Source organism: Granulicella sibirica (genome assembly GCF_004115155.1).
Lineage (GTDB): Bacteria > Acidobacteriota > Terriglobia > Terriglobales > Acidobacteriaceae > Edaphobacter > Edaphobacter sibiricus.
The window spans coordinates 2,129,585-2,187,255 of sequence record NZ_RDSM01000001.1; the positions used below are offsets into that span (position 1 = coordinate 2,129,585).

Annotated in this window: 46 protein-coding genes (2 of these 46 running past the window's edge); 31 read left to right on the forward strand and 15 right to left on the reverse strand. The window is 61.6% G+C overall.

The features are described from left to right. The 4 genes from GRAN_RS08850 to GRAN_RS08865 all read left to right on the forward strand — a co-directional run. Window positions 1-378 carry the 3' portion of an SGNH/GDSL hydrolase family protein gene (locus GRAN_RS08850; RefSeq protein ID WP_128912532.1) on the forward strand. It extends 930 nt beyond the left edge of the window, so only the last 378 of its 1,308 coding nucleotides appear in the window; its start codon lies beyond the left edge, outside the window; its stop codon occupies window positions 376-378. 168 nt (window positions 379-546) lie between these two features. Then, window positions 547-2,070: a M20/M25/M40 family metallo-hydrolase gene (locus GRAN_RS08855; protein ID WP_128912533.1), complete on the forward strand. Its 1,524-nt coding sequence runs from the start codon at window positions 547-549 to the stop codon at window positions 2,068-2,070. 129 nt (window positions 2,071-2,199) lie between these two features. After that, on the forward strand, window positions 2,200-5,937 hold the full coding sequence (locus tag GRAN_RS08860; protein WP_128912534.1) for a TonB-dependent receptor: 3,738 nt from the start codon (window positions 2,200-2,202) through the stop codon (window positions 5,935-5,937). A 66-nt stretch (window positions 5,938-6,003) separates the two neighbouring features. Continuing rightward, window positions 6,004-8,556, forward strand: a complete 2,553-nt coding sequence (locus GRAN_RS08865) for a hypothetical protein (RefSeq protein WP_192897983.1) — start codon at window positions 6,004-6,006, stop codon at window positions 8,554-8,556. Window positions 8,557-8,559: 3 nt separating this feature from the next. On the opposite strand, the gene GRAN_RS08870 is transcribed toward GRAN_RS08865, so the two are convergent. Continuing rightward, the gene (locus GRAN_RS08870; protein ID WP_128912535.1) at window positions 8,560-10,572 is read right to left on the reverse strand and encodes a M1 family aminopeptidase; all 2,013 of its coding nucleotides are present in this window, start codon (window positions 10,570-10,572) and stop codon (window positions 8,560-8,562) included. 115 nt (window positions 10,573-10,687) lie between these two features. On the opposite strand from GRAN_RS08870, the gene GRAN_RS08875 reads away from it, so the two are divergent. After that, window positions 10,688-11,614 carry a D-hexose-6-phosphate mutarotase gene (locus GRAN_RS08875; RefSeq protein WP_128912536.1) on the forward strand — a complete coding sequence of 309 codons (927 nt, stop codon included), beginning with the start codon at window positions 10,688-10,690 and terminating at the stop codon, window positions 11,612-11,614. On the opposite strand, the gene GRAN_RS08880 is transcribed toward GRAN_RS08875, so the two are convergent. Next, window positions 11,611-12,384, reverse strand: a complete 774-nt coding sequence (locus GRAN_RS08880; RefSeq protein WP_192897984.1) for an N-acetylmuramidase domain-containing protein — start codon at window positions 12,382-12,384, stop codon at window positions 11,611-11,613. The two genes, GRAN_RS08875 and GRAN_RS08880, sit on opposite strands and share 4 nt — an antisense overlap. A 173-nt stretch (window positions 12,385-12,557) precedes the next feature. Here GRAN_RS08880 and GRAN_RS08885 point away from each other — a divergent pair, with 173 nt between their 5' ends. From GRAN_RS08885 to GRAN_RS08895, 3 genes are read left to right on the forward strand one after another with little or no spacing between them, the layout of a single operon-like run. Continuing rightward, on the forward strand, window positions 12,558-12,947 hold the full coding sequence (locus GRAN_RS08885) for a RidA family protein (protein WP_128912538.1): 390 nt from the start codon (window positions 12,558-12,560) through the stop codon (window positions 12,945-12,947). A gap of 16 nt (window positions 12,948-12,963) precedes the next feature. Then, window positions 12,964-14,199 carry an aminotransferase class V-fold PLP-dependent enzyme gene (locus GRAN_RS08890; RefSeq protein WP_128912539.1) on the forward strand — a complete coding sequence of 412 codons (1,236 nt, stop codon included), beginning with the start codon at window positions 12,964-12,966 and terminating at the stop codon, window positions 14,197-14,199. Next, entirely contained in the window at window positions 14,196-14,855 is a 660-nt protein-coding gene (locus GRAN_RS08895; RefSeq protein ID WP_241654418.1) for a Maf family protein, read from the forward strand. The genes GRAN_RS08890 and GRAN_RS08895 overlap by 4 nt, the downstream gene beginning before the upstream one ends. Window positions 14,856-14,861: 6 nt before the next feature. Here the strand turns inward: GRAN_RS08895 and GRAN_RS08900 are convergent, their stop codons facing one another. Further along, the gene (locus GRAN_RS08900) at window positions 14,862-15,989 is read right to left on the reverse strand and encodes a M20 family metallopeptidase (RefSeq protein ID WP_241654419.1); all 1,128 of its coding nucleotides are present in this window, start codon (window positions 15,987-15,989) and stop codon (window positions 14,862-14,864) included. Between the two features lie 176 nt (window positions 15,990-16,165). Between GRAN_RS08900 and lpxC the strand changes: the two genes are divergently transcribed. Beyond that, window positions 16,166-17,080, forward strand: a complete 915-nt coding sequence (lpxC, locus tag GRAN_RS08905) for a UDP-3-O-acyl-N-acetylglucosamine deacetylase (protein ID WP_128912540.1) — start codon at window positions 16,166-16,168, stop codon at window positions 17,078-17,080. Window positions 17,081-17,140: 60 nt separating this feature from the next. Beyond that, window positions 17,141-17,593 (forward strand): 2-amino-4-hydroxy-6-hydroxymethyldihydropteridine diphosphokinase, encoded by a 453-nt coding sequence (gene folK / locus GRAN_RS08910; protein WP_128912541.1) that lies wholly within the window; start codon window positions 17,141-17,143, stop codon window positions 17,591-17,593. A gap of 59 nt (window positions 17,594-17,652) precedes the next feature. Here the strand turns inward: folK and GRAN_RS08915 are convergent, their stop codons facing one another. After that, window positions 17,653-18,072 (reverse strand): DUF2251 domain-containing protein, encoded by a 420-nt coding sequence (locus tag GRAN_RS08915; RefSeq protein ID WP_128912542.1) that lies wholly within the window; start codon window positions 18,070-18,072, stop codon window positions 17,653-17,655. Window positions 18,073-18,176: 104 nt separating this feature from the next. On the opposite strand from GRAN_RS08915, the gene GRAN_RS08920 reads away from it, so the two are divergent. The 7 genes from GRAN_RS08920 to GRAN_RS08950 all read left to right on the forward strand — a co-directional run bounded on the left by GRAN_RS08920 (window position 18,177) and on the right by GRAN_RS08950 (window position 28,818). Continuing rightward, the gene (locus GRAN_RS08920) at window positions 18,177-19,379 is read left to right on the forward strand and encodes a hypothetical protein (RefSeq protein WP_128912543.1); all 1,203 of its coding nucleotides are present in this window, start codon (window positions 18,177-18,179) and stop codon (window positions 19,377-19,379) included. Continuing rightward, window positions 19,360-19,998 (forward strand): hypothetical protein, encoded by a 639-nt coding sequence (locus tag GRAN_RS08925; protein ID WP_128912544.1) that lies wholly within the window; start codon window positions 19,360-19,362, stop codon window positions 19,996-19,998. The genes GRAN_RS08920 and GRAN_RS08925 overlap by 20 nt, the downstream gene beginning before the upstream one ends. A 140-nt stretch (window positions 19,999-20,138) precedes the next feature. Then, a complete protein-coding gene (locus GRAN_RS08930; protein ID WP_128912545.1) occupies window positions 20,139-21,863 on the forward strand; it encodes a L,D-transpeptidase family protein in 1,725 nt (574 codons plus the stop codon). A gap of 68 nt (window positions 21,864-21,931) precedes the next feature. Beyond that, on the forward strand, window positions 21,932-22,552 hold the full coding sequence (locus GRAN_RS08935; protein WP_128912546.1) for a YdeI/OmpD-associated family protein: 621 nt from the start codon (window positions 21,932-21,934) through the stop codon (window positions 22,550-22,552). A gap of 272 nt (window positions 22,553-22,824) precedes the next feature. Continuing rightward, the gene (locus GRAN_RS08940) at window positions 22,825-26,346 is read left to right on the forward strand and encodes a carboxypeptidase-like regulatory domain-containing protein (protein WP_241654420.1); all 3,522 of its coding nucleotides are present in this window, start codon (window positions 22,825-22,827) and stop codon (window positions 26,344-26,346) included. Window positions 26,347-26,438: 92 nt separating this feature from the next. Continuing rightward, window positions 26,439-27,797 carry a Gfo/Idh/MocA family protein gene (locus GRAN_RS08945; RefSeq protein ID WP_128912547.1) on the forward strand — a complete coding sequence of 453 codons (1,359 nt, stop codon included), beginning with the start codon at window positions 26,439-26,441 and terminating at the stop codon, window positions 27,795-27,797. Next, window positions 27,790-28,818: a DUF6807 domain-containing protein gene (locus GRAN_RS08950; RefSeq protein ID WP_128912548.1), complete on the forward strand. Its 1,029-nt coding sequence runs from the start codon at window positions 27,790-27,792 to the stop codon at window positions 28,816-28,818. The genes GRAN_RS08945 and GRAN_RS08950 overlap by 8 nt, the downstream gene beginning before the upstream one ends. 48 nt (window positions 28,819-28,866) lie before the next feature. On the opposite strand, the gene GRAN_RS08955 is transcribed toward GRAN_RS08950, so the two are convergent. Then, a complete protein-coding gene (locus GRAN_RS08955; RefSeq protein WP_128912549.1) occupies window positions 28,867-30,195 on the reverse strand; it encodes an MGH1-like glycoside hydrolase domain-containing protein in 1,329 nt (442 codons plus the stop codon). Between the two features lie 35 nt (window positions 30,196-30,230). Here GRAN_RS08955 and GRAN_RS08960 point away from each other — a divergent pair, with 35 nt between their 5' ends. The 3 genes from GRAN_RS08960 to GRAN_RS08970 all read left to right on the forward strand — a co-directional run bounded on the left by GRAN_RS08960 (window position 30,231) and on the right by GRAN_RS08970 (window position 33,416). Then, a complete protein-coding gene (locus tag GRAN_RS08960; RefSeq protein ID WP_128912550.1) occupies window positions 30,231-31,346 on the forward strand; it encodes an A/G-specific adenine glycosylase in 1,116 nt (371 codons plus the stop codon). Between the two features lie 82 nt (window positions 31,347-31,428). Further along, entirely contained in the window at window positions 31,429-33,081 is a 1,653-nt protein-coding gene (locus tag GRAN_RS08965) for a M28 family peptidase (RefSeq protein WP_241654421.1), read from the forward strand. Continuing rightward, on the forward strand, window positions 33,081-33,416 hold the full coding sequence (locus tag GRAN_RS08970; protein ID WP_128912551.1) for a cupin domain-containing protein: 336 nt from the start codon (window positions 33,081-33,083) through the stop codon (window positions 33,414-33,416). The genes GRAN_RS08965 and GRAN_RS08970 overlap by 1 nt, the downstream gene beginning before the upstream one ends. 73 nt (window positions 33,417-33,489) lie before the next feature. Here GRAN_RS08970 and GRAN_RS08975 read toward each other — a convergent pair whose 3' ends face one another. Then, on the reverse strand, window positions 33,490-33,804 hold the full coding sequence (locus GRAN_RS08975; protein WP_206662725.1) for a hypothetical protein: 315 nt from the start codon (window positions 33,802-33,804) through the stop codon (window positions 33,490-33,492). Between the two features lie 156 nt (window positions 33,805-33,960). Between GRAN_RS08975 and GRAN_RS08980 the strand changes: the two genes are divergently transcribed. Then, on the forward strand, window positions 33,961-36,105 hold the full coding sequence (locus tag GRAN_RS08980) for a type IA DNA topoisomerase (RefSeq protein WP_128912552.1): 2,145 nt from the start codon (window positions 33,961-33,963) through the stop codon (window positions 36,103-36,105). A 9-nt stretch (window positions 36,106-36,114) separates the two neighbouring features. On the opposite strand, the gene GRAN_RS08985 is transcribed toward GRAN_RS08980, so the two are convergent. Then, window positions 36,115-36,768, reverse strand: a complete 654-nt coding sequence (locus GRAN_RS08985) for a DsbA family protein (RefSeq protein WP_128912553.1) — start codon at window positions 36,766-36,768, stop codon at window positions 36,115-36,117. Window positions 36,769-36,871: 103 nt separating this feature from the next. Here GRAN_RS08985 and GRAN_RS08990 point away from each other — a divergent pair, with 103 nt between their 5' ends. Then, window positions 36,872-37,297 (forward strand): OsmC family protein, encoded by a 426-nt coding sequence (locus tag GRAN_RS08990; protein WP_128912554.1) that lies wholly within the window; start codon window positions 36,872-36,874, stop codon window positions 37,295-37,297. Window positions 37,298-37,462: 165 nt separating this feature from the next. Further along, window positions 37,463-37,639, forward strand: coding sequence for a hypothetical protein (locus tag GRAN_RS25450; protein WP_161570902.1), 177 nt, complete (start codon window positions 37,463-37,465; stop codon window positions 37,637-37,639). Window positions 37,640-37,667: 28 nt separating this feature from the next. On the opposite strand, the gene hslU is transcribed toward GRAN_RS25450, so the two are convergent. The 4 genes from hslU to GRAN_RS09010 all read right to left on the reverse strand — a co-directional run bounded on the left by hslU (window position 37,668) and on the right by GRAN_RS09010 (window position 43,724). Beyond that, on the reverse strand, window positions 37,668-39,377 hold the full coding sequence (gene hslU, locus GRAN_RS08995) for an ATP-dependent protease ATPase subunit HslU (protein WP_128912555.1): 1,710 nt from the start codon (window positions 39,375-39,377) through the stop codon (window positions 37,668-37,670). Between the two features lie 55 nt (window positions 39,378-39,432). Then, complete coding sequence (hslV, locus tag GRAN_RS09000; RefSeq protein WP_128912556.1) at window positions 39,433-40,047, reverse strand: ATP-dependent protease subunit HslV; 615 nt, start codon at window positions 40,045-40,047, stop codon at window positions 39,433-39,435. 118 nt (window positions 40,048-40,165) lie between these two features. Further along, window positions 40,166-43,117: an outer membrane protein assembly factor BamA gene (gene bamA, locus GRAN_RS09005; protein WP_128912557.1), complete on the reverse strand. Its 2,952-nt coding sequence runs from the start codon at window positions 43,115-43,117 to the stop codon at window positions 40,166-40,168. Between the two features lie 250 nt (window positions 43,118-43,367). After that, window positions 43,368-43,724 carry a hypothetical protein gene (locus tag GRAN_RS09010; RefSeq protein WP_128912558.1) on the reverse strand — a complete coding sequence of 119 codons (357 nt, stop codon included), beginning with the start codon at window positions 43,722-43,724 and terminating at the stop codon, window positions 43,368-43,370. A gap of 291 nt (window positions 43,725-44,015) precedes the next feature. On the opposite strand from GRAN_RS09010, the gene GRAN_RS09015 reads away from it, so the two are divergent. Next, window positions 44,016-45,344: a M20 metallopeptidase family protein gene (locus tag GRAN_RS09015; protein WP_241654422.1), complete on the forward strand. Its 1,329-nt coding sequence runs from the start codon at window positions 44,016-44,018 to the stop codon at window positions 45,342-45,344. 136 nt (window positions 45,345-45,480) lie between these two features. Beyond that, complete coding sequence (locus tag GRAN_RS09020) at window positions 45,481-47,895, forward strand: TonB-dependent receptor (RefSeq protein ID WP_161570903.1); 2,415 nt, start codon at window positions 45,481-45,483, stop codon at window positions 47,893-47,895. Between the two features lie 29 nt (window positions 47,896-47,924). Here GRAN_RS09020 and GRAN_RS09025 read toward each other — a convergent pair whose 3' ends face one another. Beyond that, on the reverse strand, window positions 47,925-50,075 hold the full coding sequence (locus tag GRAN_RS09025; RefSeq protein WP_128912560.1) for a molybdopterin-containing oxidoreductase family protein: 2,151 nt from the start codon (window positions 50,073-50,075) through the stop codon (window positions 47,925-47,927). A gap of 70 nt (window positions 50,076-50,145) precedes the next feature. Between GRAN_RS09025 and GRAN_RS09030 the strand changes: the two genes are divergently transcribed. Then, the gene (locus tag GRAN_RS09030) at window positions 50,146-50,592 is read left to right on the forward strand and encodes a YybH family protein (RefSeq protein WP_128912561.1); all 447 of its coding nucleotides are present in this window, start codon (window positions 50,146-50,148) and stop codon (window positions 50,590-50,592) included. On the opposite strand, the gene GRAN_RS09035 is transcribed toward GRAN_RS09030, so the two are convergent. Further along, window positions 50,589-51,188 (reverse strand): TetR/AcrR family transcriptional regulator, encoded by a 600-nt coding sequence (locus GRAN_RS09035; RefSeq protein WP_206662726.1) that lies wholly within the window; start codon window positions 51,186-51,188, stop codon window positions 50,589-50,591. The genes GRAN_RS09030 and GRAN_RS09035 overlap by 4 nt on opposite strands. Window positions 51,189-51,273: 85 nt before the next feature. Here GRAN_RS09035 and GRAN_RS09040 point away from each other — a divergent pair, with 85 nt between their 5' ends. From GRAN_RS09040 to GRAN_RS09050, 3 genes are read left to right on the forward strand one after another with little or no spacing between them, the layout of a single operon-like run. Continuing rightward, the gene (locus GRAN_RS09040; protein ID WP_128912563.1) at window positions 51,274-51,849 is read left to right on the forward strand and encodes a hydrolase; all 576 of its coding nucleotides are present in this window, start codon (window positions 51,274-51,276) and stop codon (window positions 51,847-51,849) included. A gap of 14 nt (window positions 51,850-51,863) precedes the next feature. Then, entirely contained in the window at window positions 51,864-53,312 is a 1,449-nt protein-coding gene (locus GRAN_RS09045; RefSeq protein WP_128912564.1) for an MDR family MFS transporter, read from the forward strand. A 13-nt stretch (window positions 53,313-53,325) separates the two neighbouring features. After that, on the forward strand, window positions 53,326-54,003 hold the full coding sequence (locus tag GRAN_RS09050) for an Nmad2 family putative nucleotide modification protein (protein ID WP_128912565.1): 678 nt from the start codon (window positions 53,326-53,328) through the stop codon (window positions 54,001-54,003). Here GRAN_RS09050 and GRAN_RS09055 read toward each other — a convergent pair. Beyond that, window positions 53,972-54,511 (reverse strand): DUF1643 domain-containing protein, encoded by a 540-nt coding sequence (locus GRAN_RS09055; RefSeq protein WP_161570904.1) that lies wholly within the window; start codon window positions 54,509-54,511, stop codon window positions 53,972-53,974. The genes GRAN_RS09050 and GRAN_RS09055 overlap by 32 nt on opposite strands. A gap of 121 nt (window positions 54,512-54,632) precedes the next feature. Here GRAN_RS09055 and GRAN_RS09060 point away from each other — a divergent pair, with 121 nt between their 5' ends. After that, window positions 54,633-55,973 carry an enolase C-terminal domain-like protein gene (locus GRAN_RS09060; RefSeq protein ID WP_128912567.1) on the forward strand — a complete coding sequence of 447 codons (1,341 nt, stop codon included), beginning with the start codon at window positions 54,633-54,635 and terminating at the stop codon, window positions 55,971-55,973. An 83-nt stretch (window positions 55,974-56,056) separates the two neighbouring features. After that, entirely contained in the window at window positions 56,057-56,959 is a 903-nt protein-coding gene (locus tag GRAN_RS09065) for a sugar phosphate isomerase/epimerase family protein (protein ID WP_128912568.1), read from the forward strand. Window positions 56,960-57,028: 69 nt separating this feature from the next. Here GRAN_RS09065 and GRAN_RS09070 read toward each other — a convergent pair whose 3' ends face one another. Next, window positions 57,029-57,671 carry the 3' portion of a Gfo/Idh/MocA family protein gene (locus GRAN_RS09070; RefSeq protein WP_128912569.1) on the reverse strand. The gene runs 473 nt beyond the window's last position, so 643 of the gene's 1,116 nt are visible here — the last part of the coding sequence; its start codon lies off the right edge, out of view; the stop codon is at window positions 57,029-57,031.

Genomic DNA, 57,671 nt, shown 5'->3' on the forward strand with positions numbered 1-57,671 from the left:
CAGAAAGGCGTGATTACCGACGCGGGGGTTTTGTCGGCGGCGGAGGTGGTGACGGTGAAGGCGCAGGTGGTGGCGTTCAATCAGGTGATCGCGCAGCAGGCGTCGGCGGTGGGAGCGACGCTGGTGGATATCAATGCACTGTTCAGTGCGATTGCTTCGCAGGGAATTACTGTCGGCGGAGTGACGGGGACAGCGGCGTTCCTGGGCGGGATCTTTTCGCTGGATGGCATTCATCCGACGAACACGGGCTATGCCGTGGTGGCGAATAAGTTCATCGACAGCATGAATGCCGGGATCAGCACGAAGATTCCGGATGTGAGCCTGGCGCCGATTGCGGCGACCGATCCGCTGTGGCCACCGAATCTGGTGAAGAACTAGGCGTAGCGTCGTAAGTCGCGGTGAGGTCCGTTTTCGTGCGTCTTCGCGGAGGCACGTTGCGTCAACTGCAGCACCACACTATTCTTCGTTCAATCCCCTTGTCTTCCCGTGGCGTGGATGAGCCTCTTGCGAGGTTTGCGTCACTACTTACTTTCTAGGAGCTTCAGGATGAATCGTCTCGTTCGGCTTTTGACGTGTTCCGCCATTTTCGGCGCAGTGCCGGTATTGGCCCAGATGGGTGCGCCTGGGGAGCAACCGACGGGGATGCCCGCTGTTGCGGGGCCGCTGGCGGCGAAGTACAAGGCGGATGCGGACAGGATCCTTGCGGCGGCGATGGCGGATAACGACGGGTATGCGGCACTGACGTATCTGTGCGATCACGTCGGCAAGAGGCTGAGTGGCACGCCGCAGTTGAATACCGCGGTCGAATGGGGCGCGGACCTCATGCGCAAGGCCGGGCTCGAGAACGTCAAGGTGCAGCCGGTGATGGTGCCTCGGTGGGTGCGGGGGAACGAGTCGGGAGCGATCGTTGGGCCGGTGACGAAGCCTCTGCACATGCTTGGGCTTGGCATGAGCGTGGGGACGCCGAAGGAAGGAATCACGGCGCAGGTCGTGTTTGTGCGGAGCTTCGAGGCGCTCGACGCGATGACTCCGGAGCAGGTGAAGGGGAAGATCGTGCTCTTCAACCCGGGATGGCACGGGTATGGGGTGAACTCGGTGTACCGGGTGGCGGGGCCGTCGCGCGCGGCTGCCAAGGGAGCGGTGGCGGTGCTTGTGCGTTCGGCGACGGGACTCGCGATGCAGATCCCGCATACCGGCACGCTGCAGTACGACGAGACGATGCCCAAGGTGCCGGCGGCGGCGGTGTCGGTCGAGGATGCGCTGATGATCGAGCGGCTTACGAAAGAAGGTCCGGTGACCGTTCACCTGCAGATGGACGCGCACATGGAGGCGGATGTGAAGGCCGGGAATGTGATGGGCGAGATCGTTGGGAGCGAACACCCGGAGCAGGTGGTGGTGCTGGGCGGGCATATCGACTCGTGGGATGTCGGGCAGGGCGCGCAGGATGATGGATCGGGCATCATGGCGACGTTTGAGGCGGTGTCGCTGATCCATAAGCTTGGGCTGAAGCCGAAGAGGACGATCCGGATCGTCTTCTGGGTAAACGAGGAGAACGGCGGCGCTGGCGGAAAGGCGTATCGCGAGATGCTCGGAGGCAAAGTCGAGAATCACGTTGCCGCGATCGAGATGGATGGTGGAGCGGAGAAGCCTCTCGGGATTGGATATGGCGGATTTGGTGGCGGCCGGCGCAGGACCCCTCCCGCACCGGGTGCGCCGGCAGCGGCTCCGCCGAAGCCGTTCGACGAGAGTTCGCTTTCGGCTGACGAGAAGCAATCGTTTGTTTATATGAAGGACATTGCGGCGCTGCTGACTTCGATTGGGGCGGATACGGTTTCGCCGGGCGGCGGCGGGTCGGATATCGGGCCGATCGTCGCGGATGGCGTGCCTGCGTTGAGTCCGCGGACGGTAGCTCAACACTACTTCGACTGGCACCATACGGAGGCGGACTCGCTGGACAAGGTTGATCCGGAAGACTTCAAGAAGAATACGGCGATGCTGTCGGTGGTGGCGTATGTATTGGCCGATATGGATGGCAAGCTGGCTGGGCGGAAGTCGGTCTTCCACGAGTAAGAGGGAGTTGCGGAACTACTTGCGAACTGAATGCTCATTCATGTAGAACTTCGCGGCACCTGAAAGGCCCATCCTGTTTGCCGTCAACGGCGACGCGGGTGTGCGGGCTTGGTGCCGAGGCCTGTTCCTATGGATGCTCCTTCACTCTGCCGTCTGCTCTCGGCTGTTCGTTTCCGTCTTCTTGGGCTTGGGCTCGCCCTCTTCTCGGTGGCGAGTCCAGTGAGCCCGTCGGGTTCGTGGCTGTATGCGCAGAGCATCTCAACAGCGCAGCTTGCGGGTAGCGTGAAAGATCCGTCAGGGGCGGCGCTTGCCGGGGCGACGGTGACGGCGGCGGATCCGACGAAGGGGTTCAGCCGCTCGGCGAAGACGGATGCGCAGGGGAACTACCAGATTCTGCAGCTTTCTCCGGGAACGTATAGCGTGACGTTCGACGCGGCGGGGTTCTCGCCGCTGATTCAGAACAACGTTGTGCTTACCGTCGGCGGACAGGCTGAGCTCCCGGCGACGTTGAAGCTTGGTGGCGCGAAGGAGACGGTGGTCGTCAACGCGAATGCGGAGATTATCGAGACGCAGCGCAGCTCGCAGGGCACGACGGTCGATCAGCTTCGCATCACGAACCTGCCGACGAATGGCAGGAACTACATCAACTTCACCCTGACGAACTCGCAGATTGCACGCGATGCCGCGCCGTCAGTGGGTGCGATCCCGACTTCGGGGCTGAACTTCGGTGGCGTTCGGGCGCGGTCGAACTCGATCAACGTGGATGGCGCGGATGCGGGGGACTACGTCTCGGGCGGCACGCGCGCGACGGTGTCGCAGGATGCGGTGCAGGAGTTCCAGATCATCACGAACGGCTTCGCGGCCGAGTATGGCCGGGCCTCGGGCGGCGTGGTGAACATCGTGACCAAGTCGGGCTCGAACGCCACGCATGCGAGCGCTTTCGGCTTTCTGCGGAATCGCTACATCCAGGCGACGAACCCATTTTCGAACGTCAACCAACCGGCTTACACACGGGTGCAGGCGGGATTCACGGTGGGCGGGGCGATCGTGAAGGATAAAACGTTCTACTTCTTCTCGACCGAGATCACGCGGCGCGAGGAGTCGGGCTTCTCGGTGATCGGCGGGAATAACTTTGGGCTCACCAGCATCGATGTGAGCAAGTTCTACGGGGCTCCCGCAGGCGCGCTTTCAATCCAGGGGACGGCGCAGCAGAAGGCTTTTCTTGCGGGCGTGCCGGCGGCGACTCCGGGGATTCAGCAGTATGTGGCTTTAGTTGGCTCGAGCAGTTCGCTTGCGCTGACGGGGGCGAACCCGGCATTCCTGCAGAGCACGATCGGGGCGAACAACTTCGTCACCTCGGGTGCGCCGACACCGGCGAGCTTTACCCCACTCAACTTGCTCATCGGCAACTTCCCTATTCAGGAGAAGACCGAGATCTACTCGCTGCGGCTCGACCATAAGCTGACGAATAATCAGCAGCTTCTGCTTCGCGCGAATGTGAGCCCGAGTTATCTCACCGGCATCCAGGAGAGCGCGGCCAACCAGAATCTTGGGGAGAACAGCTTCTCGCGGACGGCGAGCCAGAGGTTTCATGACTTCTCCATCCTGGGGCAGCACACCGCGCTGTTCGGGACGAACAAGATCAACGAGCTGAGGATCCAGTTCTCGCGGCATCCGATCCGGTTTGCCAACTCGAGCTCGCCGGGGGGCGACTCAGCAGCCGTCAATATCCCGGGTTTCGCTTACTTCGGCAAGACGCCGTTTTCGGTCGTGGATCGCATCGAGGATCAAACACAGTTGCAGGATAACTTCACCTACACGCTGGGATCGCACACGCTCAAGGCCGGGATCGATCTTCGGTACATTCCGATCAACCTGACGCAGGGACAGCTCTACGGCGGCGGCGACTACAGTTTCGCGGGGCTTAATGCGACGGATGTGTCTCCGGCGCTTGCGGGTTTGCCGGGGTTCTCTCCGATACAGGCGTATGGGCTTGGGATTCCGCAATCGTTCGTGCAGGGGATCGGGTCGACGAGCTACAAGTACGACCTGAAGACGCTGGGAGCGTTTGTGCAGGATTCGTGGCGCGTGACCTCGCGGCTGACGCTGAACTACGGTGTGCGCTATGACATCGAGGCGTTCCCAACGCAGCTTGCCTTGAACTTCAATACCAACCAGGCGGAGCGGCTGTTCGGGGTGCGCGAGGGGATTCGGCTGCGGGATGACAACGTTGCGCCGCGCGTGGGACTGGCGTACGACCTTCGCGGCGATGGACGGACCGTGCTGCGGGGGAACTATGGGCTCTTCTACGATCGCGCGCCGGGTAACCTGCAGTCGCAGTCGTCCATCTTCAACTCGACGAAGACGCCTCTGGTGATCCTTGCGGGCGGGTCGCCCTGCACCGCGGCAAGCACGGTGAGTCCGACGAATCTGAATGCGACGAATACGTTCCAGGGGTCGCTGTCGAACGCGAATTGCCTTCCCGTCGCTAGCCTGAACTATCTGCCCGGACAGCAGCGGTTCGATCCGAATAACTCGGCTTCGCTCTTCGCGAACCAGAACTTCCTCGCGGCAGGCTTTCCGCTGGCGATCCTTCCCTCGGGACTGCCTGCTGACCTGAACTACAAGACGCCCTACGTGCAGCAGATCTCGTTCGGCGTTGAGCAGGATCTCGGGCACCAGCTTTCGATCAACATCGCTTACAACTCGACGGGCGGCAGGCATTTGAATCGGCCGGTGAACGTGAACCCGGTGAACCCGGCGCTTCTGGTGACGAACTGGCGGAATGCGAATGCGGCGGTGGCGGCGGGCGTCGCGGGCGTGTTGCCAGGGACGTCGCAGGCGGCGGTGGCGAGTCCGACCTCGAACCCGCTTACGGTGGCGACGGCTTCCGGGACGGTTCCGTGCGGCGTTGGGCCTGCGGGGCCCTATGTTGCGCCTCCGCTGTTGAACTTCTTTCGGCGGTCGGGGCTGAATACTTCGCTGGCAAGTTTTCTGACTTCGCAGGGTGCCGGGCAATGCGTGGCGCTGGCGAGCCAGGTTGCGCTGGCCGATGGGCTTGGGGTGGGGATTGCGGTGCCGTTCGGCGATATGAGCCCGAACCTCACGACGGGGACTTCGAGCTACAACGGACTGTCGCTGAACCTGAAGAAGCGGTTCTCGAGCAACTACGAGTTTCTTGCGAGCTATACCTTCTCGCACGCGATCGACGACTCGACCGACGTCGTCTCGACGGCCGATGCGCCGCAGAACAACTTCAACCCGAACGGCGAGCGGTCGGTGTCGACCTTCGACCAGAGGCATCGCTTCGTGCTCTCGGGGGTGTACAACTCGGGCAAGATCTCCGGCACGATGTTCGGGTCAGGATTCCTGCCGGGGGTGTTTTCCGGCGTCACGGTTGCGCCCATCATCGAGATTTCGTCCGGGCGGCCGTTCAACATCCTCACCGGGACCGATACAAACTTCGACTTCAACTCGCTCACCGATCGTCCAAACGCGGTTGCGCCTGGGACGGCGGCAAATGGGTGTGGAAGCGTTCCGGTGGCTTCGACGTATTCACCGACGGGAGCGTTCAACGCGCCGTGCTACATCGACGCTCCGGCGAGCGCCGCGATCGGGAGCAGCTACTTCAACGGGAACGTCGGCAGGAATACGGGGGTGAAGCCGTACGTCGTGTTTACCGATCTGCGGCTTGCCAAGGCGATCGCGTTAAAGCACGACATGGCGCTGCAGATCACGGCGGACGCCTTCAACCTCATCAACAAGAACAACACCCTCGACGTTAACCTTTTGTATACCAATGCCGGGCAGGAGACCGCGGCGTCCGATCCCCGGCAATTCCAATTCGGAGCACGGCTTTCGTTCTAAACGACTTCGCCCTCGGCGCGTCCCGCAAGTGACAGTGCGGTAATGCCGCGCGTCTAAAATGGGACTATGGCGAAGCTGCACCATCTTGCACGTTCTCTTGCTTCACTTGTTCTGCTCGGTATCGGAACAAGCGCGGCGCGCGCGGATGGCAACCGCTTTGATCTCGCAGGCCCGAAGGTCGAAGTGCGCGTGACACGGAACGAGAAGATGCTGCCGATCGCCTTCGTGCCTAATCTGCAGGCGGGCGACAAAGTTTGGCTGCACCCGGATCTGCCGGAGACGCAGTCGGTGAAATACCTGATGGTGGTGGCATTCCTGCGTGGAACGACCAATCCTCCGCCCGATGACTGGTTTATTCGGATCGAGACGTGGAACAGGAAGGTGCGGGAAGAAGGTGTCGAGGTCGTGGTTCCCGCTGAGGCGCAGCAGGCTCTTGTGTTTCTGGCGCCAGTGACTGGTGGAGACTTTACGACACTGCGTTCGGCGGTGCGGGGGCGTCCCGGAGTGTTTGTCCGGGCATCGCAGGATCTGAATGAGGCCGGATTTGAGCAGGCGCGCATCGAGAAGTACCTTGCGTCGATACGGCAGGTTCCGCCGGGAGACGCGAAGGAACTGCTCGATCACTCGAATCTGCTGGCGCGAACGCTTGCCCTGAGACCGAATCCGGAGTGCTTCAAGCGCGATGTCGATCAGCAGTACAACTGCCTGACCCAGAGCGGAAGCCAGATGCTGCTCGACGACGGGCACGGGCAGACGATTGCTGCCGCCCTCACCACGGGACCGGGCTCCGACTTCATTACGGCCGCGAGCTATACCGGGGCGGCGGGGGCGGGTGTTTATAGCGCGTATGTGGGCGCGATCGTCGATCTTGGACGCATTCTGAATGGGCTCCATACGGCGCAATATCAGTACATCCCGGCGATTGCGTTTCCGCAGGACGAGAGCCTGAACCTGCGGCTCAACACGCCGCCCTCGTTCAACAACCCGAAGTCGGTGATCGTGATCGGGCTGCCGTCGATCCAGAAAGCGGCGGTTCCGCCTCTGCGCACGACCGATGCGAAGCACATTACATGCCTGCTGCAGCCGAATGTGGCGATTCCGGTCGAGGGAGCGCCGCTGGTGTTTTCGACGGACTACGCGCATGATCTCGTGCTTCATCTGAGCTCTCCGCCGAAGAGCGGACCGCAGGATCTACCGCTCCGTCCTGACGCGTACCAGGGCGGGCTGGTGCTGGCGAAGGAGTCGCCGCGCCATGCTCTTCCCGAGGCTTTGCCGGTTGCTGGAAAGGTGTCTTCTTCGGCGGTCGAGCCTGCTCCGACAAAGCCTGCGCAGGCACCCGGCGGGCCGCTGGTTGGGACTGTTCGTGGCTTCTGGGGATTCGATACGTTTGAAGGGCCGACGGTTCCGTTGCAGGACGTTCCGGGAGCGGGTTGGAAGGCAACCTCGGGAGAGCCGCTGATCGCGGGACGAGAGGACCACCTGACGCTGACGTCGAGCGGCAGCGCCTGTTTGCAGACGATCGGCTTCAACGCCGCCGGCACGGAAAAGAAGCTGACTTGGAAGCCCGGCGACGAGGCGAATGCGATCAACGTAACGCTTCCGCTTTCGTCGACCGGGCCGGGTTCGCTGCAGCTCGATGTGCATCAGTACGGTGCGCCGTCGCCGGTTCCGGTCGACATCCGGACTTACTCCGAGCCGGCGAAGCTCGAGGGGATTTCGCTGCATGTCGGGGACAGGATGGCGACGCTGTCGGGTCAGCATCTCGACCAGGTGAAGCAGATGAAGATCAACGATCTGCAGTTCGCGCCGTCGGCTGGGTACACCTCCGACACGCTCGCGCTGACGCTGCCGGATGCCGCCTCGGCACCGAACTTCAAAGTGGGGGAGAAGCTTGCGGCGCACGTGGCCCTGGCCGATGGCCGCGTGCTCGATGTGCCGGTAACGGTCGCGGCGCCGCGTCCCTCGATCACGATCAAGAGTAAGTCGACCCCGAAGGACAAGGATGCGCCGATCAAGCTCGTGAACAATGACGACCTGCGCGTCGATCAGCCGATCACGCTTGTGCTGAAGTCTCCGACGCCGATTCCACGGACGGAGACGATCGAGGTGGGCACGCAGGATGCTTCGCTGAGCGCGAAACTTGACTTCGCCTCCGGCGCGCTGGTTCTGCAGGATCAGCACACGCTGCGTGTGACCTTCGATCCGTTGAAGGCGTTTGGGCCGTCGATCTTCGGTCCGGTTCGTCTGCGGGCGGTGCAGCCTGGGATGGATCCGGGCGACTGGGTTCCGCTGGCGACGCTAGTTCGCCTGCCGACGGCGGACGCGCTCAACTGCCCAAGCGATGCGGCGAAGCCGTGCACGCTGACTGGGTCGAGCCTCTTTCTTATCGATTCCATCGCGCCAGACGAAGCGCTGACGTCGCCGATGACGGTGCCGGAAGATCTCTCGGATACGACGCTCGCCGTTCCTCATCCCGCGGGAGGCATGCTCTACCTGCGACTGCGGGATGATAAGAATGCCATCGCTTCGCTGACGCTTCCGGTACAGCCTGAGCCTACGTCGGTGCGGCCGTCGCCTCCTTCGCGCGCGGCGAAGGCTTCGACGACTGCTTCCAACTAGCGGCTACTGTTTTTCTACTTCGATGTAGTAGCGATCTGTGGCGACGGCGAACGCCTTGCTGTTGAGCGGCGTCTTCATCGTCTGCCATGTGGTGGTTGGCTTCATGCGTTGCAGGGGCTGATCGGGCTGGCCGTTACTGAAGTCGACGGGCATGGCGAACTTCGGCTCGTCGGCCTTCCAGCGATAGTCGACGGTGTCTGCGGCGTCGTTGAACTTAAGCTCGAGGACCGGGATCGCGGCGTGGCGCAGGTACTCATCGAAGATGGGTGTCAGATCCATGCCGGTGCGCTGGTTAAAGAAGTTGACGACATCCTCGGTCATGATGGTCTTGTACTTGAACGTCTGGTAGAAGTCGTGGATCATGGCGAACCACTTCGGATCGTCGTCGACGATGCCGCGCAGCGTGTTGATGAAGAGCGCGCCCTTGAAGTACATGTCCTGCGGCGGTTCCACGTTCTGGTTGTGGGGCGGGATGATGGGCGTAAGGTTGTGCACCTTCTTCTTGAGCGCGTTGACGTAGGCGACCTCGTCGTCGCGGCCCCACATGTACTCGACGTACAGGCATTCGAGGTAGGTGGTCCAGCCCTCGTGAATCCACATATCGGAACGATCGGCGGCGGTGACCGCGTTGCCGAACCACTCGTGCCCACTCTCGTGAATGATGATGAAGTCGAAGCGCAGGCTGATGCCGATGCCGGTCCAGTCGCGATTCAGATAGCCGTTGGCGTAGCGGTTGCCGTAGGCGACGGCGCTTTGATGTTCCATGCCGGAGTAGGGCACCTCGATGAGTTTGAAGCCATCGCGGATGAAAGGGTAGTCGCCGAAGTAGTGCTCGTAGGCGTCGATCATCGAGGGCGTTTGGGCGAACTGCGTTTTCGCTTTCTCGAGGTTCTCGGGGAGCACGTAGTAGTCGAGCGAGAGGCCTTTGTGGGTGTCGCTGAAGTGGGTGTAGTCGCCGATGTTGAGCGACACGTCGTAGTTGTTGATGGGGTAGCTGACGTGCCAGTCCCAGCGGGTGTAGCCGTCGCCGAGATCGGTCTTGCCGACGAAGCGTCCATTCGAGACATCGGTCAGCGCGTTCGGAACGGCGACGCTGATGTCCATGGACTCGACCTCATCCTTCCACTGATCTTTATTCGGCCACCAGACGCTCGCGCCTTCCTCTTCGCAGGCGGTGTTGATCCACGGACGCCCTGCGGGATCGGTCTTGAAGGTCATGCCGCCGAAGCGGCCACCCTCGACGGGATTGCCCGAGTAGAAGAAGTCGATGGCGTAGGTCTTGCCCTTGCGGAGCTTTTTGGGAAAGTCGATAAAGACGGCGCGCTCTTCGCGGGTGTACTTGAGCGGAGCGCCGAGAGTTTTTCCGGCTTCGTCGACGGAGACGATCTTGTCCACAGCGAGCGCCTGCACGAGATCGAGCTGGATGCGCGTCCCGTCTTGCAGCATGCGAAAGCGGACGGTGTTCTTGCCGGTGATCGACTTCTTCTCCGGGTCGACGCGGACGTCGAGATGGTAGCTCAGGAGATCGTTGTTCGCGCGGGATGGGCCGTAGGCTCCGCGCAGGAGATCATCTTTTGTCACAGGCTTGGGAGCTTCGGGAGCACGCTGGGCCTGGGGCGTTCCCGGCGTAAAAGCCCTGCCGGTGTTCACCGAGGCATCGGGCTGGGCTGGAAGCACCATGACGCCGCCCCCGCTGGCGACCTGGAGACGCACCGAGTCGAGCGAAACCGATTCGCCGTCGCCCGGTACGGTAAAGGTGGGAAGGCATTGCCTGACGAAGCCCTGCGCCTCGACGCAGACGGTGTAGGAGCCCTGTGCCTGCGGCTCGAACCGGAAGCTGCCGTCGCCAGCCGCATGTGTGGTGAGCGCGGCGCGGCTATGATCCGTGGGAAAGAGAACGACCGAAGCCGTGGACACCGGAGCGCTCGACTGATCGAGGACCGTACCCTTGATAGCTGCCTTATCCGCTCCGGCCAGCAGGCTGCCCAGGAGAAACACCGTTGCCGCAATCCGCATTCGAACAGTCTAGCGAACGTCTCGTCCTCCCCGGCGCAGAAGCACTCGACCCGAGCTTCAGAAGCACATACACTCAGCAGGCAGGTATAACGACGAGCCGGAGAACCAGAAGACCATGACCGCCCAAGCCACCACGACTCCCAGCGCCCAGACCCTTTCGCAGCTCAACGACCACTTCGGCCTCGCCGGTGTGCTCGCCTTCCGGGAGAAGGATGGACTTCTGTTCGCCGACATCACGACCCCCGCCGCGACCGGCAGCCTGTGCCTTCAGGGCGCGCATCTGCTCGCGTGGCAACCAGCGGGGCAGCAGCCGGTGATCTTCCTGAGCCAGAAATCGGATATGACGCCGGGTAAGCCGATTCGAGGCGGTGTGCCGCTCCTCTTCCCGTGGTTCGGACCACGGCACGATGGCAAGGAAGGGCCGATGCACGGATTCGCGCGCACGCAGAACTGGAATCTTCAGTTCGCTGCGCTGGCAGGGGAAGACCTGCACCTAACCTTTACGCAGGGTCCGACCGACCTCACCCGCTCGCTCGGCTTCGATCACTTTCGCCTCGCCTACGAGGTTGCGATCGGGCACACGTTGAAGCTCAAGCTGACGGTCGCCAACGATGGCGCCGAGCCCCTGCTCTTCGAGGAAGGAATGCACAGCTACTTCTGCGTGCAGGACGTTCACGAGATCACGATCACCGGACTTGATGGCACGACCTACATCGACAAGAAGGACGAGTTCAAGAAGAAGCCGCAGGTCGCCGGCCCCATGCACATCACCGCGCCGACCGATCGCGTCTATCTCGATACGACGTCTTCCCTGGTCATCCATGATCCGGCGGAGCGCCGAGAGATCACCATCGAAAAGGTGAACTCCGACACCACGGTGGTGTGGAACCCGTGGGGCGAGATGCCGGATATCCAGCCGAATGGATGGCACGAGTTCGTGTGCGTCGAGACGGTAAACGCGGGCGATCAGTCGATCTCGCTCGCGCCGGGCAAGACGCACACGATGGAGAGCCATGTCTCGGTCAAGAAGCTGACGGTTTAGGCGTCGGCGGGCTTGAGCGCCGCCAGGAGAGCGTCGTCGATGATGCCGGTCGGGGTGACGCCGATGGATGTCTGAAACGCCTTGACGGCGCTGGCGGTCCCTGGGCCGGCGACTCCGTCTATTCCATTCGGATTGAAGCCCTTGAACTGTAGATAGATCTGGGCGGCCCGCACGTTGAGATCAGGGAACGTGCCTGTCTGGAACTTCTGGTAGCAGGTGTTGAGCTTATCGTCGTAGTGGTTGATGGCGTAGTTCGGTCCGTTGTATCCGCGGGCGAAGGAAGCCCAGTCATGCGCGGCGAGGAATCTGTCGAGACGATTGGCGATGAGGAAGCTGACCATCGCGGCGAGATGAGCGTCCTCGGAGTTGGTCATCGCGGTTACCATGCTCGCCGCATCGTCGAAGCCTGCGGCTTTGTGGTTCGCGCCCATAATTTGACCCATTCCCCAGGAAGCGCTCTGGAGTGCGGCATCCTGGTTGAGGCCATACGCCTCCTGGAGGCGGAGGTACTGGTTCGCTCCGATCGCGCCGTAGCCGCCCTGTATCGGGTTGCTGATGCCTGGATGTGTGGCGTCGTACTGGTGGTTCGTCAGACGCGAGAAGTAATGCCGCTCGAAGAGGATCTGCGGCCGGCGATCGGGAAGGAAACCCGTCCCTTTGGTCTCGACCGAGAGTACGGCCCAGATCTCGGGTACCTGAACGTTCAACGTGGATGCTGCGGCAGCGAGACCATCTGAGGTCAACGCAAGACTTTGTCCCTGGAAGCTCATGATTGCTCCTGAAAGTTCTCTGTGTCGGGCCGGTGTGCTCTTCGTAGACTGCGGAAGAATAGCACTCTCTGACTACGTGGTAGTGCAAGATTCGGATCAAACGTTTCAGCAACTTATCTCTCTGGTAGAGTTCGAGTATTCCGTCCGGAACAGGCAGGGAGGACAGGGGCACGATGAGCCGACAGTATTTCTCGAACAACCCATCCCGCCCGTTCAGCGATGCCGTTCTGATCGATGGGCGGACGCTTTATCTCTCCGGACGCATCGGCCTTCTGCCCGAAGTCGACGCCGTGCCCGAGAGCGCGGATGATGAAGCGCATCTCGTTTTGCAGGATGTCCAGAGGATCCTCGGAGACGCCGGCATGGGCATGGAGCATCTTGTCTTCCTGCAGATCTTCAGCCCGGACGTATCGCTCTGGGGAGCGTTCAACGTGGTCTACCGCCAGTACTTCGACGGCCCGATGCCTCCGCGGTCGTTCCTTGGCTCCGGGCCCCTGTTATTCGGAGCTCGCTTCGAGGTACAGGGAATCGCGGTGAAAGACAGCGAGTCTGCGTCGTCCTGACGAGAGGGATACAGTGATGAGGATGACACGGAGGCAGATTGCGAAAGGGATGGGCATGGCGGCGCTCGGAAACCTGGCGGCTGCCCGGGTGACGGGCTCCGTCGTCGAATCGAACGCTCTTCCCGCCCGCTCGGAGTTCGCGACGGATCAGTATGAGACGTGCCTGAACAACGCGCGCTGGCACCCGTTGAGCCACGGGGCGAAGCAAGCGGTCATTGCTTACCTCGAGTACAAGCAGCGCGGCATCTGGAATCCGCCGGACGAGGTCTCGAATGCTCAGAAGGATGTGAAGGCCGCGTTCGCCGGATTGATCCATGCCGATCCTTCGGAGATCGCCTACGTGAACAGCACGACGGCAGCGGAGAACCTGTTCGTCGCGGCACTCGGGTTTCCCGGCGCTCAAGGAAACATCGTCACCGATGCGCTGCACTTCGAGGGCTCTCTCTATCTTTACGAAGCGCTCCGGCGACAAGGGGTCGATGTTCGCGTCGTGCGGCCGAAGGACTGGCAGGTCACAACGGAGGATCTTGCCGCTGTCGTCGACAAGAACACGCGCCTTGTGGCCGTCTCGAAGGTCTCGTATATCAATGGCTTCGAGCATGACATCAACGGCATCTGCGATCTTGCCCATACGCACGGTGCTCTTGTCTATGCCGACGCGGTGCAGGCGGCGGGAGCGATCCCGATCGACGTACGCGCCTGGGGCGTCGACGCCCTGGCGTGCGCGAGCTACAAGTGGCTGATGGGCGACATGGGGCTTGGCTTCCTTTATGTTCGGCAGGATGTCTTGCCGAAGCTGAAGCGGACTCAGTTCGGCTATCGCCAGCTTGGGACGTTCGACTACCACGTCTTTCCTTGGGACAAGCCTGGGCCGTACCCGATCGAGTACAAGGAGCATCCGGATACCGCAGGCATGTTCGAGATCGGCACCTACGACAATGCGACGGTCGCGGCGCTCAGCTACTCCATCCCAACCATCCAGCGGCTTGGCGTCGAACGCATCCAGGCGCATGCCCAGGCTCTTCTTGCTCCGCTCAAGAAGGAGCTGCCGCGGCTTGGCTACCCGTTGATTACGCCTGATGGAAGCCGGGCGTCGATGGCGAGCTTTCTGGTTTCCGACCACGAAAAGACCAAAGCCGCGCTGAAGAAGGCCAATGTCGACGTGTCGCTCGAGACCGGACGCATGCGCGTGTCGCCTTCAATCTACAACGACGAGAACGACATACAGAAGCTTCTGAACGCCTTATCGTGAACCTCGCGTTCCGTTTGCGCATCGAATCCACCATGCTCGTGCTCGCCTCCGCATCGCCTCGCCGCAAAGAACTGCTCACTCAGGCCGGACTTACCTTTACCGTGGAAGCCTCCGAGGTTCTGGAAGATCTTCTGCCTAAAGAAACGGCTGCTGACTATGTCTCGCGTCTGGCCGAAGAGAAGGCGCGGGCGGTCTTTGAGCGGCGCAAGTCCGCGGAAGATGATGGAGATCCGCTGATCGTGCTGGGTGCGGACACCTGCGTCCTATCCGAGGGAGAGATTCTAGGCAAGCCTCGCAATCGCGAGGAAGCGCGACGCATGCTCCAGGGCATCTCGGGGCGCACCCACCAGGTTTTGACAGGGATTGCGGCGGTCACGCGCGCGGGCGCGACCGTGGCGACTGAGATTTCGCAGGTGACCGTCGACCTTATCGATCCAGACGAGCTGGAGACGTATCTGGACACCGGTGAGCCGCTTGATAAGGCAGGCGCCTATGGAATTCAGGGCTATGCCGCGCGGTGGATTCCACGCATCGAGGGCTGCTACTTCAACGTGGTAGGCTTGCCGATCGCCCGGACCATGGATATCCTCGCCAAGGCGAATGCCAAACTCGCCACGCCGCCGCATGACCCGGCGGCGACGGTCGTCGTTCCGTAATCCGGGCTAGATGCCGGCAATCATCGCAGCGAGCAGGGCTGTCCTGAGAACCAGATGTTCGATGACTACGGACTCGTGCGAGGCATGGGCTCCGTCGCCCACAGCGCCCATGCCGTCGAGTGTCGGGATACCGAGCGCCGAGGTGAAATTGCCATCCGAACCGCCGCCCGTGGACGCCTCGTCGAGCACGAAGCCTAACTCAGCGGCGAATCCACGAGCTTTTTCGAACAGGGCCACCGCGCCGGGGGTGCGCTCCATCGGAGGGCGGTTGATGCCGCCGGTGATCTCCAACGTGCAGTGGGGGTCGGTGCAGCGGAGCGATTGGAAGAGAGCGTCGACTGCTGCGGCGTCGTCCATCGAGGCAATCCGGACGTCGACTTCGGCGTGGGCGTTCGCGGCGATGACGTTTGAACGTGTTCCACCCGAGATCACGCCACAATTGACGGTGCGCTTCTTTTCGAGATCCGTGAAACCCGAGATGGTTTCAACCAGCCGAGCCATCTCGCGGATAGCCGAATGACCACGTGCGAAGTCCACGCCCGCGTGCGCGGCGATGCCTGTGACGTGCAGATCGTATTGGCCGACTCCCTTGCGGGCTGTCTTGTAGGCTGGCCCCTGCGCGGGTTCCAGGACGAAGACGGCCTCTGATTCGAGCGCAAGCCGTTCGGTTATAGCGCGTGAAACGGGGCTGCCGACCTCTTCGTCAGGATTGAGCAAGAGCGTGATGGGACGGGTCTTATTGAGCGTCTTGAGGGCTTTCAGAGCGGTTAGCGCCATCATGATGCCGACCTTCATGTCGAGCACGCCGGGACCCCAGAAACGCCCTTCGGCTTCTCGCCAGGGCATGTTCGATAAAGTCCCGAGCGGCCATACCGTATCCAGGTGGCCGAGAAGAAGTATGGGCTTTCTGGCGTCCCGCAGCCCGAAACGGAGCTCCAGGGCATCGCCGTAGGAGCTTTGAGTGTGGTTGATTACGTAAGGCCGAAGCGGTTCAGCGAGATGGCGGACGAGCAACGCGGCTGCGTTGACGCCCGCCGGATCGTCGCTCGGCGACTCTACTTCCACGAGCTCACGAAGGCTCTGGTACATCCACGGCGCAAGGGCGGAGACGGCCCCAAGAATGGAGTGACTCATATCTCGATCGTATCGTATGGGGTAACTGCTCGGTAAACATCCCTAAGTAGAGGAAGGGAATAGCCTTAGCCGCGTGGATTCGTCGTCCGCAGCGATAACGCGGAGTGTGTCTAATCTGCAACACTGTACTTTATTCTCAGAAGGATAATCTGATACGCGATTGTGGAGTTGCTTCTTTGACGCTATCGGCTCACCTCGAGCAGACAATCCGAACAGAGGTCGAATTCAAGGGGATCGGCTTGCACAGCGGGGCTCCGGTGTCGATGAAGTTGATTCCTGCTGCGGCGGGATCCGGCATCGTTTTCCGGCGGACTGACCTTGATAACTTCGAAATTCCTGCAAACGGACGCAATGTCGCCAAGGTGAGCTATGCCACGAGCCTGATGCGGCAGAGCGTGCTGATTCAGACAACGGAGCATCTGCTTTCTGCGCTGATTGGATACGGGGTCGACAACGTCATTGTCGAGATTGATAACCTTGAAGTGCCTATCCTCGACGGGAGTGCGATGCCGTATGTGCTTGCTTTTCAGTCGGTTGGGTTGAAGCAGCAGAGGCGGCGGCGGGAGTATTTGAAGATTTTGAAGGAAGTGGAAGTTCGGGACGGGACGAAGTTCATCGGGGTCTATCCGGGCAGGGGATACGGGATCCGGTATACGATCGACTTTCCGGAACCCATTGGTTATGAGACATTTACGGGTGACTTGGCGACCGGGGATTACGCGGAATGGATTGCTCCGGCCAGGACGTTCGGGTTTAAAGAGGATGAGGCGATGCTGCGGAATATGGGGTTGATCCGTGGTGTTTCGGACGAGAGCGCGATCATCATCAGCCGGCAAGGTGTTGAAAATGGGCCACTTCGGTTTGAGGATGAGTTTGTGCGGCACAAGGTACTGGATTTGATCGGGGACTTGGCGCTGGCGGGGCGCCGGATCCAGGGTCTGGTGGTTGCCGAGAGGGCCGGGCATGCCATGCATACTGCTCTTGTACAACGACTTATGCGCGACCGTTCAGCCTGGGAACTGGCCCATGGGTATGATGAAATCGCCGAGACGGACAGGGTAGATTTCGCCGCGCAGGTCGTAAATGCGTAGGGTTTTTGTGGTGCAGCACGTGGGCCAATGTACGGTAAATGCGGTTAGCGGACGCGTTATTTGACGGTCGCCGCGATTGCGCTTGGATCGAATTTGGGTGACCGCGAGGGAGCGCTTCGAGAGGCTGTCCAGCGGGTCAGTGAGTTCGGGACCGTGACTGCCGTTTCGAGATTCTACGATACGGCCCCGGTGGGGTACCTGGATCAGCCTCGATTTCTGAATGGGGCGATGCTGCTCTCGACGGAGCTTCCGGCGCGGGAGCTCATGCGCGGTCTGCTCGCGATTGAGGGAGATATGGGGCGGAAGCGGGTGATCGCCAAGGGGCCCCGGGTGATCGACCTTGATCTGCTCCTATTCGGGGAGGAGGTAATTGCGTCGGAGCGGCTGGTGGTGCCGCATCCTTCTATGGGGGAGAGGCGGTTTGTTCTTGAGCCCCTGGCGGAGATTGCTGCTTCGATGGTGCATCCGGTCAGCGGGCTGACGGTGGAAGAGATGATGGCACTGGTTGAGTAGGGGTGCCGGCAACGACAAACACAGATTCCCTTCGGGAATGACAACCAAACAGGCAAGGGCTAGCTCGCGTAGAGGTTGGCTTCGAAGTGCTGGAGGGCGGCTTCGGACCAGGCGTGGGTGGCTTTCTGCCAGGTGTCGCCCTGTTCGGCTATGAAGTTGGGGAAGTCGAGGCGGCAGAAGCCCTGATGTCTGGCGAAGTCGAAGAGGGCCTGGGCGGTTCCGTCGAGGTAGAGCACGGCCTGCTGGCCGTCCTTCGACCACTCGACCGAGGCGATGCGCGGCGTTTCGGGATCGCGGAGGGCGCTGACGTTGTAGATCAGCATGGCGTCCATGATGGAGTGCTCCTGGGTCTCCTGGGAGCGGTCGCAGGCGTAGAAGTAACCGGCTACGCCTTCGTCCTCGAAGACGACGGTCCAGGGTACGGCGGTGGAGTTGACGGAGAGAAAGGCCTTGCCGGGGGTGAAGGAGAGCGACTGCATATATCTCTCCACGATACACTTGGGGGAATGCGGAGCAGTCGAATCAGTGGGGTAGCTGGGATCGGGATGCGTGTGTTTTGCCGCGTCTGTCAGGGTGGTTGTCAATGAGGCTTCCGCCGTTCCGGATGGGCAAGCCACAAAGGCTTGCGGCACTGATCCTCTTCCTGTTCCTCGGCGAATGCCTCTGGGTGATCGGGAATCAACGGCTGACGACGGTCGACTATCAGTACGCGGAGTGCGGGCGACAGATGTGGGAGAGGCCGTCGCCGCTTGCGGGTTACTTTACGACCTGCGGCAATATGCATGGGGATGGCACGCTCGCCTACCGGGCAGCGGGGCTTCCATTGACGCTGCAGCGGCTCGTGCTGCTGGGGGCGGATAAGCTGCGGAAGCCGGAGAACCGGCTTTATGTCGGCGGCACGCTCAACGGGACAACGTGGGAGGCGCGGCACCAGCTTGGCATGGTGATCTGGCTTCTGCACCTGCCGTTCGTCTTCTTCGCGATTTGGCTCGGCGCAGGGCTTTGGTGGGTGTCGCGCAGACTGTTCGGGAATGAGGGTGCGTTTTTTTCGCTTGGGCTGTATTGCTTCTGCCCGGAGGTGATCCGGTACGCGGTGCATCCGAATAATGAAGTGCTGGCGATGTGGGGTCTGTACGGGCTGGTGTACACGGCCATCGGGGTGGCGCATGCGATGCAGGGGCCGCGCCGGAAGTGGAAGCCGCGGATCGCGCTTCTGACGCTTGCGCTGGGGTTGACGACGGCGGCGCACCTGATCGCGGCGATGATCGGGTTTGTCGCGGCTGTGGTTCTGATGCTGTATCTGGCGGAGCGACGCCGGAGCTATGTGCTGCAGATCCTGATCTTTTCTGCGCTGGGAGCGATGCTGATCGTGCTTGCCTCGTTCGCGTTTCGGCTGGGGGCGTTCTCGTACGTGTTCACGGGTGGTGGAGGGCGTTTCTGGTTCTCGCTGGATGGTGTGAGGGGCTTCTTTACGACGTGGACGGACGCACCGATTACGGTCGCGGTCCTGGTTTCGCTTGTGTTGTGGGCCGGGGTGAAGCGTAGCCGGTACTTCGGCAACAGCGTTCCGCTGGTGATGGCGGCGGTGGTAAGTGTCATTGTGGGTTCGCAGGTCTCGACGGCTAGCTGGCTGTGGGCGCTGCCGTTCGGGCTTACGTTTGTGGGCGGGGTGTTTGCGGATGCTTTGGAGACGAAGTACCGGAAAATGTTTCTTGGGCTTGGTGGGAGTCTGCTGGCGGCGCAGGCGCTGGTTTGCCTGAGTACGCTTGTGGAGATTGCGCGATAACCGGCTGATCCGCTGTATTCTCTTAGGCATGATCGGTGACGCCGAGACCGCGGGTTTCCTGCTGCTGGTGAACCTCATGGTTTTGCTCTCTCGCCTCGCCGAGGATTGGCCTACCGACGGGACCAGGGACGTCGATTCGAAGCTTACGAAACTTGGCCTGGAGGCTCCGCCGCCGGATGTGCCCAAGTCATGGGTGGCGGAGTCAACGGCCGTCTCGCTCAAGACGAACTCGTTCGAAGAGTGGCACGAGAAGGTCCTCGATAAGATCGCGGTGCATTGGTGGTACTCGGATCTGGCAGGGGCGACGGGAAGGAATCCTGATGGCACCAATCGGCAGACCCTTATCCGTGAACTGAAGCCAAAAGATCTTCTCTACGTGCTGACCGGCCGCCTCAACCCGGGGAGCAGCGGCCGGATTCCGGTCTTTACAGAGCGTGGAGAGCAGGTCGGTTACCTGGTGGGAGACCAGGCTAAGAGAATTACAAAGTCGAGGTGGGGCTGGCGGCAGTTTGCATGTTGCGTTCGCAAGGTGCGGATCCCTGGGCCTGAGTCCAAGGATGCGGCCACTGTTTCGGTGCTGGTCTTTGAGCGCAACCCTTCCTTCGTGAACCGGCGGTAGGTGATGGCAAGGCTGCGGCGGCGCTGGGAGTGGGAGAAGGCGCGCTTCGCGAAGTATCCCGGGAACGCTTCGTGAAAGAGTGGGGCGGGCAGCATCCTACGGTGTACAGTCACAGCATTCGATAAAACAGGTGGGCAGGAATGATTCTCGGTCGTAGTGTGCGGGTTGGGGCGGTGACGGTTTGTGGGCTTGCTGTGCTGATGGCGGTGGACGGGTGCAAACGGCATCGCAAGACGCGGTCGAAGCCGAATACGGATGCTTATTCGCAGAAGATCGATCCGTTGGTGAAGTCGAACAAGCTGGCGTTTCTGAAGATCCCGGATATTGGTTCCTACCAGCCGCTGGTGCAGACTTTCTACGACGATCGAAATGAGGAGATCGCGTGGACGCGTGACGGCAAGCCGACGGATTCGGCGGTGGCGTTCACCAAGGCGTTCCAGGATGCGGCGAAGAAGGGGTTGAACCCTGAAGATTACGACGCGTCGCGGTGGGCAGCGCGTGTGCAGGCGCTGGGCAAAAATTCGGATGATGCCATCGCGGAGTATGACGTGGCGATGACGATCTCGGTGATGCGCTACATCTCCGACCTGCGGATTGGGCGGGTGAATCCGCAGCACTTCAACTTCGATATCAACGCGCAGGAGAAGAAGTATGACCTGCCGGAGTTCGTCTCAGATAACGCGGTTGACGGGGACGATGTGCCGAAGCTGATTGCGACGGTCGAGCCAGATAACGATCAGTACCGGGCGACCGAGAATGCGTTGGCGAAGTATCTCGAGCTGGCGAAGCAGCAGGAGACGGGTGGGGCGCAGGCGCTGCCGGATGTTCCGAAGGCTGTGAGCGTGGGTGGGTCGTATGCGGCGGCTGACGCGCTCGCGGCCCGGTTGAAGCTCGAAGGGGATCTGGAGGATGGCGGGGCTGCCGGCGGCGCGACGTTTACCAAGGAGCTTTCGGACGGCGTGAAGAACTACCAGATGCGGCATGGCATCACGCCGGATGGGAAGCTGAGTACGCAGACGATCGCGTCGATGAATGTGCCCCTCGCGCAAAGGGCGCTGCAGCTTTCGAGCTCACTGGAACGCTGGCGCTGGCTGCCGGGAGACTACATTAAGCCACGGTTAATGGTGAACCTGCCGGAGTTTGTGCTGCGCGGGTACGACCCGGATCACAAGCTCGACTTCACGATGAAGGTGGTGGTGGGGAAAGTCGTTGGGGAACATGAGACACCAGTGTTCACGCACATGATGAAGTACCTCATCTTCCGGCCGTACTGGAATGTGCCGATGAGCATCGTGAAGAAAGAGCTTGCGGCACATATCGAGGGAAACATTGGGTACCTGGCGGCGAAGAACTTCGAAGTGACCAACAATAAGGGCGAGGTGCAGACGGGTTACACGGCCAAGCAGGTCATCCAGGGTGGCGTGATGGTGCGGGAGAAGCCGGGGCCGAAGAACTCGCTTGGGCTGGTGAAGTTCATGTTCCCGAATGAGTACGACATCTATCTGCACTCGACACCAGCGACGGAGTTGTTCAATCGCACGCGGCGCGACTTCAGCCACGGGTGTGTGCGGGTGCAGAAGCCGGATGAGCTTGCGGCGTGGGTATTGCAGGGGCAGGGTGACTGGGATCTGGATAAGGTCCAGGACGCCATGAACAACGGCAAGGATAACAACCAGGTGAACCTGAAGACGCCTCTGCCGATCGTGATCTTCTACCTGACGGGGATCGTTGGCGAGGACGGCAAGGTGGACTTCTTCGACGACATCTACAAGTACGACGAGAAGATGCAGGAGATCCTGAAGAAGGGTCCGCCGTATCCGGAGTACAAGGAGCCGGTGAAGCCAAAGAACGGCGACACGGTTTAGCGATTTCCTATGGCCTCGCCGCGTTCGATTGCGTATTTTGTTTGCAGGCAATCGAGCGTGGAGGCGATGTGGAAGATCCTCGGGTAGACGCGTATATCAACAAGTCGGCCGAGTTCGCGAAGCCCATCCTGCGGCATCTGCGGAAGCTGGTTCATAAGGCGAATGGCGAGATCGAAGAGTCGATCAAGTGGTCGCGACCGTTCTTCCTCTATCGGGGCTCGTTGATTGGAAATATGTCCGCGTTCACGGCTCATTGCAGCTTTGGGGTGTGGGGTCCGTGGATGACGGGAGCGCTGCGCCTGGAGGGCATTACCGGCGATGGGGCAAGCGGTTCGGTGGGGCGGATTACTCGCCTTGAGGATCTGCCTTCGGATGCGGTGCTTACGGGACTGATTCGTGAGGCGATCAAGTCGCTTGAAGAGGGGAAGGCTTCTCCGAAGGCGGAGAAGAGGGTGCCGCGGAAGGCGGCGAAGGCGGAGCTCATGGTTCCCGAGGACTTTGCGAGCGCGCTGGCGAAGACCGGAGGGGCGACGGAGAACTTCTCGGGCATGGCGCAGAGCTGCCGGAAGGAGTACCTGGAGTGGATCACCGAGGCTAAGCGGGCGGAGACGCGGGGCAAGCGGATCGTGCAGGCGGTGACGTGGATCGCCGAAGGGAAGAAGCGGAATTGGAAGTACGAAAGCCGCTGAGGTTCCTGTTTTCGCAAGGCAAGGCGTGCGGGGGATTTCGGTGCTATTGGTCAGACCTGACGGAGCGATCTGGATCCGCTGAGTGCCGCAAGTGGCGCTTAATGGGATGATCGCGGGGGTTTGGACGGACCAATCGGCAAGGAAAAACAGTTTTCTGGTTGACATTTCTCGTTTGGCCTCGCTATATTCCGCTCCGCACTGAAGAGCTCTGTTTTTCAGAAGCGAACCCGAAGCGTGGGTCGCCCTAGAAGCTACGTGCATGGAGCAGGACTATGAAAAGCAACCGCGCACTCTCTATCCTTCGTCGCATGAGCCTCGGCTCTGCCGCACTGCTGGCCCCAGTGCTCGTCTCGTCCCCCATTTTGGTTCCAAGCGCGTATGCGCAGACGGCCGGCGCGGGCAATATCCAGGGAACCGTCACGGATCCGACTGGCGCCGTCATCCCGGGAGCGCAGGTCACCGCGACCGAAACGTCCACGCAAGTGGCTCACGTGGCTACGACCGATGCTGCCGGGGTGTACACCTTCCCGAACCTGGTCGTCGGAACGTACTCCATTACGGTGGTGGCCACCGGCTTCCAGACTTACAGCAGCACGGGCAACGTGCTCGAAGTCGGAAGCAGCATCTCGGTGAACGCCGGGATGACGGTGGGCACATCGGAACAGCGGGTTGAGGTTCATTCGGAAGGCCTGGCGCTGCAGACCGAGGACGTCTCGTTCAAACAGACGGTCGACTCACAGACGCTGACGGAGATGCCGCTGAATGGCCGGCAGATGACGGCTCTGATTACACTCTCGGGTGGATCGACCCCGGCGCCGGCCGGCGATTTTACGGGCAGCAAATACTCGTACCAGACAATCGCAGTTTCGGTCGCCGGTTCGGGCGGCAACACCACGCAGTGGAAGCTCGACGGTGGAGATAACAACGACTACATGGCGAATGGCAACCTGCCTTTCCCCTTCCCCGATGCGGTCAGCCAGTTTTCGGTGGAGTCCTCGGCGCTTGGCGCGGCGGAGGGAGAGCACTCAGGCGGTCTGGTCAACGTGGTCACGCGTTCCGGCACGAACAAGTTCCACGGCTCGGCGTTTGAGTTCCTTCGCAATAACTACCTGAACGCAACCGGCTTCTTCTCCACCTGCAAACCCGTTGCACCGGCGACGACCTGCAGCGCGAAGGATACGCTGCACCAGAACCAGTATGGCGGCACCTTCGGTGGCTATATCAAGAAGGACAAGCTCTTTGCCTTTGCCGGGTATCAACGGACGTCGAACAAACAGTCGCAGGCCGCTACCAGCGCCAATGTACCGTCGCAGGCTAACCTCGCGGGGGATTTCTCGGCGAGCGATCCGAGCGTTCAACTGGTGAATCCGCTGACCGGCGTGGCGCTGCCGGGTAACAAGATCAATCCCGCGCTGTTCAACCCACAGGCACTTGCGCTGGCGAAGTATCTGCCCACCACCACGGACCCGCTCGGTTTTGTCAGCTACCAGATTCCTCTCCAGATCGGTGACAACCAGTTCGTGACGCGTGTCGACTGGACCATCAACAACAAGAACAATCTCTACGCCCGCTACTTCATCGACGGTTATCAGGCGCCCGCCTTCTTCTCGCCGACGAATATCCTCATCACGACGCAGTCGGGTAACTCGCAGCGCGTTCAGAGCTTCACGCTTGGCGAGGACTATGCGCTCAGTGCGAAGACCGTCAATTCGGCACACATCACGGTTTCCCGTCGCCGCAACAATCGCGGTTATGCCGCAAGCGACATCAATGCAACGACACTCGGCGTCAATGCGTTCCAGGGTGTGCCGAACGGGCTCTATGTCGCGGTGGCGAACAAGTTCACCCTCGGCGGCGGAGGTAACTCGGTCTCGCACTTCAACGATAACTTCCTGGCCTTCGAAGAACTCGTGACCATGCTGCGCGGCAAGCACCAGATCGTCATCGGTGGCGAGATCGTGCATAACCAACTCAACATCTCTAATGCCTATAACTCGAACGGTATTTTCACCTTCGGGGGCAGCTTGAACTACAGCGTCAATGGTCCCAACGGTGGAACCAAGACCGGCGCCGATAACAACCTCGACTTCCTGATGGGAGCGATGAACTCCTTCGAGCAGAGCAAATTCCAAGGGAACGCCCTGCGCGGAAATATCCCCAGCATCTACGTGCAGGACACCTTCCATGCCACCAAGCAACTGACCATCGTTGCCGGCCTGCGCTGGGCTCCGGAGTTCATGCCTGTTGACTTCTTCAACCGCGGCACCATCTTCGACCTTGCCTCGTTTATAGCGGGCAAGACCAGCAGTGTTTATCCCAGCGCTCCGGCCGGAACGTTCTACTACGGCGATCCTGGCGTGTCTCGCCAGTTCACCCAGAACTCGCCCTGGCAGTTCACGCCGAACCTTGGCCTTGCCTATGACCTTACCGGCGACGGCAAGACGGTTGTCCGCGCGGGCGCCACCTATATCTACGACGAGGTGAACTACTTCACCGGTCAACGCAACCAGCAGAACCCACCCTTTGCCACGGACATCAAGCAGCAGCCAACCGCGAACTCGGGACCAATCAGCTTCACAAATCCCTGGTCGGCCGGTACGTCGACGTCCAATCCGTTCCCGCAACCCGCGATCCCCATGCCTGCGAGCGCGCAGTTCTTCGCGCAGTCGCAGTACATCGTGCTGCCCGTGAAATATCATCCTTCGGCCACGATGCAGTGGACGGCAAGCGTGCAGCACGGGTTCAGCCACGGCTGGCAGTTGCAGGTGGACTACGTCGGGAACAAGACAAGTCACATTCCCCTGGGTCTTCCGATCAGCCCTGCGGTGTACGTCCCTGGCGTATGGGGGGCGAACAACACGGGATGCGCGGGTGTCGTGACCACCGGACCCGCGGGGAAGAACGGCGTGGCCGGACAGCCCTGCTCGACGACCGCGAACTCGGCGCAGCGTTACCTGCTCACGCAACTCAACCCACTCCAGGGCAACCAGTATGCAGGCGGAAACCAGTCGGCGCTCGTCGGGGACAAGGGAACGGGTAACTACAACGGACTCATCACGACAGTGCAGCACCGGCTCTCGTCGACCTTCAGCCTTCTCTTCAACCACACCTACTCGAAGTGCCTGAACAACGCCGATGCCAACGGCGATCTCGCCGGTTCCTCTGTCGAGAACCCGAACAACCCCGCTCTGGACTATGGCCCGTGCGGTGCGGACTTTCGCCACGTCGAGAACCTCGTGCTGATCGTACGCAGCAACTTTAACCTTGGGAATCGCTATGCCAAGCTTGCGATCAACAACTGGGAGTTTGCTCCGTTGACCCACATCATCAGCGGTGCGCCCTTCAACGTCACGTCCGGTACCGATGTTTCCCTTACTGCAGTCACGCTCGATCGCCCGAACCTTGTGCCCGGTGCCAAGCCCTATACCCGCACCGTCATCCGCTCCGGCTCGGGCGGGGCAAACCGCAACTATCTCAACCCGCTTGCCTTCTGCCCGAGCGCACTCAACGCGAACTGCGCCCAGGGGCCGGCCGCCGGCACCTTCGGGAACATCGGCCGCAACGCCTTCCGCGGACCGACGAACTATCAGTTCGATGCGCAGATCTCTCGCGTCTTCCCTATCCATGAGAGCCTCAATGCGACGTTCCGTCTTGAAGCCTTCAACGTCCTCAATCACCCCAACCTCGGCAATCCCACGAGCAGCACGGCGTCGACGACCTTCGGACAGACCTCGACTCTTGCCAGCGGCTCTAACCCACGTCTCTTTCAGGCTTCAGTGAAGATTGCCTTCTGATGAAACTTTTCACCTTCTCCTCTAGTACCCAAGAGGAGAAGGTATCTTTAGCCGCATCCACGACACAACGACTTGAGTTCAGGAGATTCCCGATGAAGGAACAGGAAAGCAATCGCAGAGACTTTTTGAAGGCAGCTGGAGCCGCGGCTGCGGGCGTCGCGGTCACCGGCTGGACGGCGCAAAGCTATGCGGCGATTCCGGGCGCGAACGATCGCGTGCGGACGGCCATCGTCGGATGCGGTGACCGCATGAAGCAGGCGCTTGTGCCCGCGTTCATGGCGAACTGCAGCGATATGAACTTCGAGTTCGTTGCCGTCTCGGATATCTGGAGCATGCGCCGCGACCAGGGCGCTGCGATGCTCTCGCAAAAGAGCGGCAAGAAGGTCGATGCGGTTCGCAATAACGATGAGTTATACGCTCGCAAAGACGTCGATGCGGTTTTGATTGCGACGGCTGACTTTCAGCACGCACAGCATGGTGCCGAGGCGGTGAACGCAGGACGCGACGCCTACGTCGAGAAGCCCACCGCGCACTCCATGGCCGATGCGCGGCTCTTCCGCGATGCCGTGCATAAGACCGGGAAGATCGTGCAGGTCGGCACGCAGCGACGCAGCACGCCGAGTTATATGAAGGCGTATGAGTACATCCAGAGCGGCGCGTTCGGAGACCTCGTCTCGGTTGAGCTGGTTTGGAACGTGAACCAGCCCGGACGATGGCGGCGCCCTGATGCGGTGCCCTTGTTGAAGGAGCAGGACACGGACTGGAAGCGCTATCTGCTCAACGAACCATACGAGCCGTTCGATGCGCGGAAGTACCTCGAGTTCCGCTTGTTCTGGCCTTACTCCTCGGGTCTTCCCGACCAGTGGCTCGTCCACCAGATCGATACCGTTCACTGGTTCACGGGTCTCCCGCATCCGCGCAGCGTCGTCGCAAATGGTGGCATCTATGCGTGGAAGGATGGCCGGCGCAACTGGGATACGATGACGGCGGTCTTCGACTATGGTCCGCTGGATGATATGTCGAAGGGCTTCCAGGTCGTCTTCTCATCGCGGCAGAATAACTCGGCCGATGGCGTGAAGGAGTTGTACTACTCGACCGGCGGCATGCTCAACATGGATACACAGATGGTGACGCCTGAAGGTGGCCTGACGGCGAAGTATGCGGGCGAGATGAAGATGGAGCCGAAGTTGCTCAAAAGCTTTTCGCTGGCGGAGAAGGTGGAGAAGGTTTCAACCGATGCGAACACCGGCTCGGGCGATCCGCAGACGGGCGCGAACATGCGTAACTGGATGGAGTGCGTGCGCTCGCGCAAAACGCCGAACGCGAGCATCGAGGCGGGTTATAACCACTCCGTCGCGCTATGCATGTGCATTGCGGCGATGCAGACCGGCACCAAGGTGACGTTCGACGATAAGACGCAGCAGGTGGTCGCCGGAGGCAAGCATGTTTAGGGCTTTGTGCCTCGCAGCGGTGGCGTTCTCCTTTGCGGGGTTAATGGCTGGAGGACAGGTGAAGGTCACGCCAGATGAGGCCAATCGCAAAGTCGATATAACGATCGACGGGCAACGCTTCACGTCGTACGTGTGGCCGACGTCGCTGAAGAAGCCCGTGCTGTATCCCCTGGTCGCGCCCGATGGCGTGACTGTCACGCGCGGCTATCCGCTGGAGCCGCGGCCCGGCGAACGCGTCGATCACCCACATCATGCGGGAATGTGGTTCAACTATGGCAACGTGAATGGCTTCGACTTCTGGAATAACTCGGACGCCATCAAGGAAGCGGATCGCGGCAAGATGGGCACGATCCGGATGGAGAAGATCGTGTCCACGAAGAGCGGCAAGGATCGTGGCGAGTTAGTGGTTGAAAGTGTGTGGAAGACGGGTAAGGGAGATGATCTTCTGAAAGAAGAGGACACGTTCGTCTTCATGAAGCGTGGCGATGCCCGCATCATCGACCGCGTGACAACGCTGAAGGCGCTCGATAAGGCCGTGTTCCACGACGACAAAGAGGGCGTGCTCGGCATACGCGTGGCGCATTTCCTCGAATCTCCGACAGAGAAAGGCGGGACGTTTGCCGATGCAAGCGGGCGCCCCACAACCGTGTCGACTGCCGATACGACGGGAGCTACCGGCATCTACCGGACGAGCGAGGGCAAGGAAGGGGATGCGGTCTGGAGTACGCGCGGGCGCTGGTGTTCGCTGACCGGAACGAATGCCGATGGCAAGACGGAGACAATCGCCATCCTTGATCACAAGGGGAACCCGGGCTACCCGACTTACTGGCATGCACGCGGATATGGGTTGTTCGCCGCGAATACGCTCGGCGATCACATCTTCGATCCCAAGGCCCCGCAGCATGACTTCACCATCGAGAAGGGGCAGAGCGCTACCTTCAAATACAGGGTGATTCTTTTTGCGCACGCGGCTGGTAAGGACGAGATGAACCGCGAAAGCGATGCCTACGAGAGTAGGTAGCAGGGCAGGGAGTAGCGAAGAGGCAGTAGGGAGTAGAAGGCGGTGGTATCAGGCGGGCTTTGACGGGCCATGAAGGCCGAGGCGCTTCTGGAAGTCGAGGAAGACGAGGGCGCAGGGCGAGTAGCCGCCGGGATCGGGGAGGGTGAAGACCCCGGTCTGCGGATCCATCTGCTGGCGGAACGCGGCTCCGCCGGGTTCGGCGCGATGGGCGCGGGCGACGGCCTCGACCCACTGCTGCATCATGTGCCGCAGCTCCTTCTCCTTGCCGTAGTGGCTCATCCAGCGTGGGGTGCGGAGTGCAGTGAGGGCTTGTGAGGCTCCGCCCCAGGAGTTGCGTGGGATGGGGCGAACGAAGACGGGGTCGTCCTGCGCGATGCTCGAGAGCGGGTAGGGTGCCCAGAACGCCTTCGGGTTATGAATCTGCTTGGTCCAGACGTCCTCGAAGATGCGCTTGTCGGCTGGTTGTGAAAGGTCAAGGACATGCTCGCCGAGGACGCGCGAGATGACGTCCGACCGCACACGGACGAAGTTGTTCTGTGCATCGAGGTCGTAGAAGGCTCCGTCCTCGGGGCTGTAGAGCTTCGTGAGGATGAGGCGGCGGATATGCTCGGCGTCGGCCAGCCAGCGGGCCTCTTCGTCGGGTTTGCCGAGGGTGCGGGCCATCGCGGCGAGAGCGATGCGGCCTCCGTACACGGTGGCGGAGAGGTCGGGGCACAGGCGCGGCAGAGTGGGGATGGGCGGGCATTTGCGCGCGTCGCCGTCGAGGCACCGGTTTGGGATGCCGGCCCAGCGCGGGCTATTGTCGTGGCCGGTGTCGTAGGTGCAGAAGCCCTCGGCCAGACCAGTCTTCCGGGTGTCGCGGTATTGGCGGAGCCACGCATCCCACTTGGAGCAGGCGCTGTAGGCCGTTTCGAGGAAATGCTGCGCGTCCGGGAGACCGGGCCTGCGGGAGAGCTCCCAGGCGGTCGCCGCGAGCGAGATCACCATCTGGATCTGCTCGAACCCTGTACTTGTGGCCCGGCAGGCAGAGGGGAACTGTCCGTCGGGACGCTGCAGCGCGAAGAACGCCATGTGATTGTTGCGGGCGACCTGCATCGGAGAGGGTGTGCCTTCATGCGGTTCAGCGAGATGCGCCCAGACCAGGGCCTCGTGTGGACCGCATTCCATCCACACTCCGTTATAGGTGCTTCCCTCGATCAGCATAGGCTCGCTATAACCATCGGGCCGCGGAGGCAGGATACGAATGTTGCCGGCCACGGTGGCAATGGCGTCGGCACGCGTAGAGTCCAAACCCGCGTCCGGAGCGGTCGCATGCAGCACGCGGGCGGTGGCGGCGAGAGCAGCGGTCTGCAGAAAGGTTCGGCGGGTCTGGCTCACGCAAGAAGTGTAGCCTCGCGTTTTAGAATCGGGAAATGGATGTTGCGTTCGCGGAGATCGTGGAGGACAAGGTCAGGCTGGACGATCGACAGACTCGACGGTTTCGGCGGCTTCTTTCGGGCTGGTATCGCGTGCATGCGCGCAAGTTGCCGTGGCGGGGAAACGTCGATCCGTATCGGACGTGGGTGTCGGAGATCATGCTGCAGCAGACGCGCGTCGCGGCTGTCATCGAACACTACAGCGTGTTCCTGGAGAAGTTCCCGACGGTTGTGGCGCTGGCGCTTGCGCCCGAGGCGGATGTGCTGGCCGTCTGGTCGGGGCTCGGCTATTATCGGCGGGCGCGGATGCTGCATAAGGCGGCACAGTTCGTAACGAAGGAGCTTGGCGGCGTGCTGCCGAGAACATCGGAAGAGCTACGTACGCTGCCCGGCATCGGCGAGTACACCTGCGCAGCTATCGCGAGCATTGCCTTCGGCGAGAGCATCGCGGTGGTCGACGGGAATGTCGAGCGTGTGATCCTGCGCCTGATGGGCAGGCCTGAAGATGCTACCGCTGCCGGAAAGACTTATGTGCGCGAGATCGCGGCGTCGCTTGTGCCGGCGAAGAGAGTCTCCCTCCGGATCGACGAAGCTTCGGACTTCCACGCGAAGATCAACGCCTCCGGTGATCACAACCAGGCCATGATGGAACTGGGCGCGACCATCTGCCTTCCGAAGGCCCCGCTGTGCTTGAACTGTCCGGTCTATGCGCTCTGCCTCACACGCGGCGAGCACCGGACCTTACCGCGTGGCAAGCAGACCAGTCGTCCCGCGGCCTACCTTCTCGCCCTGCGCAAGGATGGGACGGCGACCGAAATTCTGCTCGAGCGCAGGCCCGACGAGGCGAGCCTCATGGCCGGGATGTTCGAGATCCCGCCGCTGCCGATGGATGCGGTCGAAGGCATGGAGCCCATGCTGCGACTACGGCACGCGATCACCAATACGAACTACTATGTGCAGGTCTTTGGCGACTTGCCGGGGCTGCGTTCTTCGCTCGTCGTCGCTGAGCAGGATCTATCCTGGGTCCGCACAAGCAAGCTGACGGAGATACCGCTGACCGGATTGACGCGCAAGGTGCTGAAGCGGCTCGGCGTAATCGCAGTGAAGGTCTAAAGGCAGGGAGTAGGGAATTGGGCCTGGGGAGTAGAAGACGAGGGTAGACTTGCCTCATCGTGATTTGAGTGCTGGAGGCAGTGTGAAGCTTTGTGTGATGGCGTTCGTGGGTTTGGCAGCCTGTGCGGCTGGTGTGGGGGCGCAGGCGATTCCGCCTGCGGTGAAGGCGGCCGAGGCGTCGATCGATAGCGAGAAGATCCGCGCGCACGTGCGCTTTCTTTCTGACGACCTGCTCGAGGGGCGTGGGCCTGGTCTGCGTGGGGCTGATCTCGCGGCGAAGTACATCGCGACCGAGTTCGCGCTGATGGGCTTGAAGCCTGCGGGCGACAACGGCACCTATATGCAGCAGGTGAACTTCGTCGGCGTGAAGACGATCCCGGCGAAGACGACGGCTGAGTTCGTCCCGGGGAGTGATTCGCCCTTGCCGATCGCATTTGGCACCGATTACGTTACAAATAATCAGGCTCACACCCCAAGCGTTGACATCGACGTGCCGATCGTCTTCGCTGGCTATGGCGTGACGGCTCCAGAGTACGGCTGGGACGACTACGCTGGGCTAGACGTCAAGGGCAAGGTGGTGCTCGTCATCGTCGGCGACCCGCCATCCGACGATCCGAAGTTCTTCAAAGGCAAGGCCATGACCTACTACGGCCGCTGGACGTACAAGTTCGAGCAGGCCGCGCGCATGGGTGCCGTGGGCGCGCTCATCATCCACCGGACAGACCTCGCGAGCTACGGCTGGAGCGTCGTCGAGCACTCCTGGAGCGGCGAGAAGACCTACCTTCGCGACGACAAAAAACCGCCGCTTCAATCCGCAAGCTGGATACAGCTAAGCGTCGCGGGCAAGCTGTTTGCCGCGGCGGGTAAGGATCCAGACGCCAACGTCGAGATCGCAGCCGCAGGTAAGAATGGCTTCAAGGGATACGAGCTTCCGGTGAAGATGAAGCTTCACCTGGAGAGCGAGATTCGCCCGTTCGTGAGCCCGAACGTCATCGGCAAAATCGAGGGTGCGCAGCCGAATACGCAGGCTCTCCTCTACACCGCCCACTACGATCACCTCGGCTTTATGCCGGGCATGGCGGGCGACAACATCTACAACGGCGCGGTTGATAATGGCACCGGCAGCGGCCTCGTGCTGGAGCTTGCGCGGGCATGGGGTGCGATGACAGTGAAGCCGCCACACGATGTCTTCTTCGCGCTTGTGACAGCGGAGGAACAGGGGCTTCTTGGGAGCGAGTACCTCGGACAGCATCCGCCCGTTCCGCCGAAGGAGCTTTCGCTCGACCTCAACTACGACGCGCTTTTGCCACAGGGTGAGCCACGATCGGTCGAGGTTGCCGGAGCCGAGCGCACCACCTTCTACCCGGTCGTGGAATCGACCGCGAAGCGGTTTGGCCTGACCATCGTTCCCGAGGCGCATCCCGAGGCCGGCGGCTACTACCGCAGCGACCACTTCAGCCTCGCTCGCGTCGGTATCCCCGCCTTCTCGATCGACCAGGGCACACTCTTCGCCGGACACGATGAGGCCTGGGGTCTCGCGAAAGCGAAGGAGTACAACGAGAAGCACTACCACGACTTTTCCGACAACTACTCCGAGGACATGGACTTCCGCGGCCTTGCCACCATGGCTCGTTTCGGCATGGACCTCGGCTGGCAGGCGCTGACGGCGAAGGGCACGGTAGGCTGGCAGCCGGGCGATGAGTTCGAAGCAGCGCGCAAGGCGGGGGGCAACTGATGGACACTACCTTCGTGAAGACCGGAGATGCCGTCAGCCAAACGCCCGAGCCCGGCATGATCCGCCAGGTGCTCGCGCATAACGAACAGATGATGTTGGTCCGGCACTTCTTCGAGGCTGACTGGGTCGGCGCGCGCCACAGCCATCCGCACGGACAGCTCGTCTACGTGGTGAAGGGGAAGATACGGGTCGACGTCGGTGGTAAGGCGTTCGACGTTGCGGCCGGGGACAGCTTCGTGGTCGAGGGCGGCGTGCCGCACCAGGCTTCGGCGCTCGAAGCCTCCGAGGTCCTCGACATCTTCACTCCCATCCGAGAGGACTATCGCCCCAAGTAACCAACGCTGGAACATGAAAACGCCGCATCCAGCAGGCACGGGATGCGGCGTTTCGTATTTGTGCGTGTTGCGGTTACTTACTTGGTGCGGGCTCGGTCTTCTCCTGCTCCTGCGTAGCTTTGTCGGCGTCCTTCTGCGCCTTCGCCTGGCTCTTGGCTGCCTTTGCCTTGGCGTTGGCGGCTTTCTCTTCCTGTTTCTGCTGCTTCTTCTGAGCCTTGAGCTGATCCTTCGTCATGGGGGTGGTTTCGGGCTGGGTTCCTGGCTGCGCGGTATTCTGCGCCGGTGTGGTGGTCGTTTGCTCCTGGGCGAAGGTGGGGAGGGCAGCCGTCGCTGTGGCGAGGAAGGCAGCCAGGGCGAAGCGGGTAGTCGTGTTTCTGAGGGCGGTCATTTCGTTCTCCTGTGCGTTGCTGCGCACTTCGGGTTAAGACGGCAGCTCCGCTGAAATGGAGGCTTGCGGCAGGCCAGCGAGAGGCAGGCAGGCGAGAGGTAAACTGAACTGTGGACGCTTTGCCATTCTGGCTGGGGACCACGTTAGGAAACGAAGATGCGGGTGGTGGTTGCGGAAAAGCCGTCGGTAGCGCGGGATATTGCGCGTGTGCTGGGGTGCGAGCGGCGGCAGGACGGCTTCTTCGAAGGCCCGAACGCGATCGTGACCTATGCGATCGGGCACCTCGTCAACCTGCCGATGCCTGAGACGCTGAACCCAGCATGGGCCGGCGCATGGACGGCGCAGAAGCTGCCCATGATTCCCGGCCAGTGGCACTACGTCGTAAACCCCAAGACAGCCGATCAGTTCGCGGTCGTCAAGCGATTGCTGAATGCCCGCGATACGACCGAGGTCGTGAACGCCGCCGACGCCGGGCGCGAGGGCGAGGCGATCTTCCGGCGTATCTACGCCATGGCCGGATGCCGCAAGCCGGTGATGCGCTTCTGGGCGAGTTCTCTGACGGAAGAGGCGATCCGCGAGGCGTTTGAGCGTCTGCGTCCGGCGGCCGATTACGATTCGCTGGCGGATTCAGCACAGACACGGGCGGAGATCGACTGGCTGTGGGGGATGAACTACACCCGCGCCTACACCATCACGAATGGCGTGCTCTGCACCGTCGGGCGGGTCCAGACTCCTACGCTGGCGCTGATTGTCGCGCGCGAAGCTCAGATTACGGGCTTCGTGAAGAGCTTCTTCTACCAGCTTCATGCGCAGATGCCCGGCTTCGTAGCCAAGGCGCTGAAGTTTCTCGACGGCGGCAAGACGACCTTCGACTTTGAGGAGAAGTTCGAGGTCGAGGAGATTCAGCGGGCGATTCCCGCCGATACCGAGGCGCTCATCGAGTCGGTGAAGCTCTCGACGCAGAGGCGCTCGCCGCCACAGCTTTATAACCTCGGCGCGCTCCAGAAAGACGCGAACAAGCGCTATGGCTACACGGCCGCGCGTACGCTTGAGATCGCTCAGAGCCTCTACGAGAACTACAAGGTGTTGACCTACCCAAGGACTAGCTCCCGGCACATTGGCACGGATATGGTGGCAGGTCTCGCGGGGACGCTCAAGGCCATCAGCTTCCAGGCGGACGCGAAGGTGGTCGCGGCGGCGATCAAGCGGGCCGAGAACGGTCCTCCGCTCAGTGACAACTATGTCGACGATGCGAAGCTGAGCGATCACCACGCGATTCTGCCCACGCGGGCCTCGGCGGCGCGCCTCAGCAGCGAAGAGCGCAACGTCTACAACCTCGTGACGACGCGGTTCCTCGGGATCTTCCTGCCCGACAAGATCACCGAGATGACGCGCGTCGGCGTGGACATCGCGGGGCAGAAGTTCCAGGCAAACGGGTCGCGCGTCACCGACCCCGGCTGGGCCGTGCTGATGGGCGGCAAGACCGGCGACGTGGAGCGTGGCGAGGATGGCGAGCCCCTCGGGACGCTGCCTCCGCTGAAGGTTGGCGAACGTTACCCGGTTGACTCGCATGAACTGAAGACGAAAGAACGCAAGCCTCCGCCGCGCTATAACGACGCCACTCTTATTGCGGCGATGGAGACCGCCGGTAAGTCCATCGAGGACGACGAACTGCGGGCCATCATGAAGGGCAAGGGGCTCGGCACCGAGGCCACGCGATCTGCGATCATCGGGCGTCTTGAGCAGTCTGAATACATAGGACGCGATGGCAAGTTCTTCTTTCCGACGGCGAAGGGAACTTCGCTGATCGCGCAGGTCAGTGAGCGGATCTCGAGCCCATCGCTCACTGCGGCCATGGAAGAGAAGCTGATGGGGATCGAGCAGGGGGAGTATAACTCGGCCGAACTGCGCGAGGAGATCGAGGGCTATCTGCGGGAGGACATTCCCGAGGTGCTCGCCGCTCCGGCGATCCGTCCCCCGGCGGCGGCGGGCGAACCGGGCTCGGCTGACTTCAAGCTTCCGGAGGGGGCGATCCTTTGCCCGAAGTGCAAGGCCGGTGAGGTGCGGCGCATCGGCGATCAGGCGTTCTACGGCTGCTCAGCGTTCCGGCAGGGCTGCCGCTTCCAGGTCTGGGTCGAGGTCGCTAAGAAGACCCTCACCGAGGCGCAGGTGAAGGCCCTCTGCGGCAAGAAGGGGCGAACTCCGCTGATCAAGGGGTTCGTGTCGAAGGCCGGGAAGAAGTTCGACGCGTTCCTCGTGCTCGACGCGGAGTTCAAGGCGAAGTTCGAGTTCGAGAAGTAGCGGCCGGCTCTAGCGGTGCGTGGCCTTCGCCGGGCCGATCGCAGGTGCGGCTGTTTCGGCAAGCGCTACGTCGATGGTGCGATAGAGCTGGCTGACATCGACCACCTGGACCCAGCGCCGAGGCGTGACGACGAAGATGCATGGCGTATGGACAATGCCCATGCGGGCACCGAGCGCGCGATCGGCCTGGATCTCCTTTTGGCAGGCTCCGTCGGCGTCCATCACGAAAGGCTGGGCTACGCCGTGCGTCTGGAACCAATGCCGGGTGAAGTTGTCGAGGTCGTCGCGGCTGGCGATGCTGTTCTGGCTGGCGAAGACGTCGCGACGGAATGTCTCGGCGATTACCGGCGACGCTTTGTCCTGGAGATACCGAGCTGTGATGGCGGCCTGCAGGCTCCAGGGGTGGAGGTTTGTCAGCGGGAAGTCATGGCGGACGAGGGGGATCTTATAGTGATCGATGGCGGCGTGGACGACGGGAGCGGCCTGTGCGCAGGCGGGGCATTCGAGGTCTTCAAACTCGTAGATCGCGACCTTTGCGCCTGCGGGAGGCTTGACCATGCTCGTATCTTTGAAGGGATCGAGCGCGTTGGCAGGCACGGCGGTCTGCGCAACGGCGGAGAGGGAGGCGCAGAGGACGAGGGCGGCGGTGGCGAGAAGTTTCATTTTGGTCTCTCCGGTTTTCACGTCTGGTTGACCCACGCGGAACCTCCCGCGCGCATCGTATAGAAGTTGGCGTTGGTTAGACGTTGCTTTCAGGAGATTGGATATGGATCGTAGCGCGAGTGCAGTGTGGCATGGCTCTCTCAAAGAGGGCAAGGGAACGATTTCGACGCAGAGCAGCACGTTGAAGGATGCGCAGTACAGCTTTGGAACGCGGTTTGAGAACGGCGTGGGGACGAATCCCGAGGAGTTGATTGCGGCGGCGCATGCGGGCTGTTTCACGATGGCTCTCAGCGGGCAGTTGACGAGCGCCGACCTCGTCCCGGATTCGCTCGAGACTACGGCTGTCGTGACCATGGAGAAAACCGACGACGGCCCGACCGTCACCAAGATTCACCTCACCACCAAGGCGAAGGTTCCGGGGGCGGACAAGGAGAAGTTCGACGAGCTGGCGAAGAAGGCCAAGGAAGGCTGCCCCATCTCGCGCCTGCTGAAGGCGGCCGAGATCACTCTGGATGCGCAGTTGGTCTAGATGCTTCGGCATGGGAATGAACGCGGGCGTCCTTCGGGGCGCCCGTTTTCCTGTTCACGGTCCATCTGAAACGATCTAAGCCACGTATTCCCTATCAGTTTGGCCGGTGGTGCGACAGGCTTGTGCGCCGGAAGCAAATCTCAAGAAACGGGAAATGAGGACAGCATGTCTGAGATTACGAAGACCGGCGCGGCACACGAGGGAGAATTGACCGACGAGCAATTGGAGACGGTCACCGGCGGACAGCGGGACTTCCACTTCACGAAGACCGTGGATAACGCAAGTCCGAACCTCTATCTCGGTACGGCCCCTGCGCCGCCACCACCGCCAAAGAAGGGCTAGTCCGTTTCGGCGGCTGCTACAGGGATAACTACAGAATGTAGCGGCTAAGATCCTGATCCTTGACGATCGAGGCGACCTGCTGCCGCACGTACTCCGGGTCGATCACGATCACCTTCTCGGTCCCGGTATCGGTCTTGCGCTCGATGACAGGAAGTGGCGGCGACTGCGGTTCGGTCGCTACCCCGGCCTTCGTGGGAGCAAGCTCCGAAACAATCGGCGCCGAAGGACCGATCTCGGCGATCACGCCCTCCTGGGTCGGCATTGACTTGGCTGCCTTGAACAGGTCCGGAGCCTGGAAGCTGATCTCATCGAGCACGCGCTCCATAATCGTGTGCAACCTGCGCGCGCCGATGTTCTCTGTCGTCTCGTTCACCTTGAAGGCGAACTGCGCCATCTCCTCGAGAGCCTCCGGGGTGAACTCGAGCTTCAGCCCCTCGGTCTCGAGCAGCGCGGTCGACTGTTTCACCAGCGAACTCTTCGGCTCGGTGAGGATGCGCACGAAGTCGCTTACGGTGAGCGAGTGAAGCTCGACGCGGATCGGGAAGCGCCCCTGTAGCTCCGGAATCAGATCGGACGGTTTCGTTACGTGGAACGCCCCGGCAGCGATGAACAGGATGTGATCGGTTGAGACCATCCCGTACTTGGTCGAGACGGTCGTGCCTTCAACGATCGGCAGGATATCCCGCTGCACGCCCTCGCGCGAGACGTCAGGCCCATGCCCACCCTCGCGCCCGGCAATCTTGTCGATCTCGTCGAGGAACACCATGCCGGAGTCTTCGACGCGCTCGATGGCGACCCGCGTCACCTGGTCCATGTCGATCAGGCGGCCTTCTTCTTCCTGGACGAGGTAGTCGAACGCTTCCGATACCTTCATCTTGCGCTTCTTCGTCCTCTGCCCGAACAAGCCCGGGATCATGTCCTTGAGGTTGATGTCCATGTCCTCGGAGCCCTGCGTGGAGATGATCTCGAAGCTCGGCTGGTTTCGGTCGCGCACATCGATCTCAACAGTCTTGTCGTCTAGCTTGCCCTCGCGGAACTGCTGCCGCAGCTTGTCCCGTTCCTTCGCATTCGCCAGAACCGGCAGATCCTTCAGATCCTGCGCGTGCTCATGCTGCGCGACGGCGCGGTCATGATTCTCCTGCGCATGGTCGTTCGTGTGATCTTCGTCGACGGTCACAACCGGCAGTTCGATTACCTTGCCCGTATGGTTCGTCTCAACCGGAACCGGCTGCGAAGCGGACGCGGGCGGAGCCGGAATCGTTGCAGGAGGCACGCTCGACGGCGGTAGAAGAAGATCGAGCAGACGGTCCTCGGCGCTCAGCTCCGCCTTGTCCTCGACTTCCTCAAGCTTCTCTTCCCGCACCATGTCGATGGCGTTCTCGACCAGATCCCGAATCATCGACTCGACATCCCGCCCGACGTACCCGACCTCGGTAAACTTCGAAGCCTCAACCTTTAAGAACGGCGAGTTCGTCAGTTTGGCCAGACGCCGGGCGATTTCCGTCTTACCCACACCGGTTGGCCCGATCATGATGATGTTCTTCGGCATGATCTCGTCGGCGAGATCGGGCGCGAGCTTCTGCCGGCGCATGCGGTTGCGCAGCGCGATCGCCACGGCGCGCTTGGCCGCGTGCTGGCCGACAACATACTTATCGAGTTCCGCGACGATCTCGCGGGGAGTCATCTCGTCGAGTGCGAGAGCCTGGTCTTCAGCGGTTCCGGGTAAAAAGATTGCCATGGGTTCCTAAGTCTAATGCCGTTTCGTGGTGCTGGGAGAGCGAAGTATGCGGCGTTTATGCCTTTAATTCTTCGATCATGAGGTGGTCATTGGTAAAGATGCAGATCTTTCCGGCGATTTCGAGGCTCTTGACGGCGATCTCTCGCGCGCTGAGTTCGGTGTTCTCCATCAGCGCCCGCGCCGAGGCGAGCGCGTAGTTTCCGCCGGAGCCGATTGCGACGACGCCCTCGTCCGGGTCAATCACGTCGCCGTCGCCCGAGAGCACAAAGGTCTGCTTGAGGTCGGTCACGATGAGGAGTGCTTCGAGGTGGCGCAGCATCTTGTCCGTCCGCCACTCCTTGGCAAGTTCGACGGCCGACCGTCCGAGGTTGCCGGCGTACTGCTCCAGCTTGCCCTCGAAGCGACTGAAGAGAGAGAAGGCGTCCGCGGTCGATCCCGCGAATCCGGCGATCACCTTGTCCTGGTACATCCGGCGCAGCTTCTTTGCCGAGCCCTTCATTACGGTCGACCCGAGAGTCACCTGTCCGTCGGCAACCATCACGACGGAGTCTCCGCGCCGCACGCACAGTACGGTGGTCGAGCGAATGCGGCGGCCATCAGCCAGGTCGAGCGGATGAGATGTTTGGTTGGGTCTTGCGATTGCTGCTTCTGCAGCGGTAGCGGTTTTCATAAGCATCTTTCAGTATAGTCCTGCAAGTTAGATGACCCTGCCGCTGTTCCCGGTGCAAGCGGCAGAAAGCAGAAGGCCCGCCGTTGTGGCGGGCCTCTGCGTCTTCGTTTGCCGTTGGTTAGAAGGTCGTGCTGACCGACAACCGGAACGTCTTCCTCGGCTCACGCAGCGTATAGTCCGCTCCGTAGAACTGCAGCGCCTGCGCGTAGCTGTAGAGCCCGGCGCCGGTGTTCGGGAAGAAGCTGCGGAAGGTCGCGTTGTCGACCGCAAGCTGCTGCGGCACGTCCTTGTAGAGGCGGAGCGGGTTGTACGCGTAGTAGAGCCGGAACGGTGCGTTGACGATCGGCAGGATGACCTGCAGCTCGGCACCGTTCGACATACGCGGCACGTAGTTCGTTCCCGGAACGTTGTTCAACTGGATCGGGAACGCCACCTGTTGTCCGCCGAAGCAGGCGCCGTTGACGAACGTCGGGCAGCCATACGACGGGCTCGAGATTGTCGACAGACCTGAGGCGTTCTGCTTCAACTGTCCCGGCTGCAGATCGAACGTCATGCCGAAGTCGGTAAAGAATGCGAACGTGACCTGGTTGGCGATCGGGATGCGGTATTCGAGGTTCGCCGTGAAGCTCGTGTCGCCACCGATCGAAACAAGGCGGTAGATCGGCAGCGGGATCTGAACGTTGCCCAGGACGGGGTTGGTCGGATCACGCGGAACGACCGTACCGTCCGGGTTCGTCAGGTTGAAGAGCACCTTGTTCGGGATGAACGTGTAGGGCGACGACGATCGCACGTCGAAGCCGCGTACGTCCGACTCGCCGCCGGTGTAGATGCGGTTTGCCGGGGGAGCCACTTCGCCGCCGAAGCCGGTGATGTGAGCGAACTGCAGGCGGTACCCGAGGACGTTGTGGCCCTCCTTGTTGATCCGCAGACCCTTCATCGGGTAGAACTGCCGGTACGCCGCGACGGGCTGGATGTACTTGACGTTTCCGCCTGCACCCGCGACCGCCATGCTCACGTTGAAGTCGCGTCCACCATGCGGGCCGACTGCGCGATCGAGGCTGGAGAAGCTGAAGCTCGGCGACAGGATCGACGTGATGATGCCGTTCAACTGGTTCTGGCCGGTTACGCCCGAGCGGAAGGCCAGCGACTGGAAAACGTTGCGCGTGTTGTCGTTGAACGTCGTGATCGAAGAACGCGACAGCGAGTACGTGACGCCGACGCGGGTCACGCCCGTATGCGCGAAGAGATGACGCAGAGGCTGCGACAGCGAGAGCGAAAGGCCGGTCGTCGACTGGTTATAGTTCGTCAACTGCGACGTCTGAGCCGCGCTCAGGTTGGCCGAAGCGCCCTGCGAGATCGAGTAGCTCTTCGCCGGGTTGTAGTCGTACTTGCTCGTGAACACCTGCACACCGAGTGAGATCGGCTTGTTGCGCAGGTAAGGCTCGGTGAACCCGAAGCTCAGGTTGCGCGAAAGGTCGCCGATGTTCGCCTGCACGGAAAGCGTTTCGCCGAGTCCGAGGAAGTTGTTCGTCTCGTAGTTCAACCCGATAAACGTTCCCGAAAGGCCGCTGATACCGCCGTTAAGGCCAATGGAGTTCTTGCCCTTCTCCTTGAGCTTCAGCAGCAGGTCGACGGTGCCGTCGTCGGTGTTCTGACGCGATTCCGAGTCCTGGTCGGCCTTCAGCGCTTCGAAGTAGTTCAACTGGTTCAGACGCAGGATCGAGAGATCCCACAGGCGGCTGTTGTAGATCTGGCCTTCTTCGAGAAGAAGCTCGCGACGGATGACCTTGTCACGCGTGATGCTGTTTCCCGTGAATTCAATGCGCGATACATAGAACGGCTTGCCTTCGTCGATGTCGATATCGAGGTAGATCAGCTTCTTGGCTTCGTCGATTCGCGGTACCGGGGTCCCGACGAAGTTGATGTAGCCAAGTTCGCCATACGCTTTGCGAAGCTGTTCGATGCCCTTGCCGAACTGCGTGGCGTTGAAGTACTCGCCATCCTTCTGCGTGAACTGCGCGCGCAGCACCTTGGTGTTCGTGACAGCCTTGTTGCCGGTGAAGGTAACGCCGCCAAGCCGGTAGCGCGAACCCTCTTCGATCGGGATCAGGATGTCCGCGCGCTTGCCGGTCGAAGGACGCAACGTAAACGGATTCAGACCTCCCGCGTCGCGCACCTTAACCTGCGCCTCGCTCGGGATCACCTTGAAGTAGCCGCGCTCACGGTAAGCCGCACGGACGCGCTCGGTGTCTTCATCGAGCTTGCTCGCGTCGAACGTGCGGGCGAAAAGGTTCTCGAGGATGATCGAGTGCGGAATGCCGACTGGCCGCAGATTCTTCATCGCATTACGCAGCGTGCGGTCGCTCAGGCTGTCATTGCCCTGGAACTGGATCTTGCCGACCTTAACCGTCGGGCCTTCCTTCACGTTGAAGGTGATCGCGACGGCTGCTGGAGGAATGTTCTTGACTTCGGTCCGAATGGTCGCGAACTGGTGTCCATGCTCGCCGAGCAGTTCGGCCAACACGACTTCGGCGCGCTTGATCTTGGTCGGGTCGTACTGGCTCTCGACCGAAAGCGCGACCTTGGCCTTCTTGAACCGGTCGAGAATGTCAGACTGCGAGACGGCGTTGACGCCCTTGTAGTTGATCTCGCGAATGGTGGGCTTCTCGCGGACGATCACGACGATCTGGATACAGGCCGGGGTGTCCTCACGCTCGATGCGCACATCGTCGAAGTAGCCGGTATTCCACAGCGAGTTGAAATCGCGCTCGATCAGCGCCGGATCGTAGAGGTCGCCCTGGTGCGAGAACAGGCGGGCGAGAACAGACTCCTTGGGGATACGGCGGTTTCCAATGACCTGAGGCTGGCACAATGTCTGGCCAGAGCCCGGCGCTGGAACCGGGGCAGACTGCGCCTCGGCGTTGGAGGTGAGAAGAGGAGCCCCAACCGTCGCACAGGCGACGGCAACAAGGGCACTTGCGAGGCGGGAGCGGCTAAAGCGCGGGCGCACAGGCGTGGTCTGATCGTTCAGGGAGCTTCCGCTCTCTCGCTTTACGGTAAAAATACGCACACCCTCACTGCTGACAAGATCGCGCCCGGCAGGTTCCATCGGCAAACCCTGATTATATGGGACTGCCTCCCGGTTAGCGAGTCGGCACCTCAGCTTCGGTGCCATTCCGGCTACTCGTGTGGTTCTCCCCAGCGGTGGTTTTTAGACGTGGCGCAACGCTGAAAGTACAGGGTCTACGCCCGCTTTTTCACATGCCGCCCATGCCCCGATGGTCAGGATGCACCGTTTCTGGTGCAGTGGCTGATCGTGCCTATCGCCCGTCCGCCGTCATCTTCTGCATCACCTTCCCGGACTCATCCAGAAACTCAAGGATCGGCGTCCCATCCGCCTTCACCCGGAGCGCGGCCCGCACCTTCCCATGCACGTCGCGCAGCTTCAGCCCGACCGAGTCGTCTTGGTCCCGCCCGAGGTAAGCCCGCTGCGATAGCTTCGGATATGTCTTCATAAACTCCGCCATCGCGCCATCTCGCTCCAGCCCCTTCGGCATGGAGTAAATGCGGTTGTAGGCGGTCAGGATCTCCGGGGTCAGAGGCGCGGCAGGGGCATCGTTGACGGTGATCCCCGACGAGCGTTTCCCGTCATCATCCGAGGCATCGAGCGTGAGCACCTGGTCCTGGTTGTACTGGTCGAAGCTCAGGCGTCCGAAGCTGCTGATGTGCCCCTGCGCATCCTTCTTCCCGCCAAAGATCAGCCCGCCATGCTTTCTTCAGACCCATGAGAACGGTAGCCGCGAAGACGATCGTCAGGACACCGGAGTAGACAGCCAGGTAGCGATTTACACAAAAGGTCACAGACATCCAGCACCTCCTGCACGCCATTGTGCCCCAATCCTCTCTGCGTTCAGTCCGAAGCGGTGATGTATCCTTCCCGAGAACCCACTCTCCTATCGAGGATTCCCTTGCTCCGATCCTCCATCGCTCTCGGCTGTCTCTGCCTCTCGCCCGCGTTCGCTCCCGCGCAAGACATCGCCGCCTTCGAGCAGAAGCAACTGCCCGTCCTCGTCGACACCTACAAGCAGATCCATGCCCACCCCGAGCTCTCCCACTTCGAGATCAACACGTCAGCGCTCGTCGCGGCCGAACTCCGCAAATCCGGTTACACCGTTACGGATCACGTAGGCGTCTACCCCGACGGCTCGAAGGCCTTCGGCGTCGTCGGCATCCTCAAGAACGGCTCCGGGCCCGCCCTCCTTGTCCGCGGCGACATGGACGCACTCCCCATCACCGAAGAGACCGGCGTCCCGTATGCTTCGCACGTCAAGACCAAGAACAAAGCCGGTCAGGAGGTCGGGGTCATGGAGGCCTGCGGGCACGACGTCCACACCACAGTTCTCATCGGCACCGCCCGCACGCTCGCCGCGAACAGGTCCGCCTGGCACGGTACCCTCATGATCGTGGGTCAGCCTTCCGAGGAGACCATCGACGGGGCCAAAGCCATGGTGGCCGACCATCTCTTCGAGCGCTTCGGCAAGCCCGACATGGTCATCGGCCTCCATGACACCAACACTCGCGCCGCCGGCACCGTCAGTCTTGCGGCCGGCCCCGCGATGGCTTCCTCTACCTCCGTCGACGTCACCATCCGCGGCATCGGCGGCCACGGAGCCTACCCCTACGCCGGGCGCGACCCCATCGTCCTTGCCGCCGAGTACATCGTGCAGATCCAGACCATCGTCAGCCGCGAAGAGGACCCCCGCGAGCCAGCCGTCGTCACCGTCGGCTCGATCCACGGCGGCACCAAGCGCAACATCATCCCCGACGAGGTCAAACTCGAACTCACTACACGCGCCTTCTCCGACCAGAGCCGCCAGGTCATTCTCGACGGCCTGAAGCAAATTGCCCTCGGCATCGGAACCACCGCCGGCCTTCCGCCGGAAAGGATGCCCACCGTCACGGTCCAGGAGAACGAGTCCACCCCCGTCCTCGTCAACGATCCGGCCCTCTCCGCTCGCGTCAGAGCCACATTGGTCGCAACCCTTGGAGCGGCCAACGTCTTCGACGAACCCGTCACCATGGGCTCGGAAGACGTAGGCGTCTTCGGCATCGCCGCCAAGGCACCCACCGTCTACTTCCGTCTCGGAGCCATGTACCCGGACCGCCTCGCCACCGCAAACGCTGCCGGCCAACTCCTCCCCGGCCTGCACACCAGCAAGTTCGAACCGGATCCTGAACCCACCCTCGCCACTGGCGTCAAAAGCCTTACCGCTGTCGCCATCTCGCTGCTCCAGTAGGAGCGGTCGAGCGATTCCGCAGGGAAACACCGATATGATTTCAAAAGTATGATCTCTACAGCCCCTCATGGCTGGAGCACTTTCCGCACCCCATCGGAATCCAGGACCTGCGGGCCTCCGTAACACCAGGAGACCTGTGAAATCCTTCCCCGCCGCCCTCCTCTCGATCATCCTCTGCTGTGCTCTCATCGCACGAGCCGCGAGTGCCGAACAGGAGACAACGGCTGCAGGCAGAGACAGGACCTTGTCTCAGCTATCGGGAACAATCGTCGACACTTCCGGCGCGCTGATGGCTGGCGCCACCGTTCAGGTGCGAAGCGCTAACGGCACCGTTCAAAGCACGACACGCTCGGACAAGAACGGAGTCTTCCTCCTCCCGGGACTTCCCGCAGGCACTTATCGGATCGTCGTCTCGAAGCCCGAATTTGAGACGAAAGAAATCCCCATCACCTTAGCCACCACCGGGACCCTCGCACCGCTCCGCGTCTCTCTGGCCGTCAGCCCCGTAACCACCACCATCAACGTGCAGGGTCGCGAAGATGACCTCACCGGCATCGCCGACTCCGCCACCCAGGGAACGGTCGGTGCGAAAGAGATTCAGGACCGCCCGATCCTCCGCTCGGGAGAGATTCTCGAGACCATCCCCGGCGTCATCATCACGCAGCACGCCGGCGGCGGCAAGGCCAATCAGTACTTCCTGCGCGGCTTCAATCTCGACCACGGCACGGACTTCGCCACGTTCATCGACGATATGCCGCTCAACCTTCCGTCGCATGCGCACGGCGAAGGCTACTCGGATATGAACACCGTCGTTCCGGAGTTCGTGAAGCGCGTGAACTACGAGAAAGGGCCCTACTACGCCGATGTCGGCAACTACGGCTCCGCCGGCTCCGCCCACCTCGAGTTCTTCAAGACCCTTCCCCGGAACTTCGTCCAGGTAGAGGGCGGCATGTACGGCTACGGCCGCGCCGTCTTCGGCTTCTCGCAAAAGCTCGGCCCCGGCAATCTCCTCTATGGTGGCGAGGCCTACCACGACGACGGTCCATGGGCGCACGCGGATAATTACTACAAGTTCAACGGCCTCTCGACCTACAGCCAGGGAGACGACGCCGACGGGTTCAGCGTCACGGGTCGCGGCTACCACGGCCGCTGGAACTCCAGCGATCAGATCGCCGCGAACGCCGTGCCGCTCGTCGGTCTCTTCGGTACGCTGAACCCCACCGACGGGGGCAACTCCCAGCGATACAGCCTGCAGGGCGAATGGCATCGCCAGGGCGCATACTCCGAGACCAGGGTCACCGCCTACGGCTTCTACTACGATCTCGACCTGTTCTCCGACTTTACCTACTACCTCACCGACCCCGTCCGTGGCGACCAGTTTGAGCAACACGACAGGCGCTGGGTAGCCGGACTCGACGCCCACCACACCATCTTCAGCCAATGGTTCGGCCGCAAGGTGGAGAACACCTTCGGCCTTCAGGTCCGCAACGACTGGATCCACAACGGCCTCTATCAGTCGCAGAATCGCATGCGCGTCGATAAGACCGACTCGTCGACCGGCAACACCCTGCCGGCAACAACCGAAGAAGACCGCTTCACGGACACACAGCCGGGTTTCTATGTCGAGAATAAGGTTCAGTGGGCGAGCAAGTTCCGCTCGGTCGTTGGAATGCGCGGTGACGTGGACTACTTCAATGTCACCAGCCTCGTGAACGCCGCCAACTCCGGAGCCGCCATCAAAGCCCTGCCCAGTCCAAAAGCAAGTCTGACCTTCGGCCCATGGGCCAGCACCGAGTTCTATGCACAGGCCGGATTCAGCTTTCACAGCAACGACGGCCGCGGCGCGACGCAGAATGTGGAGCCCATCTCGGCGGATAATCCTGCCCCCAACACGCCCACCTCGCCCATTCCCGCCCTCATCCCAACCAAGGGCGGCGAAGTCGGCGTGCGCACGACGGCGATCCCGCATCTCCAGAGCACTGTCTCCCTGTGGTATCTGCACAGCGCCTCCGAACTGCAGCAGTCCGGCGACACGGGAGACACGGTTGCTTCGCAACAGTCGAGCGGCCGCTATGGCTTCGAGTGGGCAAACTACTACACGCCCTTCGAACACGTGGCCTTCGATCTCGATCTTGCAAGCTCCAAGGCCCTGTTCTCAACGCTCGACGGGGACGATGCCGCACCGGGCAGCCCAGGCGGCAGGCGCGTACCCGAAGCCGTCGGATTGGTCATCTCGTCCGGCGTCACGGTGCATAACGACCACGGTTTATCGGCGAGCCTGCGCCTGCGCTACTTCGGCCCGCGCGACCTGACTTCCGACGGAATCTATCGTTCGCAGGCAACAGCGTTGCTCAACGGGGAAGCCAACTATCGCTTCAACGAGAAGTGGCGCATCTCGGCCGAACTTCTCAATCTCCCGAATCGCCGCGATCACGACATCGACTACGCCTATACCTCACAGATCACGCCAACCGCAGCGCCGGCCTTCACGGACATCTTCCATCCCGTCGAGCCCATTCAGGTGCGATTCGCGCTTCGTAGAAGCTTCTGACCCATCCGGCGAGTCAGGGGCTCTGAGAGTTATGCTTTTCTCACCTCGACCAGCGTCGAATAGAACGTCGCCCCACCGCCGATATCGGTCAGGTTCTCGGACGTAAGCCGGTTGAGCCCGGCCTGTCCGGATGAAAGTTTGTTCCAGGCCAGTCGAGCCGCGACGACGCCGGGCGCAACCTGACGATTGACCTGCGCATGCAGCTTGATCGTTCCGCGCCGATTGAAGATCTCGACGCGATCGCCGGTTACGATCTTTCGCGGAGCCGCATCGTCCGGATGCATCTCAAGCACACCTGTATTCCGCGCCTCCATGTGCTGGTGACCGGCATGGTTCGCGAAGGTCGAGTTCATGTAGTTATCCGCCTTGCGCGGAAGGAACTCGAGCGGAAACTCCTCGGCAGCAGGCGCGCTGCGCGATTCCGTTGCAGCCATGTAGGCCGGCAGAGGGAACAGCTCAACTCGCCCATGCGGGAACCACTCCGGCGTGCTGAACGGAAGCGAAAGCCCGTCGGCGTTCTTCGGAAGATTGAGCGCCGCATGCCCTTCGCGTTCAAGCCTCTCGCGCGTGATCCCCGCGAACCATGGGTGATCCGTCGTAAGCGCCTGGTCGATCAGATCGTCCTCGACATCGTCGAAGCAGGCTTCGGTGAAACCCATGTGCTTCGCGAGTTCCGCAAACAGGCGCACATTGTTCCGCACCTCACCGCGGGGCTCGATCGCACGGTTCGAGACCTGAGCAAAGAAGTGCCCGTAAGCGCCTTGAACGTCTTTCGTCTCAAGGAACGTAGGCGCCGGCAGGAGATAGTCGGCGAAGTCGGCGGTATCGGTAAAGAACTGGTCATGCACCACGGTGAAGAGATCGTCGCGGGCCATGCCGCGAAGCACATCGTTCTGGTTCGGAGCGACCGCGGCAGGATTCGAGTTATAGACGAAGAGAGCCTTCACCGGAGGATCGTCAAGCGTGGTCAACGCAGCCCCAAGCTGGCTCATGTTGACGACACGTGAGGCTCGCCCAAGCGGACTCGCCTCCATCAACTCAGGCATCTGGAGCGCCTTGCCATTGAATGGAAAGGCTCCGCTCGTCGAGAGCGTAAGCCCGCCTCCAAGATGCTTCCACGAGCCTGTAATGAGCGGCAGCATGGACACCGCGCGAACCGCCGTTCCGCCGTACTCGCTCCGCTGAATGCCATAGTTCAGCCGGATAACCGCCGGACGACCCGTCAGCGCAAGGCTCGTCCCATACGCCCGCGCAAGCCGCACAATCGTCTCCGCCGCGATGCCCGTGACCGCGGCGACAGCGTCAGGCGCATGTTCCGGAAGCAAAGCATGCGCCTGTAGCGCCTCAGCCTGAGCAGGATCCGTCGAAGCCGCAAGATACTCGCGATCCTCCAGCCCATCGCGGAAGAGCACATGCATCAGCCCAAGCGCGAGCAGCGTATCTGTCCCCGGCCGAATCGCCAGGTGCTCATCCGCCAGCGCAGCCGTGCGCGTCCGGTAAGGATCGATGACGATGAGCTTCGCGCCGTTCCTCCGAGCCTGCTCGATGAACGGCCATAGGTGGATGTTGTTCCCGTGAATGTTTGCGCCCCAAGCGATGATCAGCCCGGCATGCGCGTAGTGCTGCGGAACCGTCCCAAGCCGAACGCCATAGACACTCGTCAGAGCCGCACCGCCAGCCGAGGAGCAGATCGTCCGATCCAACTGCGACGCTCCCAGCCGGTGGAAGAACCGCCGATCCATCGACCCATACCCAAGCTGCCCAATCGTACCGGCATAGCTGTAAGGAAGGATCGACTCTGGCCCATGTTCCTCAGCGGTCGCGGCGAGCTTCGCGGTAATCCCGGCAAGCGCCTCGTCCCACGAGATCCGCTCGAACGCTTCCGCCTCGCGCCCCTGCGCCAATGGTCCCTTGGGAACGCCCGCCCGCCGACGCATCGGATACAGCAGCCGGTCCGGCGCATAGACGCGATCCAGATACTTCGCGACCTTGCCGCACAGAAAGCCACGCGTCACCGGATGCGCAGGATCACCCTGCACCCGGGTCGCACGCCCCGTAAGCTGGTCGACGGTCACCAGAACGCCGCAGGAGTCCGGGCAGTCCAGCGTGCACACGGCATGGACGGTCCGCGTAGCGGATTGCGTCGAGCCATCGTGCGGCGCTGATGGAAGCGTGCTCATCCTCTCCAGTATAGGATTTTCGCTTCGACGCGCCCATCGCACGCTAGACTGATGTCCACGAGGGTCCTTCATGCGCCGTTGGCTTTCCGCCGTTGTTGTCCTTTTCGTCTCTGCCATGACCGCAAATGCGCAGCTTAAGACTGCGACGCCGCAGGAACTTGGCGTGATTAAAGTTCTCCTGGCTCAGGAAGCGGCCTGGAACCGTGGAGATATCGAGGCCTTCGCTACCGGCTATAAGAACGCACCCGACATCATCTTCATCGGAAGCCACGTCTCCCGTGGTCACGACGAGTTAGTGAACGAGTACCGCAAGAACTATCCCAACCGCGACGCCATGGGAACGCTCGGTTTCTCGGAACTCGAAGTCCGTCCGCTCGATGAGAACTTCGCTGTCGTCATCGGCAAGTATCACCTCGATCGCAATAAGAAGGCCGGCGGCAACGCGGACGGCATCTTCTCGCTCGTCTTCGAGAAGACTGACCAGGGCTGGAAGATCGTCGTCGACCACACCACTTAGGCCCGAAGACGCGTGGTGAGGTATGAGGTCAATACCAGCTTGAACTCCTCCACTAACTCCTCGCGCTCTTGCTCTTGTGCCTCCGCGTAGAGCGGGTTCATCGCCTTGATCACTTGGAAGCTGACATTCGCGATCCGGAACGCGGCCTCGGGAGTGAGGTCTGGACGCTTCTCCCGATAGAGCGCTGCAAAATGCTCGCGAAGCCGATTCCTCGCAGCCGGATCGCGCTTGAAGGTCTTCGGCGCGCTCAGCATCGGGATGTACGCTGGCCGGCTTTGCATGAAGTCCACCAACACCTCGAAGATGCGGTCGACCAGATGCTTGACCGTGAGCTTTGCGGCATCCCGCGTCAGCGGCTTCCAGCGCTCTTCCATCTCGTCGCCGTACTGCATCCGCAGGGCGTGAACGACCGCTTCCTTGTTCGGGAAGTACTGGTAGACCGCGCCGATCGACGCTCCCGCGCGATCGGCAATCGCCGTCATGGTCGACGCCTCATAGCCTACCTCGGCGATGACCGCTGCCGCCGCCTCGAGCAGTCCGGCGACGCGGCGCTCTCCCCGCTCCTGCTGGGGAACGCGTCGCGACGGCTTTGACATCTCTGCCTTTGACATATCTGAGGGCATGCTCATATTATAGGCAAAGACATACATGAGGGATCCCTCATGTTAGGAGACGATGAACATGGCAGAACTTACCCTCGATCCAAAGACGACAGCCCTGATCCTGATCGACCTGCAGCACGGCATCATCGCTCTGCCGGTGAAGCCTTACTCCGGCCCTGAGGTCGCCGAGCGCGGAAGCAAACTGGCCGCCGCCTTTCGCGCCGCTGGAAGCACTGTCGCCTACGTGCGTGTCGATATGGCGGATATCCTCCACCTTCCCGCGGACCAGCAGATGCGCGATCCGAATGCGCCGCCTCCGCCCGCGATCGCCTCGCAGCTTGCACCCGAGAGCGGATACCAGGAAGGCGACCTCCTGATCACGAAGCGGCAATGGGGGGCGTTCTACGATACCGGCCTCGACCAGCAACTTCGCCGCCGTGGCATTCGAACCATTGTGATCTGCGGCATTGCGACGAACATTGGCGTCGAGTCAACCGCGCGCGCCGCGTTCGACATGGGCTATGCGCTCGTATTCGTCGAAGACGCAATGGCGACTATCAGCGCCGAGGCGCACGAGTTCTCCATCAAGGGAATCTTCACCCGCATGGGACGCGTGCGCTCCCTGAACGAAGTCGTGGCAGCGCTCGGACAGTGAAGAGGCAGGCAGTCATGATCGAGGAGCGCTCAAGGCAACAAGAGGTAGATCTCGAGCCGCTGGACCCCATGGTGTGGAAGATCGCCTGGGTCGTGCTTCTCGGCCCGCTGATGACGGTCCTCGACTCGACCGTCGTGAACGTCTCGCTGTCGACGCTGAGCAGCGAGATGCACACGGCCCTGACCACCATTCAGTGGGTGACGAGCGGTTATCTTCTCGCGCTTGCGCTCATGCTCCCGGTCAGTGGATGGCTCGTCGACCGCGTTGGCGCGAAGCGAGTCTATCTCGGTTGCTTCACGGCGTTCACGTTGACCTCGCTCCTCTGCGGCACGGCAACGTCAGCAAACGCGCTGATCGCCTTCCGCGTCCTGCAAGGGATGGCCGGAGGCCTGCTCGCGCCGATGGCCCAGATGATGGTGGCGCGCCGCGCGGGCCGTCACGTGGCGCGCGTGATGGGCTTCATGGTGATGCCCGTGCTGATCGGCCCCATCCTCGGGCCGGTGCTTGCCGGGCTCATCCTGCAGCATGCGAGCTGGCGATGGATCTTCCTCATCAACCTGCCCATCGGGCTGATCGCGCTGGTTCTTGCGGTATGGCTCCTCCCCGCGGACGAGCATGAGGCGCAGCGCCGAAGCTTTGATCTCACCGGATTTCTCCTTCTTTCCCCGGGCCTCGTTCTTCTCCTGCATAGCCTCGAAAGCCTGAGCGCCCATCCGGGAACCAGGAACCTCAGTCTGGCGGAGTTGGCCGTGGGAGTGACCCTGCTCGGCCTATTCATTCGCCACGGAATCCGCAACGGCCCAGCCGCGCTCATTGACGTCCACCTCTTTCAGGGACGAACTTTCTCGGCTGCAGCCGCGACGCAGTTTCTCGCCAACGCCATCGCCTTCGGCGGCCAGATGCTTCTTCCTCTCTACCTGCTTACGGTGCGTGGAGAGTCGGCCAGCCGGACCGGCCTTCTGCTCGCGCCGGCAGGTCTCGGGATGATGTGCTCGTACCCCATGATGGGCGCCCTGACCGAGCGGTTCAGCCCGCGCCGCGTCTCCTCGGCCGGGGCAGCGATCGCGCTGCTCGGCACCCTTCCATTCGCACTCTCCGGAGCGGTCCCTCTGCCTCTGCTCTGTCTCGCTCTGTTTGTCCGCGGAGCCGGATCGGGCTGTATCAACATTCCGTCGATCGCCGCCGCCTACGCCTCGATTCCGAAGGAGATGATCCCGGTGGCAACCACGGCGATCAACATCGTGCAGCGCCTCGGCGGACCGATTGCCACGACCCTCCTGGCAATCTTCCTCCACGCCCGTATAGCCGCCTCACCCGCAGGTCACACTGACGCGTACCTTGTGACCTTCCGCATCCTCTGCATCGTGCATGCGCTCGTCATCGTGGCAGCCCTCCGACTGCCGGATACACGGTCGCAGCGGCGACCGACCCAACTTCAGCAGACCGAGGCGCTCGCGGACTAAGTAGGATGAAGTGATGGGGCTGGCGCGTCGCACCTACATCTATAAGCTGACCTCCGACCGTGGTGGCGCTCCATGCGCGCCCAATCCCGGCGACGCATCCCCAGCCCTCCTGACGCTGTCCATCTGCAAACCCGCCATCCGCCGCACGGCACGACCAGGTGACCGCATCCTGGGCCTCACGAGCCATTCGCTCGCGGCCTCTGATGGCTACCCACTCAACGCCGTCATCTATGCGGCGATCGTCGAAGAGGGGATGGATGCTCGTGACTATTACGGCGGCGAGCGCATGTTTCAACACCGCCCCGATTGCATCTACGAGTTCCATCGTCTGAATGGAACAATCGGCCACTCGGGCCGCACACCGCTGCACGCGAACCCCGCCTATCTCCCGCGCGACATCGGCAGCTATCCCTACTACAAGAACGGCCGCACGCTGCTCAGTCACGACTTCCGCTACTTTGGCTCGGAGGCTGTGCCAATCCCCGCGAAGCTTCACGAGCTAACCCAGGTAGCGGAGTCGCTAGGGCAGGGCCATCGCGTCGTCCACACCGAAGGTCTCGACCGCGAACTCGACGCGCTCTTCCGCATGCTCTGGAAGAGGCCAACGAGATACACGCCATCCGTCGTAACCGACGAGGCCTACGACCACGCACCGAAGTCTAAACGGAAGAAGGAAACCGCACCGGCGTAAGATCGCCCGGCAGGTAGAGCGGGTGATAGGGCGAGCCGTCCTTCGAGAGCCGCAGATGGTGCAGATCCGCTCCTGCCTTCCGCAGCATCTTCACCACGTCAAGGCTTCGCGGACGAAGCGGCTTCGGCGGTTGTCCATAGGCGAGCATCACAAGGCCCGCTCGCTTCGCCATCCGTACCAGCGCCGCGTCATTTCCCGGACCGGCCGGATCATCCACTTCGAGCAGCCTCTGCTTGTCCGTTGCCCGGTAGCTATGGACATTGCCAACAAGCTGACCGCCGTATCCCCAAGCACGCGAAAATTGCCCCGTCCGGATCAGCGTCGGATCGGCATGCTCAAGCGACGCGACGGATGGGTTCATCAGGAGCCACATGATGACCGGAAGGTCCGGATTCCATATCTCCGAAAGCGTGTACCGGTAGCGTTTGCACGGCGACCACGTTGCGGTCACCTTCGAGTCGGCGGGCCACTTCGGTTTCGATTTTCCGCCGGGATCATGGGCTGTCATCGCTCTTGATTGGAGCATCCGGACAAACACGAAGCAAGCCGCACTCGCCCGCCACACGGCCAAGCTGGTACAAAGATCGGGCACATTCTCGGCGATACCAACGGAACGTGAAGGAGAAGCCATGCCGATCGAACGCCGCCAGATCCTGAAGTCTCTCGCAGGCGCCGGACTAGCGGGGCTTGCGCATCCGGTGCTCCGGGCGCAGGAGCAGGTCGCTCGCGCGACGCGTGGCATGCCCGCTCCACACATCAAGGACATCAGCGTCATCGAGTGCGAACCCGCAGGATCACGGCTCACTGTCGTCAAAATTGCAACCGACCAGGACGGCCTCTACGGCTACGGTTGCGCGACCTTCACGCAACGCGCCGACCTGGTGAAGCCAGCAGTCGAGCGCTATCTCAAGCCTCTCCTCATGGGCAGGACGACCGACCGCATCGAGGACATCTGGCAGACCTGCTACGACAGCTCCTACTGGAAGAACGGCCCCATCCTCAACAACGCCATCAGCGGCATCGACCAGGCGCTCTGGGACATCAAGGGCCGGCAGGCGGGCATGCCCGTCTACCAGCTTGCCGGCGGCAAGTGCCGCGAGGCGGTCGACACGTATGGCCACGCCGACGGACCCGAGTACAGCGATGTGGTCGCCGCCGCGAGAAAATATATGGCGGAAGGCTTCCGCAACGTCCGCGTGCAGGTCGGCCTGCCCGGCATGGCAGGCTACGGCTCAGCTCGGAACAACGCGAACACCCTCAAGCCGCTCCACGACAAGCCGCTCTTCGAGCCCGCCTACGCCATGCGGCGCGGCCTGAAGCTGCTGGAGATCTGCCGCCAGGAGCTTGGAGAAGAGGTCGGCCTCCTCCACGACATGCACGAGCGTTACACGCCCAACCAGGCGGTCGAATTCTGCAAGCAGGCCGAGAAGTTCAACCTCTTCTTCGCCGAAGACCCGCTCTCGCCTGAAGACATCGACTATTTCAAACAAATCCGCCAGAACTGCGCCACGCCTCTCGCCATGGGCGAGCTCTTCAACAGCCCGCACGAGTGGCAGCCCCTCATCGCGGGCCGTCTCATCGACTACATCCGCTGCCACGTCTCTCAGGTCGGCGGCTTCACCCCCGCGCGCAAGATCGCCATCATGGCCGAGCAGTTCGGCGTCAAGACCGCGTGGCACGGCCCGGGAGATGTCTCGCCCATAGGCCACATGGCGCAGATCACCCTCGACATCGTCAGCACCAACTTCGGCATCCAGGAGTATTCCCCCTTCAACCAGCGTTCGCAGGAGATCTTCAAAGGCTGTCCCGAGATGCGCGACGGCTATCTGTACGTCAACGAGAAGCCCGGCTGGGGCATCGAGATCGATGAGAAGGAAGCCGCCAAATCCCCCTTCACTCCTGGCCGAGGAAACCTGAACGGAGGCTGGGGCGAGATCCGCAAGCTCGATGGAACCATCATCAAGCAGTAGTATCCGGTAAGATCGATGCGCCGGCCTTTGGAAGCATTGGTAGTAGTCGAACGAACAAGCTCAACCAGACGAAAGGAAACATCATGATCTCGCGTAGAAGCTTTCTTGGCCGTGCCTCCGCCGCCGCTGCCTGCACCGCGCTCGCTGGACGCGCAAGCCTCGCCTATGCCACGCCTCTCGGTCTTCCGCTTGGAATCCAGCTTTACTCGGTTCGCGAGCAGCTTGCGAAGGACTACGACGCAACGCTGATCGAGGTCGGCAAGGCCGGTTTTAAGGAGGTGGAAGCCGCAGGCTTCTACAAGAAGAGCGCGGCCGAGGTAAAGCAGTCGCTCAAGAACGCGAAACTGCACTGCGTCAGCTCGCACCATCCCTTCGGCGATCTGCGCACAAAGTTCGACGAGATTCTCGCGTTCAACAAGGAGCTTGGCGTCCAGTACATGATCTGCTCCAGCCCGGGCTTCAAGACGCCCGCGCCCGCGGGTGGTTCGGACCGAGGCCGCAAAATGTCGATCGACGACTGGCGCTGGATCTCCGACCAGTTCAACCAGATGGGCGAGAAGACCGCCGCGCAGGGCATTCACTTCGGCTATCACAATCACATCCACGAGTTCGGCCCGGTCGACGGCACCATCCCGTACATGGAGCTTCTACGCCTCACCGATCCCGCGAAGGTAACCCTCGAACTCGACTGCGGATGGGCCACCGTCGCCGGCATGAAGCCCATCGATCTCATGCGCGAACACCCGAACCGCTTCTCCATGCTGCACGTCAAGGACTTCAAGGACAACGGCACCTTCGGCCCGGACGCCAAGGAACCGGTCGTCACCGAGCTAGGCATGGGCAGTATCGATTACAAGCCCATCTTTGCCGAAGCGAAGAAGACGCAGAAGATCAAACACATGTTCGTCGAGCAGGAAGCCTTTGACATGCCGTGGCAGCAGTCGCTCAAGACAGACGCGGACTACCTGACGAACCTCAAAGCCTAAGATGTCTCAAAGCAGGAAGCGCAGGCTGGCGATCCCAGCCTGCGCTTCTTTTTGTCCTGTAAGCAGCGACTACTGCGGAAGCGGTTTGACCGTAACAGTGTGTCCGCTCTCTACGGACTCGCGTGCTGTCGTGAGGATCTGCATCACGACCATATTCGTATCAAGCGCGGATAAGTCTCCATCCGGCTTGATCTCCCCATGCAGCACTGCGGCAAGATAGGCCAGCGAACCCTGGCGGTTCACCGGTAGAGCCTTCGCGGGGCTAGGCGTCTCCGTCTTCTGTCCCTTGTAGCGCGTGCGAAGCTGATCCGGTCCCACGGTAATGGCATAGCCGTCTACACCGTAGACCTCCATGTCCTTGCGCGCGAAGCTCCAGTTCCACGATGGCATCAGCACGCCCTGAAGCCCCGGATAGCGGATGATCACCGTCGCATCGTCATCGACATGCGGGTAGATGCCTGGCTTGTCTGTCTGGGCGACGGCCGTCACGCTGAGCGGCGCCTGGCCATGCATCATCACGGTGAGAAGATCGGCTCCATAGCAGCCGAAGTCGAACAGAGCCCCCGCCCCATTCAGCTTGGGATCGGTAAGCCACGGCAACCACTCCGGGCCGACGCCAATCTCCTTCGGCCCTTCGTGCCCGTCGTGCACGACAACCTTGCGAATCGCCCCAAGCTTGCCTGCCGCTACCTGGTCCTCGACATCGTTGTTG

Excerpts from the sequence above, each read along its gene's own strand:
- GRAN_RS08855 (WP_128912533.1), top strand. The coding sequence starts at position 547 with ATGAATCGTCTCGTTCGGCTTTTGACGTGTTCCGCCATTTTCGGCGCA.
- GRAN_RS08860 (WP_128912534.1), top strand. The coding sequence starts at position 2,200 with ATGGATGCTCCTTCACTCTGCCGTCTGCTCTCGGCTGTTCGTTTCCGT.
- GRAN_RS08865 (WP_192897983.1), top strand. The coding sequence starts at position 6,004 with ATGGCGAAGCTGCACCATCTTGCACGTTCTCTTGCTTCACTTGTTCTG.
- GRAN_RS08870 (WP_128912535.1), bottom strand. The coding sequence starts at position 10,572 with ATGCGGATTGCGGCAACGGTGTTTCTCCTGGGCAGCCTGCTGGCCGGA.
- GRAN_RS08875 (WP_128912536.1), top strand. The coding sequence starts at position 10,688 with ATGACCGCCCAAGCCACCACGACTCCCAGCGCCCAGACCCTTTCGCAG.
- GRAN_RS08880 (WP_192897984.1), bottom strand. The coding sequence starts at position 12,384 with ATGAGCTTCCAGGGACAAAGTCTTGCGTTGACCTCAGATGGTCTCGCT.
- GRAN_RS08885 (WP_128912538.1), top strand. The coding sequence starts at position 12,558 with ATGAGCCGACAGTATTTCTCGAACAACCCATCCCGCCCGTTCAGCGAT.
- GRAN_RS08890 (WP_128912539.1), top strand. The coding sequence starts at position 12,964 with ATGAGGATGACACGGAGGCAGATTGCGAAAGGGATGGGCATGGCGGCG.
- GRAN_RS08900 (WP_241654419.1), bottom strand. The coding sequence starts at position 15,989 with ATGAGTCACTCCATTCTTGGGGCCGTCTCCGCCCTTGCGCCGTGGATG.
- GRAN_RS08915 (WP_128912542.1), bottom strand. The coding sequence starts at position 18,072 with ATGCAGTCGCTCTCCTTCACCCCCGGCAAGGCCTTTCTCTCCGTCAAC.
- GRAN_RS08920 (WP_128912543.1), top strand. The coding sequence starts at position 18,177 with ATGAGGCTTCCGCCGTTCCGGATGGGCAAGCCACAAAGGCTTGCGGCA.
- GRAN_RS08930 (WP_128912545.1), top strand. The coding sequence starts at position 20,139 with ATGATTCTCGGTCGTAGTGTGCGGGTTGGGGCGGTGACGGTTTGTGGG.
- GRAN_RS08940 (WP_241654420.1), top strand. The coding sequence starts at position 22,825 with ATGAAAAGCAACCGCGCACTCTCTATCCTTCGTCGCATGAGCCTCGGC.
- GRAN_RS08945 (WP_128912547.1), top strand. The coding sequence starts at position 26,439 with ATGAAGGAACAGGAAAGCAATCGCAGAGACTTTTTGAAGGCAGCTGGA.
- GRAN_RS08950 (WP_128912548.1), top strand. The coding sequence starts at position 27,790 with ATGTTTAGGGCTTTGTGCCTCGCAGCGGTGGCGTTCTCCTTTGCGGGG.
- GRAN_RS08960 (WP_128912550.1), top strand. The coding sequence starts at position 30,231 with ATGGATGTTGCGTTCGCGGAGATCGTGGAGGACAAGGTCAGGCTGGAC.
- GRAN_RS08970 (WP_128912551.1), top strand. The coding sequence starts at position 33,081 with ATGGACACTACCTTCGTGAAGACCGGAGATGCCGTCAGCCAAACGCCC.
- GRAN_RS08975 (WP_206662725.1), bottom strand. The coding sequence starts at position 33,804 with ATGACCGCCCTCAGAAACACGACTACCCGCTTCGCCCTGGCTGCCTTC.
- GRAN_RS08980 (WP_128912552.1), top strand. The coding sequence starts at position 33,961 with ATGCGGGTGGTGGTTGCGGAAAAGCCGTCGGTAGCGCGGGATATTGCG.
- GRAN_RS08985 (WP_128912553.1), bottom strand. The coding sequence starts at position 36,768 with ATGAAACTTCTCGCCACCGCCGCCCTCGTCCTCTGCGCCTCCCTCTCC.
- GRAN_RS08990 (WP_128912554.1), top strand. The coding sequence starts at position 36,872 with ATGGATCGTAGCGCGAGTGCAGTGTGGCATGGCTCTCTCAAAGAGGGC.
- GRAN_RS25450 (WP_161570902.1), top strand. The coding sequence starts at position 37,463 with ATGTCTGAGATTACGAAGACCGGCGCGGCACACGAGGGAGAATTGACC.
- hslU (WP_128912555.1), bottom strand. The coding sequence starts at position 39,377 with ATGGCAATCTTTTTACCCGGAACCGCTGAAGACCAGGCTCTCGCACTC.
- hslV (WP_128912556.1), bottom strand. The coding sequence starts at position 40,047 with ATGAAAACCGCTACCGCTGCAGAAGCAGCAATCGCAAGACCCAACCAA.
- GRAN_RS09025 (WP_128912560.1), bottom strand. The coding sequence starts at position 50,075 with ATGAGCACGCTTCCATCAGCGCCGCACGATGGCTCGACGCAATCCGCT.
- GRAN_RS09030 (WP_128912561.1), top strand. The coding sequence starts at position 50,146 with ATGCGCCGTTGGCTTTCCGCCGTTGTTGTCCTTTTCGTCTCTGCCATG.
- GRAN_RS09035 (WP_206662726.1), bottom strand. The coding sequence starts at position 51,188 with ATGTCAAAGCCGTCGCGACGCGTTCCCCAGCAGGAGCGGGGAGAGCGC.
- GRAN_RS09040 (WP_128912563.1), top strand. The coding sequence starts at position 51,274 with ATGGCAGAACTTACCCTCGATCCAAAGACGACAGCCCTGATCCTGATC.
- GRAN_RS09045 (WP_128912564.1), top strand. The coding sequence starts at position 51,864 with ATGATCGAGGAGCGCTCAAGGCAACAAGAGGTAGATCTCGAGCCGCTG.
- GRAN_RS09050 (WP_128912565.1), top strand. The coding sequence starts at position 53,326 with ATGGGGCTGGCGCGTCGCACCTACATCTATAAGCTGACCTCCGACCGT.
- GRAN_RS09055 (WP_161570904.1), bottom strand. The coding sequence starts at position 54,511 with ATGACAGCCCATGATCCCGGCGGAAAATCGAAACCGAAGTGGCCCGCC.
- GRAN_RS09060 (WP_128912567.1), top strand. The coding sequence starts at position 54,633 with ATGCCGATCGAACGCCGCCAGATCCTGAAGTCTCTCGCAGGCGCCGGA.
- GRAN_RS09065 (WP_128912568.1), top strand. The coding sequence starts at position 56,057 with ATGATCTCGCGTAGAAGCTTTCTTGGCCGTGCCTCCGCCGCCGCTGCC.